Annotated in this window: 50 protein-coding genes and 2 pseudogenes; 30 read left to right on the top strand and 22 right to left on the bottom strand. The window is 67.4% G+C overall.

Translation table 11 applies throughout. The annotated features are described in order from the left end of the window. Positions 1-50: 50 nt before the first annotated feature. The 3 genes from E2F46_RS17810 to coxB are packed head-to-tail and all read right to left on the bottom strand — an operon-like array spanning position 51 to position 2,790. On the bottom strand, positions 51-185 hold the full coding sequence (locus E2F46_RS17810; RefSeq protein WP_279512691.1) for a hypothetical protein: 135 nt from the start codon (positions 183-185) through the stop codon (positions 51-53). A 28-nt stretch (positions 186-213) separates the two neighbouring features. Next, positions 214-1,839: a cytochrome c oxidase subunit I gene (gene ctaD / locus E2F46_RS16340; RefSeq protein WP_133323647.1), complete on the bottom strand. Its 1,626-nt coding sequence runs from the start codon at positions 1,837-1,839 to the stop codon at positions 214-216. Between the two features lie 24 nt (positions 1,840-1,863). Further along, on the bottom strand, positions 1,864-2,790 hold the full coding sequence (coxB, locus tag E2F46_RS16335) for a cytochrome c oxidase subunit II (RefSeq protein ID WP_133323646.1): 927 nt from the start codon (positions 2,788-2,790) through the stop codon (positions 1,864-1,866). A gap of 283 nt (positions 2,791-3,073) precedes the next feature. Here coxB and putA point away from each other — a divergent pair, with 283 nt between their 5' ends. Further along, positions 3,074-6,376, top strand: coding sequence for a bifunctional proline dehydrogenase/L-glutamate gamma-semialdehyde dehydrogenase PutA (putA, locus tag E2F46_RS17750; RefSeq protein ID WP_425599847.1), 3,303 nt, complete (start codon positions 3,074-3,076; stop codon positions 6,374-6,376). A 72-nt stretch (positions 6,377-6,448) separates the two neighbouring features. On the opposite strand, the gene E2F46_RS16315 is transcribed toward putA, so the two are convergent. Next, positions 6,449-7,795 carry an OmpP1/FadL family transporter gene (locus E2F46_RS16315; RefSeq protein WP_165967505.1) on the bottom strand — a complete coding sequence of 449 codons (1,347 nt, stop codon included), beginning with the start codon at positions 7,793-7,795 and terminating at the stop codon, positions 6,449-6,451. A gap of 210 nt (positions 7,796-8,005) precedes the next feature. Here E2F46_RS16315 and E2F46_RS16310 point away from each other — a divergent pair, with 210 nt between their 5' ends. From E2F46_RS16310 to crcB, 4 genes are all read left to right on the top strand, one after another. Continuing rightward, a complete protein-coding gene (locus E2F46_RS16310) occupies positions 8,006-8,695 on the top strand; it encodes a rhomboid family intramembrane serine protease (RefSeq protein WP_133323644.1) in 690 nt (229 codons plus the stop codon). A gap of 145 nt (positions 8,696-8,840) precedes the next feature. Beyond that, a complete protein-coding gene (locus E2F46_RS16305) occupies positions 8,841-9,161 on the top strand; it encodes a DUF1820 family protein (RefSeq protein WP_133323643.1) in 321 nt (106 codons plus the stop codon). A 17-nt stretch (positions 9,162-9,178) separates the two neighbouring features. Beyond that, positions 9,179-9,523, top strand: a complete 345-nt coding sequence (locus E2F46_RS16300; RefSeq protein WP_133323642.1) for a hypothetical protein — start codon at positions 9,179-9,181, stop codon at positions 9,521-9,523. A 40-nt stretch (positions 9,524-9,563) separates the two neighbouring features. Then, positions 9,564-9,971 (top strand): fluoride efflux transporter CrcB, encoded by a 408-nt coding sequence (crcB, locus tag E2F46_RS16295; protein ID WP_243720491.1) that lies wholly within the window; start codon positions 9,564-9,566, stop codon positions 9,969-9,971. On the opposite strand, the pseudogene E2F46_RS16290 reads toward crcB, so the two are convergent. The 3 genes and pseudogenes from E2F46_RS16290 to gpmI all read right to left on the bottom strand — a co-directional run. Continuing rightward, positions 9,853-11,386, bottom strand: a pseudogene (locus tag E2F46_RS16290) (S41 family peptidase); the annotation flags it as partial. The gene crcB and the pseudogene E2F46_RS16290 sit on opposite strands and share 119 nt — an antisense overlap. A 574-nt stretch (positions 11,387-11,960) precedes the next feature. Then, entirely contained in the window at positions 11,961-13,205 is a 1,245-nt protein-coding gene (locus tag E2F46_RS16285; protein ID WP_243720489.1) for a murein hydrolase activator EnvC family protein, read from the bottom strand. Next, a complete protein-coding gene (gene gpmI / locus E2F46_RS16280) occupies positions 13,202-14,713 on the bottom strand; it encodes a 2,3-bisphosphoglycerate-independent phosphoglycerate mutase (RefSeq protein WP_243720488.1) in 1,512 nt (503 codons plus the stop codon). Before gpmI ends, E2F46_RS16285 begins: the two co-directional genes overlap by 4 nt. 161 nt (positions 14,714-14,874) lie before the next feature. Here gpmI and E2F46_RS16275 point away from each other — a divergent pair, with 161 nt between their 5' ends. The 3 genes from E2F46_RS16275 (at position 14,875) to E2F46_RS16265 (ending at position 18,108) form a co-directional block, all read left to right on the top strand. Next, on the top strand, positions 14,875-15,552 hold the full coding sequence (locus E2F46_RS16275) for a DUF4097 family beta strand repeat-containing protein (RefSeq protein WP_133323639.1): 678 nt from the start codon (positions 14,875-14,877) through the stop codon (positions 15,550-15,552). A 95-nt stretch (positions 15,553-15,647) separates the two neighbouring features. Further along, on the top strand, positions 15,648-17,345 hold the full coding sequence (locus E2F46_RS16270; RefSeq protein WP_133323638.1) for a M28 family metallopeptidase: 1,698 nt from the start codon (positions 15,648-15,650) through the stop codon (positions 17,343-17,345). Between the two features lie 361 nt (positions 17,346-17,706). Beyond that, positions 17,707-18,108 carry an MAPEG family protein gene (locus tag E2F46_RS16265; protein WP_133323637.1) on the top strand — a complete coding sequence of 134 codons (402 nt, stop codon included), beginning with the start codon at positions 17,707-17,709 and terminating at the stop codon, positions 18,106-18,108. A gap of 3 nt (positions 18,109-18,111) precedes the next feature. On the opposite strand, the gene E2F46_RS16260 is transcribed toward E2F46_RS16265, so the two are convergent. Next, positions 18,112-18,609: an MgtC/SapB family protein gene (locus E2F46_RS16260; RefSeq protein WP_133323636.1), complete on the bottom strand. Its 498-nt coding sequence runs from the start codon at positions 18,607-18,609 to the stop codon at positions 18,112-18,114. Between the two features lie 1,114 nt (positions 18,610-19,723). Beyond that, a complete protein-coding gene (gene tyrS / locus E2F46_RS16255) occupies positions 19,724-20,944 on the bottom strand; it encodes a tyrosine--tRNA ligase (RefSeq protein ID WP_133323635.1) in 1,221 nt (406 codons plus the stop codon). 177 nt (positions 20,945-21,121) lie between these two features. Here tyrS and E2F46_RS16250 point away from each other — a divergent pair, with 177 nt between their 5' ends. The 6 genes from E2F46_RS16250 to E2F46_RS16225 all read left to right on the top strand — a co-directional run bounded on the left by E2F46_RS16250 (position 21,122) and on the right by E2F46_RS16225 (position 27,262). After that, entirely contained in the window at positions 21,122-22,609 is a 1,488-nt protein-coding gene (locus tag E2F46_RS16250; protein ID WP_133323634.1) for a M23 family metallopeptidase, read from the top strand. Between the two features lie 111 nt (positions 22,610-22,720). Beyond that, positions 22,721-23,845 (top strand): anhydro-N-acetylmuramic acid kinase, encoded by a 1,125-nt coding sequence (locus E2F46_RS16245; protein ID WP_133323633.1) that lies wholly within the window; start codon positions 22,721-22,723, stop codon positions 23,843-23,845. A 36-nt stretch (positions 23,846-23,881) separates the two neighbouring features. Continuing rightward, entirely contained in the window at positions 23,882-24,424 is a 543-nt protein-coding gene (locus E2F46_RS16240; RefSeq protein ID WP_133323632.1) for a hypothetical protein, read from the top strand. Positions 24,425-25,344: 920 nt separating this feature from the next. After that, positions 25,345-26,412: a serine hydrolase domain-containing protein gene (locus E2F46_RS16235; RefSeq protein ID WP_133323631.1), complete on the top strand. Its 1,068-nt coding sequence runs from the start codon at positions 25,345-25,347 to the stop codon at positions 26,410-26,412. A gap of 47 nt (positions 26,413-26,459) precedes the next feature. Next, positions 26,460-26,828 carry a cupin domain-containing protein gene (locus E2F46_RS16230; RefSeq protein WP_133323630.1) on the top strand — a complete coding sequence of 123 codons (369 nt, stop codon included), beginning with the start codon at positions 26,460-26,462 and terminating at the stop codon, positions 26,826-26,828. Next, positions 26,819-27,262: a hypothetical protein gene (locus tag E2F46_RS16225; RefSeq protein ID WP_133323629.1), complete on the top strand. Its 444-nt coding sequence runs from the start codon at positions 26,819-26,821 to the stop codon at positions 27,260-27,262. The genes E2F46_RS16230 and E2F46_RS16225 overlap by 10 nt, the downstream gene beginning before the upstream one ends. A gap of 577 nt (positions 27,263-27,839) precedes the next feature. Here the strand turns inward: E2F46_RS16225 and E2F46_RS16220 are convergent. After that, positions 27,840-28,616 carry an AMP nucleosidase gene (locus E2F46_RS16220; RefSeq protein ID WP_133323628.1) on the bottom strand — a complete coding sequence of 259 codons (777 nt, stop codon included), beginning with the start codon at positions 28,614-28,616 and terminating at the stop codon, positions 27,840-27,842. Between the two features lie 127 nt (positions 28,617-28,743). Here E2F46_RS16220 and E2F46_RS16215 point away from each other — a divergent pair, with 127 nt between their 5' ends. The 6 genes from E2F46_RS16215 to E2F46_RS16190 all read left to right on the top strand — a co-directional run bounded on the left by E2F46_RS16215 (position 28,744) and on the right by E2F46_RS16190 (position 34,244). Then, a complete protein-coding gene (locus tag E2F46_RS16215; RefSeq protein WP_425599846.1) occupies positions 28,744-30,093 on the top strand; it encodes an amidohydrolase in 1,350 nt (449 codons plus the stop codon). Between the two features lie 11 nt (positions 30,094-30,104). Next, complete coding sequence (locus E2F46_RS16210) at positions 30,105-31,406, top strand: amidohydrolase family protein (RefSeq protein ID WP_133323650.1); 1,302 nt, start codon at positions 30,105-30,107, stop codon at positions 31,404-31,406. Positions 31,407-31,507: 101 nt separating this feature from the next. After that, the gene (locus tag E2F46_RS17745) at positions 31,508-32,227 is read left to right on the top strand and encodes an FG-GAP repeat domain-containing protein (RefSeq protein ID WP_133323626.1); all 720 of its coding nucleotides are present in this window, start codon (positions 31,508-31,510) and stop codon (positions 32,225-32,227) included. Then, positions 32,224-32,877, top strand: coding sequence for a 2-hydroxychromene-2-carboxylate isomerase (locus E2F46_RS16200; RefSeq protein ID WP_133323625.1), 654 nt, complete (start codon positions 32,224-32,226; stop codon positions 32,875-32,877). The genes E2F46_RS17745 and E2F46_RS16200 overlap by 4 nt, the downstream gene beginning before the upstream one ends. 320 nt (positions 32,878-33,197) lie before the next feature. After that, positions 33,198-33,539, top strand: coding sequence for a hypothetical protein (locus tag E2F46_RS16195; protein WP_133323624.1), 342 nt, complete (start codon positions 33,198-33,200; stop codon positions 33,537-33,539). A gap of 24 nt (positions 33,540-33,563) precedes the next feature. Further along, complete coding sequence (locus tag E2F46_RS16190) at positions 33,564-34,244, top strand: Dph6-related ATP pyrophosphatase (protein ID WP_133323623.1); 681 nt, start codon at positions 33,564-33,566, stop codon at positions 34,242-34,244. Between the two features lie 292 nt (positions 34,245-34,536). On the opposite strand, the gene E2F46_RS16185 is transcribed toward E2F46_RS16190, so the two are convergent. The 7 genes from E2F46_RS16185 to E2F46_RS17875 form a co-directional block, all read right to left on the bottom strand. Next, a complete protein-coding gene (locus E2F46_RS16185; RefSeq protein ID WP_133323622.1) occupies positions 34,537-34,881 on the bottom strand; it encodes a putative quinol monooxygenase in 345 nt (114 codons plus the stop codon). After that, positions 34,878-35,708, bottom strand: coding sequence for an S-formylglutathione hydrolase (gene fghA, locus E2F46_RS16180; RefSeq protein WP_133323649.1), 831 nt, complete (start codon positions 35,706-35,708; stop codon positions 34,878-34,880). Before fghA ends, E2F46_RS16185 begins: the two co-directional genes overlap by 4 nt. 2 nt (positions 35,709-35,710) lie before the next feature. Next, positions 35,711-36,052 (bottom strand): hypothetical protein, encoded by a 342-nt coding sequence (locus E2F46_RS16175; protein ID WP_133323621.1) that lies wholly within the window; start codon positions 36,050-36,052, stop codon positions 35,711-35,713. Further along, positions 36,052-37,161 carry an S-(hydroxymethyl)glutathione dehydrogenase/class III alcohol dehydrogenase gene (locus E2F46_RS16170; protein ID WP_133323620.1) on the bottom strand — a complete coding sequence of 370 codons (1,110 nt, stop codon included), beginning with the start codon at positions 37,159-37,161 and terminating at the stop codon, positions 36,052-36,054. The genes E2F46_RS16175 and E2F46_RS16170 overlap by 1 nt, the downstream gene beginning before the upstream one ends. Before the next feature lie 19 nt (positions 37,162-37,180). Beyond that, a complete protein-coding gene (gene frmR / locus E2F46_RS16165) occupies positions 37,181-37,456 on the bottom strand; it encodes a formaldehyde-responsive transcriptional repressor FrmR (RefSeq protein ID WP_133323619.1) in 276 nt (91 codons plus the stop codon). A gap of 170 nt (positions 37,457-37,626) precedes the next feature. Next, positions 37,627-40,347: a phosphoenolpyruvate carboxylase gene (gene ppc / locus E2F46_RS16160; protein WP_133323618.1), complete on the bottom strand. Its 2,721-nt coding sequence runs from the start codon at positions 40,345-40,347 to the stop codon at positions 37,627-37,629. 149 nt (positions 40,348-40,496) lie between these two features. Next, positions 40,497-40,826 (bottom strand): helix-turn-helix domain-containing protein, encoded by a 330-nt coding sequence (locus E2F46_RS17875; protein ID WP_133323617.1) that lies wholly within the window; start codon positions 40,824-40,826, stop codon positions 40,497-40,499. A gap of 210 nt (positions 40,827-41,036) precedes the next feature. Between E2F46_RS17875 and E2F46_RS17525 the strand changes: the two genes are divergently transcribed. Further along, on the top strand, positions 41,037-41,213 hold the full coding sequence (locus E2F46_RS17525; protein ID WP_165967503.1) for a hypothetical protein: 177 nt from the start codon (positions 41,037-41,039) through the stop codon (positions 41,211-41,213). A gap of 132 nt (positions 41,214-41,345) precedes the next feature. Here the strand turns inward: E2F46_RS17525 and E2F46_RS16150 are convergent, their stop codons facing one another. Continuing rightward, positions 41,346-42,722 (bottom strand): glutamate--cysteine ligase, encoded by a 1,377-nt coding sequence (locus E2F46_RS16150; protein WP_341777572.1) that lies wholly within the window; start codon positions 42,720-42,722, stop codon positions 41,346-41,348. Positions 42,723-42,846: 124 nt separating this feature from the next. Between E2F46_RS16150 and E2F46_RS16145 the strand changes: the two genes are divergently transcribed. Next, positions 42,847-43,542 (top strand): VIT1/CCC1 transporter family protein, encoded by a 696-nt coding sequence (locus E2F46_RS16145; protein ID WP_165967506.1) that lies wholly within the window; start codon positions 42,847-42,849, stop codon positions 43,540-43,542. A 2-nt stretch (positions 43,543-43,544) separates the two neighbouring features. On the opposite strand, the gene yihA is transcribed toward E2F46_RS16145, so the two are convergent. Further along, complete coding sequence (gene yihA / locus E2F46_RS16140; RefSeq protein WP_133323614.1) at positions 43,545-44,150, bottom strand: ribosome biogenesis GTP-binding protein YihA/YsxC; 606 nt, start codon at positions 44,148-44,150, stop codon at positions 43,545-43,547. Between the two features lie 160 nt (positions 44,151-44,310). On the opposite strand from yihA, the gene E2F46_RS16135 reads away from it, so the two are divergent. From E2F46_RS16135 to E2F46_RS16100, 8 genes are all read left to right on the top strand, one after another. After that, entirely contained in the window at positions 44,311-45,204 is an 894-nt protein-coding gene (locus E2F46_RS16135; protein WP_133323613.1) for a c-type cytochrome, read from the top strand. Between the two features lie 91 nt (positions 45,205-45,295). Continuing rightward, positions 45,296-45,919, top strand: coding sequence for a thiol:disulfide interchange protein DsbA/DsbL (locus E2F46_RS16130; RefSeq protein ID WP_165967502.1), 624 nt, complete (start codon positions 45,296-45,298; stop codon positions 45,917-45,919). A 57-nt stretch (positions 45,920-45,976) separates the two neighbouring features. Continuing rightward, positions 45,977-46,798, top strand: coding sequence for a thiol:disulfide interchange protein DsbA/DsbL (locus E2F46_RS16125; RefSeq protein ID WP_133323611.1), 822 nt, complete (start codon positions 45,977-45,979; stop codon positions 46,796-46,798). A gap of 19 nt (positions 46,799-46,817) precedes the next feature. Continuing rightward, on the top strand, positions 46,818-47,579 hold the full coding sequence (locus E2F46_RS16120) for an endonuclease/exonuclease/phosphatase family protein (protein WP_133323610.1): 762 nt from the start codon (positions 46,818-46,820) through the stop codon (positions 47,577-47,579). Positions 47,580-47,685: 106 nt separating this feature from the next. Then, positions 47,686-48,105, top strand: a complete 420-nt coding sequence (locus E2F46_RS16115; RefSeq protein ID WP_133323609.1) for a hypothetical protein — start codon at positions 47,686-47,688, stop codon at positions 48,103-48,105. A gap of 863 nt (positions 48,106-48,968) precedes the next feature. Then, positions 48,969-49,406, top strand: coding sequence for a rhodanese-like domain-containing protein (locus E2F46_RS16110; RefSeq protein WP_133323608.1), 438 nt, complete (start codon positions 48,969-48,971; stop codon positions 49,404-49,406). 59 nt (positions 49,407-49,465) lie between these two features. Beyond that, positions 49,466-49,996, top strand: a complete 531-nt coding sequence (gene secB / locus E2F46_RS16105) for a protein-export chaperone SecB (protein ID WP_133323607.1) — start codon at positions 49,466-49,468, stop codon at positions 49,994-49,996. Between the two features lie 3 nt (positions 49,997-49,999). Then, positions 50,000-51,025 carry an NAD(P)H-dependent glycerol-3-phosphate dehydrogenase gene (locus tag E2F46_RS16100; protein ID WP_133323606.1) on the top strand — a complete coding sequence of 342 codons (1,026 nt, stop codon included), beginning with the start codon at positions 50,000-50,002 and terminating at the stop codon, positions 51,023-51,025. A gap of 36 nt (positions 51,026-51,061) precedes the next feature. Here E2F46_RS16100 and E2F46_RS17740 read toward each other — a convergent pair whose 3' ends face one another. The 3 genes and pseudogenes from E2F46_RS17740 to E2F46_RS17520 form a co-directional block, all read right to left on the bottom strand. Beyond that, positions 51,062-51,631 (bottom strand): hypothetical protein, encoded by a 570-nt coding sequence (locus E2F46_RS17740; protein ID WP_243720487.1) that lies wholly within the window; start codon positions 51,629-51,631, stop codon positions 51,062-51,064. Between the two features lie 24 nt (positions 51,632-51,655). Beyond that, a complete protein-coding gene (locus tag E2F46_RS16090; protein WP_133323605.1) occupies positions 51,656-53,050 on the bottom strand; it encodes a phospholipase effector Tle1 domain-containing protein in 1,395 nt (464 codons plus the stop codon). 18 nt (positions 53,051-53,068) lie between these two features. Continuing rightward, positions 53,069-53,348: pseudogene (locus E2F46_RS17520) on the bottom strand (hypothetical protein); the annotation flags it as partial.

Raw genomic sequence — 53,348 nt, 5'->3', positions numbered from 1 at the left:
CGCGCCCACCGAGATGGCGAGCAGCTTGAACACACCGAACTTGCCCGCGCTCATCGGCCGATCACCCCCGACAGGATGAAGGCGACGTAGATCGCGATGGCAATGCCGCCCACGACCGCCGCCGTGCGCACCGCGCGCTTGCGGCGCAGGGCGAGCTCATCGGCATCCGGTGGCGGGAGGGTCATGGCCTGCATCGTCTCAGAGGGTTGCGCGTCAATGCGTGATGTCGCCGTGGGCGAGGTCGCCGTCGCGGATCTTCGGCGGCGTGCCGAAGGTGTGGTGCGGCGCCGGCGACGGCACGGTCCACTCCAGGCCGCGCGCGGCTTCCCACGGGCGCGCCGGCGCCGGGGCGCCGTGCTTCAGCGAGTGGTACAGCACCGCGAACATCATGAACGGCGTGGCGAACATGCCGAACGCGCCGATCGAACTGATCAGGTTCCAGTCCGCGAACACCACGTTGTAGTCCGGGATGCGGCGCGGCATGCCGGCCAGGCCCAGGAAGTGCTGCGGGAAGAACAGCAGGTTCACGAACACGATGGTCCACCAGAAGTGCACCTTGGCCCAGAACTCGTTGTACATGCGCCCGGTCCACTTCGGCCACCAGTAGTACACCGCGGCGATGATGCCGAACAGCGCGCCAGTCACCAGCACGTAGTGGAAGTGCGCGACCACGAAGTAGGTGTCGTGGTACTGGAAGTCCGCCGGCACGATGGCCAGCATCAGTCCGGAGAAGCCGCCGATGGTGAACAGGATTACGAACGCGATCGACCACAGCATCGGCGACTCGAAACTGATCGAGCCGCGCCACATGGTGCTGACCCAGTTGAACACCTTCACGCCGGTGGGGATCGCGATCAGCATGGTCGCGAACATGAAGTAGATCTCGCCGCCCAGCGGCATGCCCACCGTGAACATGTGGTGCGCCCACACGATGAACGACAGGAACGCGATCGACGCGGTGGCGTACACCATCGCCTGGTAACCGAACAGCGGCTTGCGGCTGAAGGTCGGGATGATCTCCGACACGATGCCGAACGCCGGCAGGATCATGATGTAGACCTCGGGGTGCCCGAAGAACCAGAAGATGTGCTGGAACATCACCGGGTCGCCGCCGCCGGCCGCGTTGAAGAAGCTGGTGGCGAAGAACTTGTCGGTCAGCAGCATGGTCACCGCGCCGGCCAGCACCGGCATCACCGCGATCAGCAGGAACGCGGTGATCAGCCAGGTCCAGCAGAAGATCGGCATCTTCAGCAGGTCCACGCCCGGGGCACGCATGTTGAGGATGGTGGCGATCACGTTGATCGCGCCCATGATCGAGCTGATGCCCATCATGTGGATGGCGAAGATGACGAAGGCCACGTTGTAGCCGCCCTGCAGCGACAGCGGCGGATACAGCGTCCAGCCGCCGGCGGGGCCGCCGCCCGGCAGGAACAGCGTCATCAGCAGCATGGTGAAGGCGAACGGCAGGATCCAGAACGACCAGTTGTTCATGCGCGGCAGCGCCATGTCCGGCGCGCCGATCTGCAGCGGGATCATCCAGTTGGCCAGGCCCACGAAGGCCGGCATGACGCCGCCGAAGATCATCACCAGCGCATGCATGGTGGTCATCTGGTTGAAGAACATCGGGCTGACGTGCTGCAGGCCCGGCGACATCAGCTCGGCGCGGATGATCACGCTCATGCCGGCGCCGATGATGAACATCACGAACGAGAACAGCAGGTACAGCGTGCCGATGTCCTTGTGGTTCGTGGAGAAGAACCAGCGCTCGACGAAGCCCTGCTGGTGGCCGTGTTCGTCGGTCGGCTGGTGGTGTTCTGCGGTGGCGGTATGCGTGGACATGGACTGTCGACCTCGGGAATGCGATCAGCCGGCCGGCGTGGCGGCGGGGGCAGGAATGGCTTGCGCGGTGGCGTCGACCGCATCCACGGCCGCGTCGTCCGCGGGGGCAGCCGGCACGGCATCGGCCGGGGCGTTGCCTGCCTTCTCGGCGGCCAGCCAGGCATCGAACTCGTCGCGCGGCAGCGCGCGCACGACGATCGGCATGAAGCCGTGGTCCTTGCCGCACAGCTCGGCGCACTGGCCACGGTACACGCCCGGCTCCAGGATCTCGGTCCAGGCCTCGTTGACCAGGCCCGGGATGGCGTCCTGCTTCCAGCCCAGGGCGGGCACCCACCAGGAGTGGATCACGTCGTCGGCGGTGATGACGAAGCGCACCTTGGTGTTGGTGGGCAGCACCAGCGCGTTGTCCACGTCCAGCAGGTAGTGGCCGTGGGCGTCCAGTTCGGCGCGGCTGGTGTCACGGTTCTGGCGCAGTCGGTCGCTTTCGCGGTCGAGCCGGCTGGTGATCTCCACGCCTTCGCCCAGGTATTCGTACTTCCACATCCACTGGATGCCGGTGACCTTGACGGTCATTTCCGAATCGCGGGTGTCGTACATGGCGATCAGCTTGGTGGTGGCCGGCACGGCCATGATCACCAGCAGGATGATCGGCACCACGGTCCACACGATTTCCAGCTTGGTGCTGTGGGTGAAGTTGGTGTCCGGCACCGCGCCCTTGGAATGGCGGAACCGGAACATCGCGTAGCCCATGGCACCGAACACCAGGATGCCGATGGCGATACAGATCCACATGGCCAGCATGTGGGCGTCGTACGCGTGCTGGGCGGAGGTGGTGACGCCCCGGCCCATGTTCAGCTGCCACGGCTTCGGGTCCGCCGATTGAGCCAGTGCCGCCAGGGGTGCGCACGCCGCCACCGCCATCCCCCACCGCAAGAAACGCGCCTGCATCATTGCCTAGACCCCAACTGTCATCGGTCGCGGCCGGATGGCCGCCAGCGGAACTGACCGGCACCGTGCCGGACCGGATGGAAACGGGTAAAACGGACCGCGCACCCGCCTGGACGAGGGCGCGAAAACCCGCAAATGGTAGCGGGGCGCGGGGATCAGCGGCAAGCCGAAGCCATCAGGCCGGGCGCGAACGCGTGGTTCCACGGCCCGTTCGGCGGCACCGGCCGGCGCTGCGAACGACTAGAATTCGCGCTCCCAGACGCATGGCACGCCCCTCTTGAGCCCGATCCTGTCGTCCGAGCTGCCCTCGCCGCCCTCGCCGGTGCGCGCCGCGATCACCGCCGGCTGGTGCCTCGATGAGGCCGCCCATGTCGGCGCTTTGCTCGCCGTGGCGCGGCAACCGGCGCCGGGCTGGGGCCAAGCCGACCGCGAGGCCATCCACGCCACGGCCACCGATCTGGTCCGCCGGGTGCGCGCACGCACCGCCGACCAGGGCGCCATCGAGGCCTTCATGCGCCAGTACGACCTGGGCAGCGAGGAGGGCGTGTTGCTGATGTGCGTGGCGGAGGCGCTGCTGCGCATCCCGGACCAGGACACCGCCGACAAGCTGATCCGCGACAAGCTGGGCGAGGCCGACTGGAAGCGGCACATGGGCCAGTCCGATTCGGTGCTGGTCAACGCCTCCACCTGGGGCCTGATGCTGACCGGACGGCTGGTGGACCTGGCCGACGACACCAAGCGCGACGTGCACAACGCCTTCAAGCGGCTGGTCGGCCGCGTCGGCGAGCCGGTGATCCGCCTGGCCGTGCGCCAGGCGATGCGGATCATGGGCCACCAGTTCGTCATGGGCCGCACGATTTCCGAAGCGCTGGCGCGCAGCCGCAAGGGCGGCAACGCCGCCTACCGCTACTCGTTCGACATGCTGGGCGAGGCCGCGCTGACCCAGCGCGACGCCGACCGCTACCTCAAGGCCTACAGCGACGCGATCGACGCCATCGGACGCACCGGCCCCTTCAGCGATGAAATCACCGCGCCGTCGATCTCGGTCAAGCTGTCGGCGCTGCACCCGCGCTACGAACACGCCAAGCGCGCCCGCGTGCTGGCCGAACTGGCGCCGCGCCTCAACCAGCTGGCACGCCAGGCCAAGGACTACCACATCGGCCTGACCATCGATGCCGAGGAATCCGACCGGCTCGAACTGTCGCTGGACGTGATCGAGGCCGCGTGGAACGACGCATCGCTGGCCGGCTGGAACGGTTTCGGCATCGTGGTGCAGGCCTACCAGAAGCGCGCGCCGCTGGTGATCGACTGGATCGCCGACCTCGCCCGCCGCCACGGCCGCCGCATCCCGGTGCGGCTGGTCAAGGGCGCCTACTGGGACAGCGAGGTCAAGCGCGCGCAGGTCGACGGCCACCCGGTGTATCCGGTGTTCACGCGCAAACCCAACACCGACGTCAGCTACCTGGCCAACGCGGCGAAGCTGTTGTCGAACACCGACGCGATCTACCCGATGTTCGCCACCCACAACGCGCAGACGATCGCGGCGATCCATCGGATGGCGGGGGCGTTGCTTCCTTCCCCCGCGGCACTGCCCCCTTCCCCCGTCCACGGGGGAAGGGTCGGGGATGGGGGCGAGTCGGGCCGCGATGCTGCTGGGGCTGCCCCCACCCCAACCCTCCCCCGTGAACGGGGGAGGGAGCAAACGCAAGCGCATGCGTTTGAATTCCAGAAACTCCACGGCATGGGCGACGACCTCTATGCCGAGGTGATCCCCACCGACCGCCTGGACGTGCCCTGCCGCGTGTACGCCCCGGTCGGTTCGCACGAAGACCTGCTGCCGTACCTGGTGCGGCGCCTGCTGGAGAACGGCGCCAACTCCAGCTTCGTCAACCGCATCAGCGACGAGGACGTGTCCATCGACGACCTGGTGCGCGACCCGGTCGACGTCGTGGCCGGCTTCGAGGCCATCCCGCATCCCCGCATCCCGCTGCCGGTCGATCTGTACCGCAGCCAAGGCTCCGACAGGAACAATTCCATGGGCATCAACCTCGCCAACGACGACCAGTTGCGCACGCTCGCCGAACAGGTCGCCGCGGCCACCGCCGACTGGCGCGCCGAACCCCTGGTGCCGGGCGCCACCCTCGGCGGGCCCGACATCGCCGTCACCAATCCCGCCGACCGTCGCCAACGCGTCGGCCAGTGGAAGGCCGCCGACAGCGCCACCGTGGAGAAGGCGCTGCAGAACGCGGTCGCCGCGCAGCCGGCGTGGGACGCCACGCCCGCCGCCTCGCGCGCCGCGATCCTCGAGCACGCCGCCGACCTGCTGGAGCAACGCATGCCGCAGTACATCGCGCTGTGCACGAAGGAGGCCGGCAAGACGATCCCGGACGGCGTCGCCGAAGTGCGCGAAGCGGTGGATTTCCTGCGCTATTACGCCGCGCAGGCGCGCACCGATTTCGTGCCGCATCCGCTGCCCGGCCCGACCGGCGAGTCCAACGCGCTGCAACTCTGCGGCCGCGGCGTGTTCGTCTGCATCAGCCCGTGGAACTTCCCGCTGGCGATCTTCGCAGGACAGGTCGCCGCGGCACTGGCCGCAGGCAACAGCGTGATCGCGAAGCCCGCCGAGCAGACCAACCTGGTCGCCCATGCCGCGGTGAAACTGCTGCACGAAGCCGGCATTCCCGAAGCCGTGCTGCAGTTCCTGCCCGGCGACGGCGCCACCGTCGGCGCCGCACTGACCAAGGATCCGCGCGTCGCCGGCGTTGCCTTCACCGGCTCCACCGACACCGCGCGCGCGATCAATCGTGCGCTGGCCGCACGCGATGCCGCCATCGGCGTGCTGATCGCCGAGACCGGCGGCCAGAACGCGCTGATCGCGGACTCTTCCTCGCTGCCGGAACAGCTGGTCAAGGATGCGCTCGCCTCGGCATTCACTTCCGCCGGCCAGCGCTGCTCGGCGGCGCGCGTGCTGTTCGTGCAGGACGACATCGCCGACAAGGTCGTCGACATGATCGCCGGCGCGATGGCCGAACTCAGCGTCGGCGACCCCGGCCTGCTGTCGACCGACGTCGGCCCGGTGATCGATGGCGATGCGCTCGAGCTGCTCGACGACCACGCCGCGAAGATGGCCGCCATCGCCAAACCCATCGCCACCGCGCCGTCGAACGACGGCATCGCCCACGGCACCTTCTTCCTGCCGCGCGCGTGGGAGCTGCAGTCGCTGTCGCAGCTTACCCGCGAGAACTTCGGTCCGGCGCTGCACGTGATCCGCTGGAAGGCCGACGAGCTGGACGCCGTGGTCGATGCCATCAACGCCACCGGCTACGGGTTGACGCTGGGCATCCACTCGCGCATCGACGAAACCGTCGAGCGCATCGTGCAGCGCGCGAAGGTGGGCAACGTGTACGTCAACCGCAACCAGATCGGCGCGGTGGTCGGCGTGCAGCCCTTCGGCGGGCAGAACCTGTCCGGCACCGGCCCCAAGGCCGGCGGCCCGCACTACCTGCCGCGCTTCGCCACCGAGAAGACGGTGACCATCAACACCACCGCCGCTGGCGGCAACGCCTCGCTGCTGACGCTGGGCGACTGACGACTCACGCACGGTCCAAAACGAAAGAGCCCCGCGGATGCGGGGCTTTTTCGTTGGCACCGACAGCTTCGGTCAGAAGCGGTACTGCGCCGAGACGCCATAGAGATTGGCGCTGCCGCTGTACGGGCCGGCGATGCGGGTGCCGCCCTCGGTGATGTCGATCCTCGGATCATCCGGCTTGATGTGGGTGAAGCCGAAGTTGATGTCCAGTGCGTCGCTGGCCTGCCAGGTGGCACCGATCGAATACCAGGTGCGGTCGTCGTCGGGCAGGCGCGGGGTGCGGTGCTCGATGCTGGTCGGGGTCTCGTCGTAGGCCACGCCGCCGCGCAGCGTCCAGGCATCGTTGAGCTTGAACTCGGCGCCCAGCGAGTAGAAGTTGGTGTTCTTCCAGTCGAACGGTTCCACCGCGTCCGGGTCCGGGTTCTCGAACCGGATGCGCACCTCGCGCAGCGACTCCCAGCCCGTGCGCGCCCAGCTGCCCATCACCGCGAAGCGGTCGGTCGCCTGCCAGGTCGCGCCGACCTGCAGGATCGACGGGGTGGTCAGGTCGGCGGTGACGTTGCCATCCTGGAACAGCGCGGCCGTGGCCGGGCTGCTGCCGAACACGGCGGCGACGTTGCCCGGAACGGTCCAGTCGGCCGTTCCCGTGAGTTCGTAGTCGATCTCGGAGCGGTAGCTCACGCCCAGCGCAACGTTGTCGGTCGGGCGGAAGTGCATGCCGACCAGCCAGCCGAAGCCGTTCTCGGCACCTTCGACCGAGACGAAACCGTCGGCGGCCTGCGGCTGCGCGAACGGCAGCGGTCGCGTCGCCGGGTTGGAATACAGCAGCGTGCCGAAGTCGATCGAACGCGACAGGGTCACGTCCGCGCGCGAAGCGATCAGGCCGATGCCTACCGAAAAGCGGTCGCTCAGGTCGATCGCGCCCGACAGCGTGAGGTCGACGATGCGCACGTCGGAGGTGTGCGCGAAGTAGCGACCCACCCAGCCATCCTCGTATTCGGTCTTCAGGCCGAACGGCGCGCTGACCATGGCGCCGAACGCCAGTCCGTTGTCGAACTTACGGATGTAGGACATCGCCGGCACCGGCGTCAGCCCGCCGGCGTCGCCGCCGTTGCTGCCCGTCATGGGGCGGCCGAAGGCATCGGTGGCCGTGCCTTCGAATTCGTAGCTGAGGTCGATCGCGGTGACGTCGATCTGGAAGGTGTTGCCTTCGAACTGCGTCATCACCGCGGGGTTGTTGGCGACGACGGACGAGTCGCCGGTCTTGGCGGCGGTGCCGGCGAAGGCACTGCCCATCGAGCGCACGCTGTTTTCCTTCAGCTGGAAACCTGCGGCGTGTGCATTCGAAGCGAACACCAGCGCACCGGTGACGGCGAGGGCCAGGAGCGAATGGCGGGAGTTGCGGGGGAAGTGATGCATTGCGTATGTCTCTCCAATGACAGGGTGCCGCATCGCGCCGACGGCGAGGCCCGAAGGCCCGCCGTCGCCGCCGAGGACTCCCCTCCCGACCGCGACGCGCGCGCACTATACCGTACCGTCCCGTGTGGTCATGTCGACGGCTGCGCACTGCGTCGCACACCACCCTGCGCTGCACGCGTTAAGGTAGGCCACGCCCAGACCGGCCTGGCCATGTTCGTTTCCATCCCCACCCGACACCGCTCCACGCTGCGCTGGGCCACGCCGATGCTGGTCGCGCTGCTGTGGGCGGCATGGGTGTGGGCCGCGACGCGGCCGGACGATTCGCAGGCTCAGCTGTTGCTGGAATGGGGCGCGCTGGCAGGCAACCCGGGCATGGCGGGCCTGCAAGGCTGGACCGATCCCGGCCACTGGCTGCGCCTGTTCAGCGCGCTGTTCCTGCATGCCGACTGGGCGCACCTGCTGGGCAACCTGGTGTTCCTGCTGATCTTCGGCCTGCCCGCGGAGCGGGTGATGGGCGCATGGCGGCTGCTGGCGCTGTTCTTGCTGGGCGGCGCGTTCGCCAACCTGGTGGCGGTGTTCGCCATCGGCGCGCCGGACCGGCTGGTGATCGGCGCCAGCGGCGCGGTGTCGGCGCTGATCGGCGCCTACCTCGCGCTGTTCCCGCAGGCGCGGCTGGGCGTGGTGGTGCCGCTGGGCCTGTTCCTCGAATTCGTGCGCGCGCCCGCCTCGCTGCTGATCGGCGTGTGGGCGGTGCTGCAGGTGGTGTTCGCCTACATCGGCCCCGCGTTCGGCGCCGTGGCCTGGGCCGCGCACGTGGCCGGGTTCGCGTTCGGCGGACTGTTCGCCATCCTGTCCCGGCAAGCCATCGCAAGACGGTTGCGCAAGCTCAAGGGCTATTGAGCGGCACGCGCGTGGCGAACCAACGCCGCGCACCCCAGGTCCGGCAGGCAAGCCCCCGTCACCGCCGTCGTCCCGACGCGTGGCACCGCATCCGTGCATTGCAGGCCTTGATGGTGCGCAGGCACCGGCTCCCTATAATCGCGGCATGGCCAAGACGCTCTACAAAGTCACCTTCCTCAACCACGGCAAGGTCTACGAGCTGTACGCGCAGCGCGTGGACAGCGGCCGGCTGTGGGGATTCATCGAAGTCGCCGACCTGGTGTTCGACGTGCACGACGGCATCGTCGTCGATCCCACCGAGGAACGCCTGCGCGACGAGTTCGGCAACACCCGCGCCCTGCACCTGCCGATGCAGGCGGTGCTGCGCGTGGAGGAGGTGGAGAAGAAGGGGCAGTCCGCGATCCGCGATGCCGAATCCGGCGAGAAGGTGGTGACGCCATTCCCGCTGCCGGCGAAGCCGCGCTGATGGGCGTGGCCGGGCACGTGGCCCTGACCATCGCATCCGCGCTGGTCGCCGCCCAGGTGCCCGACGTTTGCACCGGGCTTGCCAGCGACATCGCGCCCGACATGCGCATCCTTGAGTCGGATCTCGACAAACCTGCGGCTTCCCGCGCGGCCGCGTGGTTGGGTGAACGCATCGAGCGCGGTGAACTTGATGGGGAATTCGAGTACGGCGTGGCCAACGGCTTGAAGGTCATCCATGGCCACGCCCTTCGGCAACAAGCCTTGGCCGAGCGCTCGAGGCATGGCGCCGAATCGCCGGAAGGCAGGTCGGCCAGCGCGGCGTTCTGCCGCTGGCTTGCGCAAGACGGATTCTGGTACGACTAGTGCGCACGACGTGCGACGCCATCGCCATTGGAGCGCAACGGTGACCACGCCATTCTCGTTCCATGCACTGCTGCTGGTCGCAGCGGGCGGCACCGCGGGGTCGGTTGCGCGTTACATGATGTCGGTATGGACGATGCAGGCGGCGGGGATGCCGAAGTTCCCGTGGGGCACGTTCGCGGTGAACCTCACCGGCTGTCTCCTGGCCGGACTGCTGGCCGGGCTGGCGGAGCGACACGCGTGGTTCGATGCGGACACGCGGCTGTTGCTGATGGTCGGCCTGCTGGGCGGGTTCACCACCTTCTCGGCGTTCGGCGTGGAAACCGCATACCTGCTGCGGCGCGGGGAGTGGCTGCTGGCCTCGGGCTACGTTGGCGGTAGCGTGTTGCTCGGGATCGCCGCCGTACTGCTGGGGGTGTGGCTGGTGGCACCCGGCGCGGCACAGGGCTGACGCGCCGGGCGCCTGGCTCAGTCCTGCGCGGTGGTGGCAGACGCCGTGCTGGCCGGCTTCTTCAACTCCGCCAACGCAGCCTGTACCGGGCCTTCGCCGGGCAACACGTCGCCCGGGCCCACCTCGCCTTCTGCATCGCCGCGCAGGTGGCCGGGCAAGGTGGCTTCCGTGTAGGCGCTGCGGCCACTGGCACCGCCTTCGGCATCTTCGGGAACCAGCACCACGTCCGGGTCGATGCCACGGGCCTGGATCGAGCGACCATTGGGCGTGTAGTAGCGCGCGGTGGTCAGCTTGACCGCGTCGCCGTTGCCCAGCGGCATCAAGGTCTGCACCGAGCCCTTGCCGAAGCTGCGGCTGCCGACGATGCGCGCGCGGCCGTGGTCGCCCAGCGCGCCTGCCAGCACTTCGGAGGCACTGGCCGAGCCGGCATCGACGATCACCACGATCGGCGCGCCATGCATCAGGTCGCCGGCAGTGGCGTTGAATTCGGTGTCGCTGACCTGCAGCCGCCCGCGCGTGCTCACGATCACGCCGCTGTCCAGCAGGTCGTCGGCTACGCGCACCGCGGCGGTCAGCAGGCCACCCGGGTTGCTGCGCAGGTCGATCACCAGCCCGGACAGCCGCCCACCGGCTTCGCCATGCAGGCGTTGCAGCACGCGTTCGAAATCGTCCGCGGTGTCGGCCTGGAAGGTGGCGATGCGGATGTAGCCATGGCCCGGCTCCAGCATCCGTCCGCGCACGCTGGTGACGCGGATGGTCTCGCGCTGCACGGTGATCTGCAGCGGCTCCGCCGCGCCCTCGCGCAGCACGGTCAGGACCGAGCTGCTGCCGGGCGGGCCACGCAGCGGGCCATCGCCCTCGTTGTCGGCGGGGGTCAACTCACGGCCATCGACCGCCGTGATGGTGTCGCCGGCGCGGATGCCCGCCTTCTGCGCGGGCGTGTCGTCGATCGGCGCGATCACGCGCACCTTGCCATCGGGCAGCTGCATCACTTCCACGCCGATGCCGTCGTAGGCGCCGGTCGCGCCTTCCTCGAACGCGGTGGCGGCATCGGCATCGAGGTAGGCACTGTGCGGATCGAGGTCGAGCAGCAGGCCGCGGATCGCGGAGTCCATCAGCTTGCGGTCCTCCACCGTGTCCACGTAGCCGACGCGGATCGCGTTGAACACGGCCACATAGCGGCGGATCTCTTCCAGCGGTACGCGGGTGGACGCGGCCAGTGCCGGCGGCAGCGCGCTGTCTTCCCCGGGCATCGCGACGGCATCCGCACCAGATGCGTCCTGTGCGGGTTCGTCCTGCGCATCATTTTCGACGCCGGCGTCATCGACGCCTTCCCCGGCGGGCGGCGCATCCGCGGGCGGCGCGTCATCGGTCGTTGCGGGCACTGCTTCTTCCTGCCCGACCGGGGACTGCATGGCCTCCTGCGCCTGCAGTCCGGTTTCCGCAGGCGACGTCTGCGCCAGCGCGGCCGGCTGCAGCGACAGCGGCAGCAGCAGGGCGGCGATGGCGAGCGGCAGCAGGCGATGGGACATGCAGGACTCCGGCGGTGGGCGCAATGGTCGGACCGCGCCGGCGGACGCGGGTTCATCCATTATGGGGAGGAGGGTGCAGGTTTCGTTAACGGGGGAAGGCAGGGAGAGGCGTCTCGACCGGCCTTCCCCCCGGTCCGGGTTGCCGAGGACGACCGGGGCCACGCGGAGTCGCGGCCCGATATCCGCTTGGTCGGCATGGCCCCGGCAGGCGCCCCCACTCGCTCCGTCGGCTGGACGGAAAGCCAAGGCAATGACAGCGCCGCTTCGCCTTTGCCGGACGCGCGAGGATCTGTCCAGCGCAGGTCCGACGCCACCGCAACCAAGCGGATATCGGGCCGCGACTTGCGGTGGCGTCGCACCTGCGCGCCCGCGCATGCGCGCCTTCTGCCCGATCGGGGGAAGAACTTTCTTGATCGCCTTCTTCCTTCCGCACCCGGTGCCTCAACGTCCTGATGCGTCAGCGGCGCTGCAACCAGGTGTTCGGATTGACCGGCTGGCCGTTGCGGCGCAGTTCGAAATACAGGCCGGGGCGGCCCTGTCCGCCGGAGTTGCCGACGGTGGCCACGGCATCGCCGCGCGCAACGCGGTCGCCGGGCTTCTTGAGCAAGGCCTCGTTGTGGCCGTAAAGGCTCATGTGGCCATTGCCGTGGTCGATGATCAGGAACATGCCGTAGCCGGTCATCCATTCGGCGAACACCACGGTGCCGTCGGCGACGGCCCGCACCTGGGTGCCGGTGGGCGCGCCGATCAGGATGCCGTTGCTGCTGCGGCCATCGGGCAGGCGCGCGCCATAGTTCGCCAGCAGGCTGCCCGATAGGGGCCAGCCCAGCCCGCCGACCTGCGCCGGCGCGGCGCTGGCGACCGCCGGGCGCGCCGGCGCATTGCGTGCCGGGGCGCGTGCAGGCGTGCGCGGCTGCGCCTGGCGGTTGGCGGCGGCGCGGCGCTCGGCTTCTGCCCGTGCGGCGGCGGCGCGCAACCGCGCCAGCAGTTGTTCGAGTGATTTCGCGTCGCGCCCGAGCGCCTGTTCGCGTGCACCGCGGTCGCGGTAACGCTTGTCCAGGTCGGCAACGGCGGCGTTGCGCTCGCGGCGGTCGCGCTCCAGCGTGGCGAGGCGGGTGCGCTGCTCGCTGCGCGACGCTTCGAGCGCGGCGGTGCGCTCGCCGATCTCGCGTTCCATGTCGGCCAGCGCGGTCAGTTCCGCACGCAACGTGGCGATGCGTTCGCCGCGATGGCGCTGCAGGTAGCCGTGGTAGGCCAGGGTGCGGCCGGCGTCGGCCGCGCTGTCCTGCGACAGCAGCAGCTTCAAGGGCGCGGCATCGCCCACGGCGTAGCTGGCGCGCAGCAGCGCACGCAATTCCTCGCGCTGCGCCGCCATCGTGGTTTCCGCCTCGGCGCGCCTGGCCTGCAACTCCGATAATGCGGCCTGTTCCTGCGCGATCCGCGCCTCCACGTCGCGCAGTTCGCGCGCCGATGCCGCCACCTGCTCGTCGCTTTGCCGCAGCGCGCGCGCGGCCTCGCCGCGCTGGCCCTCCAGTCGCCGCCGTTCGCTGGCGACCTCGCGCAGTTCCTTGCGCACGTTCTCCAGCCGGCGCTCGGCATCGCGGCTGTTCTGTTGCGATTGTGCCCCCGGCGCCGCCATCAGGCCGGCGGCCAGCAGCAACGCCGACGCCCAGGCCATCGGCGCGCGCAGGCGCTGGGTCATTCCTTCGCGACCAGCAGCGTGTCGCCGGTCATCTCGGCGGGCTTGGGCAGGCCCAGCAGGTCGAGGATGGTCGGCGCCAGGTCGCGCAATGCACCGCCGCCGCGCAGCGCCGCATCGCGGCTGCCCACGTACACCAGGTCCACCGGCCCCACCGTGTGCGAGGTATGTGGCTCGCCGGTCGTCGGGTCGCGCATCATTTCGCAGTTGCCGTGGTCGGCGGTGACCAGCAGTTCGCCGCCCTTCGCGCGCACCGCGGCGACGATCTCGCCCACCGCCTTGTCCACGGTTTCCACCGCAGTGATCGCCGCCGACAGCACGCCGGTGTGGCCGACCATGTCGGGGTTGGCGAAGTTGCACAGGATCACGTCGAAGCGTTCGTCCTCCACCGCCTGCACCAGCCGCGCGCAGACTTCCGGCGCGCTCATCTCCGGCTGCAGGTCGTAGGTGGCGACCTTGGGGCTGGGCACCAGGATGCGCTGCTCGCCGGTGTACTCGGCTTCGCGCCCGCCGCTGAGGAAGAAAGTGACGTGCGCGTATTTCTCGGTTTCGGCGATGCGCAGCTGGGTCAACCCGTGTGCACCCAGCACCTCGCCCAGGGTGTTGGCCAGGTTGTCCGGCGCGAACGCGACCGGTGCCGGCAGGCTGGCGTCGTACTCGGTCAGGCACACGTAGCGCGACGGCACGGGTTTGCGCACGCCCTCGCCGAAGCCGTCGAACGCGGGCGACACGAACGCCGCGCTCAGCTGGCGCGCGCGGTCGGCGCGGAAGTTCATGAACACCACGGCATCGCCGTCGCGCATCGGGCGCGCACCGGCCAGCGCGGTGGGCGCGACGAACTCGTCGTTCTCGCCGCGCGCATAGGCTGCCTGCAGCGCCGACAACGCATCCGGCGCATCGCCCAACGCCTCGACGATGGCATCCCAGGCCCGGCGCACGCGCTCCCAGCGCTTGTCACGGTCCATCGCGTAGTAACGCCCGGACACACTGGCGATGTGGGCGTTGCCCAGCGTGTCGCATCTGGCCTGCAGCGCGCGCAGGCTGGGCTCGGCCGAACGCGGCGGCATGTCGCGGCCATCGAGGAACGCATGCACGGCGACACGCGGCACGCCGCGCTTCGCGGCGAGATCGAGCATCGCGAAGATGTGCGCCTCATGGCTGTGCACGCCGCCGGGGGAAAGCAAACCGAAGATGTGCAGGGTACCGCCGCCGGCGAGCACCGCATCGCAGGCCGCATTCAACTCGGCGTTGTCGAAGAAACTGCCGTCCTCGATCGCCGCGTCGATGCGGGTCAGGTCCTGGTAGACGATGCGGCCGGCGCCGATGTTCATGTGCCCGACTTCGGAATTGCCCATCTGCCCGTCCGGCAGGCCGACGAAGCGGCCTTCGGTGTGGATCAGTGTGCTCGGATGCTCGGCCAGCAGCCGGCGCCAGTTGGGCACGTCGGCCAGCGCGATGGCGTTGTCGCGCGGGTCGTCGCGATGGCCCCAGCCATCGAGGATCAGCAGCACGACGGGCTTCGGCCGACGGCCGGCGGCAGGGGCTTGCGGGGCGGCGTTCGGCACGACGAATGGCCCAGTGACGTATGACAGGTGCGATTGTAGCCAAGCTGTCGCAAGCTATCTGCAACGGCGCCATCATGACGCCGGCAACTCCGCACGCCGAGGTCTCCATGCCACGTATCGCACCTGCCATCGCCCTGTCGCTCCTGCTCGCCGCCTCACCGGCCTTCGCCGATGGCGAGGACATCAGCAAGGTCAACGGCAGCATCACCGCCGAATCCGGGCAGCAGTACGGCGAACTCAGTACGGTCAACGGCAGCATCCGCCTGCAGGCCGGCAGCCGCGCGGGGGATGCCGATACGGTCAATGGCAGCATCCGCGGCGACGACGATGTCGAAGCCGGCAGCCTGGGCACCGTCAACGGCAGCATCCGCATGGGCAGCCGCGCCCGCATCGGCGGCAACGTCGAGACGGTGAACGGCAGCATCTTCGTCGACCGCGGCGGCACCGTGGACGGCAACGTCAAGACGGTCAACGGTGCGATCGGCCTGGTGGCGACGGCGGTGGCCGGCAACGTCGAGACCGTGTCGGGCGATGTCACCGTCGGCATCGGCTCGCGCGTGGGCGGCGACCTGAAGATCAGCAAGCCGTCCTCGACCTGGCTGCCGTTCTCGATCGGCAGCTCGCGCCGCGCGCCGCGCGTGATCATCGGCCCCGATGCAGTGGTGGAAGGCCAGCTGGTGTTCGAGCGCGAGGTCGCGCTGTACGTGCACGAGAGCGCCCGCATCGGCGCGGTGACCGGCGCCACCGCCGTGCCCTATTCCGGCCCGCGCGCGCCCGCCGACTGAGCGCGAACCACCGCCGGAAGCGGCCTCCGGCGCCGGGGCAGGCGCTGCCGCAACCGCGTAGAATCACGGGTTCTGCGAGTCCTGGAGCCCATGGAATGCGTTCATCCCTTCTCCTTCTGTGCGTCGGCAGCGTGCTGCTGGCTGCCTGCAGCCGCGAACCCACGCCGACGACGGCCGATGCCGCGCCCGCGCCGGCCGGCGAACACACCTTCAGCCCCGAGATCAACGCCGACGACTTCCGGGTGATGGTCGAAGCCCTGTCGTCGGACGACTTCGAAGGCCGCGCCCCCGGTTCGCCCGGCGGCGAGAAGACCGTCGAGTACATCCGCGCGCAGTTCGAGCGCATCGGCCTGGAGCCGGGTGGCGAGAACGGCTCGTATTACCAGACCGTGCCGATGGTCGAGACCACCGCGGACGAATCGACTGTCCTGCGCATCGACAGCAACGGCAACGCCCGCGACCTGGCCTTCGGCACCGACTTCGTGCTCGGCACCCGCACCGGGCAGGCCGAGGTGAATGTCGCCGACAGCGACCTGGTGTTCGTCGGCTATGGCGTGGATGCGCCGGAGCAGGACTGGAACGACTACGCCGGCATCGACGTCACCGGCAAGACGGTCGTCATGTTCGTCAACGACCCGGGCTTCCACGCCAAGGACGATGCACTGTTCGACGGCAACCGCATGACGTACTACGGCCGCTGGACCTACAAGTTCGAGGAAGCCGCGCGCAAGGGCGCCGCCGCCGCCCTCATCATCCACGACACCGAAGGCGCGTCCTACGGCTGGGACGTGGTGAAGAACTCCTGGTCGGGCGCCCAGTTCGACCTGCGCACCGAAGACGATCCGGAACCGCGCCTGCCGGCGCAGGGCTGGATCACCGGCGAAGTCGCACGCCAGCTGTTCGCCGACTCCGGCCTCGACCTGGATGAGATGTACGCCGCCGCCAACCAGCGCGGGTTCAAGGCGGTGCCGCTGCAGGCCAAGGCGTCGTTCGACCTGCAGAGCACGGTCACCGAAGGCTCGTCGCGCAACGTCATCGGCTACCTGCCCGGCACAACGCGCCCCGAGGAAACCATCATCTACCTCGCGCACTGGGACCACCTGGGCAAACACGAAGGGCATGACCCCGAAGCCGGCGTGGACATGATCTACAACGGCGCCGTGGACAACGCCACCGGCGTGGCCGGCATCATCGAGATCGCCGAGCAGTTCGCCAACGGCGAGCGTCCCGAGCGTTCGGTGGTGTTCCTGGCGGTGACGCTGGAGGAGTCGGGCCTGCTGGGTTCGAAGTTCTACGTCGCGCAGCCGTCGTTCCCGCTGGAGCGCACGGTGGCCGCCATCAACCTCGACGCGATGAGCGTCGCCGGCCGCTCTCGCGACATCGTGGTCAATGGCCTGGGCAGCTCCGAGCTGGAGGACATGCTGAAGGTGCACGCCGATGCGCAACAGCGCGTGCTGGTGGAGGAAGGCAACCCGGCGGGCGGCTTCTACTTCCGCTCCGACCACTTCAACTTCGCCAAGGCCGGCGTGCCCGCGTTGTACGCCAAGGGTGGCTACGACCTGCTCGAGGGCGGCACCGCCGCCGGCAAGGCCGCCAGCGAGGACTACGGCCGCCGCTACCACCAGCCCAGCGACCAGATCCACGACGGCTGGCGCTGGGACGGCATCGTCGAGGACCTGCAGCTGAAGTACCTCGTCGGCAGCGACCTCGCCACCAGCGACCGCTGGCCGAACTGGTACCAGGGCAATCCGTTCAAGGCCGCCCGCGACGCGATGCGCGCCGAGGTGCAGTGACGCTGCGTCTGCATCGGTACCGATGACACGGAACGGCGCCTTCGGGCGCCGTTCTCGTTTGCGTCGCGGCTCGCCCCCCACCCCACCCCTCCCCCGCAAGCGGGGGAGGGGGCAGTGCGCGATGCGCCGAAATCCTGTCGCCAACACGATCGTCACCACGGCGAAGCAGGGCTTTCGCCTGCGCCAGCCAGCACCGGACACAGGAACTCGGGAAGCCGGCAAGGCAGGCCCGCCGCGCGGCGACATCAGCATGAAGCCCGCCCTTGCCCCCTCCCCCGCCTGCAGGGGAGGGTCGGGGTGGGGGCCAACGCAGCGACCCCGCCTGCAGTACGCTACGCGCACCATCCGGGAAGACACCGCCATGACCCTTGCCACCGCCTACTGGTGCGTGCTGATCGCCGCCATCCTGCCGTACGTGTGGATCGTCATCGCCAAGGGATCGGGCCCCAACTACAACAACCGCAATCCGCGCGCGTGGCTGGCCAAGCAGGACGGCAACTACAAGGTGCAGCGCGCGCACGGTGCGCACCTCAATGCCTTCGAAGCCTTCGCGCCGTTTGCCGCGGGCGTGGTGCTGGCGCAACTCGCCGGCGTCGACCACGGGCGCATTGCCCTGCTGGCCGTTGCCTTCATCGTGCTGCGCGTGCTGCACGGCGTGCTGTACGTCGCCGACGTGGCGATGGCACGCAGCCTGGTCTGGCTGGGCGGCTACCTGTGCGTGCTGGCTCTCCTGGCGCTGGCTGCGTTGCGCATCACCGGCTGAACCTCAGCGCGTGCGCTCGTCGCTGTCGAGCATCCGCGGCCGGTAGCGCCGCTCCCACCACGACAGCGCCACCAGTACGAACAGCGCCAACCCCGTCGCCGAGACGGCGGTCAGGTAGTAGTCCAGTCCCGCCGCGACGCCGATCACCGCGACGACCAGCAGCGATGCCGCGGTGGTGATGCCGGAAATCGTCTCGCCCCCGCGCCGGCTCTCGCCGAAGATCGTGCCCGCGCCGATGAAGGCCACGCCCGCGATCACCGCCTCCACCAGGCGCAGCGGGTCGACCTGCAGGATTTCGTTCGGGGCTTGCGCGCCATGCGTGCCGACCGAGAGCTGCCCGATGCCGACCAGCAGCGCGGAGGCGCCCGCGACCAGCATGTGCGTGCGGAACCCGGCAGGGCGACGCTTGAGCTCGCGCTCGTAGCCGATCAAACCGCCGAGCAGCATGGCCACCGCCATGCTGGCGACGACGTCGAGTTGCTGGGTGATGCCGGGGTCCATGGGCGGAGCGTGGGGTGGCGGGTGTCATGGGCGGGTGATGGCGCGCATGCACGTTGGCCGGATCACCTGTGTCGCCGACATCGACGCATCTTCGGAACCAGTCTCGTCATCACAGCAACCGCGACGCGAACGGCGCAGCCGGCCATGCGGGGAGCCATGGACAACTTCCTGTAGGGAACAACAGCTAAAGCAAAAGCTTCCGCGCGCTTTCGCACACGGGTTCATTTCTTTTTGCTGGCCCACTGCATGCGCGAACCGCATGCGAACGGCGAAGCCGGCCCGAAGGGCGAGCGCGCTCAGCGCGAGTCAAAAGAAACGAACCAAAGAAATAAGCCTTCCCCGACGGAGCTAACGATTGGTCGGAGCGTGCGTCGGGATTTTCCTACTCGCCATAGAGCAGCTTTCTTGTTGAGTTGATACCGTCGCGCGTCGCGACGCGTTCATCCACCTCAAGCCCGTGGGAGATGTTTGGCGCGGGTCGGTCGGAAAACGCCGCACATCCGTGTGCGGCGCCCTGCGGGCCCGGAATTTGCCGCGGCAGTCCACCAGAAGAGCAATGAAATCCTCAATTTGGAGCGAGCCGAGCGTCATGGAGTCGTACTGCAGGCCCATGCGCAGGCGCAAGGGCGCTGGGTCCCGGCTTGACCACCTTTCGGCGGTTGAAACTCGCTTCGCTGGTACGGCGAACATCTGGCTTCTGATATGAGTCCAGGAGCGGCCATGCTGAAAGACCCGGAGGGCGGCCGGCATGGGTGAGCCGATGCACGCTTGCGCGCCACTGGCGCGCGCATTGGCGAACGCCCGCGCCGCAAGCGCGGGCTGGACTTGGTCGCGCAGCGGACAAGCCGGCCGTTTTTCGACCAGGACAGGGATGTCCTGTCGAAAAATCCCGTCGAGCCCAAATCGAAACGTTTGCTTCGTCGGGGAAGGCCATTTCTTTTGGTTACTTTTCTTTGGGCCAGCAAAGAAAAGTAACCCGCCGAAAGGCGGAAGCCTTTGAGGCTACTGCCGCCCGACGCAACACACAGCAAGAACATCGTCCATGGATGACCGGTGCTTCCCGCCTTCGGCCGAACCAATCCCCACCGCATTCGCGGGCGTGACCGCTGTACCCTCAGCCCGCCGCCACCAACCGTACCCGCGCGAAATTCCGCTTGCCCACCTGCAGCACTGCCTCGAAGCCCGGCGCGAACACGGCATTGGCATCTTCAACGACCACGCCATCCACCTTCACCGCGCGCTCCTTGAGCTTGCGGTTGGCTTCGGAGTTGGAGGGCGTGATGCCCGCCGCCGTCAGCAATGCGGCGATGCGGATGCCTTCGGACGGAATGGCCACGTCCTGCAGCGGCAGCAGCGAGGTGTCGCCCTGCCCGGTCACCGCCGCGTGCCAGCCGGCGATGGCGGTCTCGGCGGCAGTCGCGTCGTGGAAACGCGTGGCGAGTTCACGCGCCAGGCGCAGCTTGATGTCGCGCGGGTTGAGGCCCGCGGCCACGTCGGCCTTCAGCCGCTTGGCTTCGTCGATGGAAATCCCGAAGCTCAGCAGGTCGATCCACTTCCACATCAACTCATCGCCGATCTTCATCGTCTTGTTGACGATGTCGATCGCGGGCTCGGCGATGCCGATGTAGTTGCCCAGCGACTTGCTCATCTTGTTCACGCCATCCAGGCCTTCCAGCAGCGGCATGGTCAGCACCACCTGCGGCGTCTGCCCGTGGTGTTCCTGCAGGCCACGACCCATCAGCAGGTTGAACTTCTGGTCGGTGCCGCCGAGTTCCACGTCGGACTGCAGCGCGACCGAGTCGTAGCCCTGCACCATCGGGTAGAGGAACTCGTGGATGGCGATCGATTGCTGCGCCGCATAGCGCTTTGCGAAGTCGTCGCGCTCCAGCATGCGCGCCACGGTGTGCTGGCCGGCCAGGCGGATCATGTCGGCGGCCGACATCCTGCCGAACCATTCGCTGTTGAACCGGACCTCGGTCTTCTCGCGGTCCAGCACCTTGAACACCTGCTCGGCGTAAGTGTCGGCGTTGGCCAGCACGTCCTCGCGGGTCAACGGCTTGCGCGTGGCGTTCTTGCCGGACGGGTCGCCGATCATCCCGGTGAAGTCGCCGATCAGGAAGATCACCTGGTGGCCCAGGTCCTGGAACTGCCGCATCTTGTTCAGCAGCACCGTGTGGCCCAGGTGCAGGTCGGGCGCAGTGGGATCGAACCCGGCCTTGACCCGCAGCGGGCGTCCGCCGGCCAGCCGCGCGGCCAGGTCCTCGCGCTTGAGGATTTCATCGGCGCCGCGGGCGATCAGGTCGAAGGCGTCGGAAGCGGGCGTGGGTTGGGTCATGACTGAATGGGCGGGTAGAGGGCACGGTGGGAGTGTGAGCCCTTTCTCAAGAAAGGATTAAACAAACGTTAACCGGTCCTGATCCGAAAAAGCCAATCGGCTCAAGGATTTGACGCCACCAGTTCACGTGCTTATGGTACCGCCTCAACGCGCCCGTCACGCCATCTGGACCCCAACATGACGCACCCGGACTTGCCGACGGACAGGCAGAAAAACGACCTCGTCCGCCAAGGCAACCTGCGTGCCGCGGCCCGGAACACCGCCAACGAAGGCGCCCACGTCGATCCCTCCGACGTCGCCGCGCAGCGGTTCTCCTTCAACGGCCGCTGGACGCGGCGCGACTGGGCGCACGCCAGCCTGTTCGCCACGCTGGGCGCGCTGGTGGTGGCGATGGTGCCCGGCTTCTCCAACGCCATGCCCGAGATCGACCTGGCGCCGCCGCAGCTGACCACCATGGCGCTGCCGCTGCCGCCGCTGTCCAAGGCCGCCACCGCACGGCAGCCCGCCGAGAGCTGGCACATGGTGACCGTGGAATCGGGCCAGACCCTGGGCGCGATCTTCGAGGCCGAGGGCATCCCCGCCGCCACGCTGCAGAAGCTGCTGGACGCCACGCAGGACAAGCAGGCCCTGACCCGCCTGCGCCCCGGAGCGATGCTCGGCTTCGACCTCGGCCAGGACGGCACCCTGCGCGCCCTGCGCTACGACCGCAACGAATCCCAGCGCGTGGTGCTGTCGCTGGACGGCGACAACGTGGTGGAGCGCGTCATCGAACGCCCCATCGAAGTACGCACCGCCGTCATCACCGGCACCGTCGGCCGCTCGCTGTTCCATGCCGCGCGCAAACAGGGCCTCAGCGGCGCCACGATCAACAAGCTGACCGACGACATCTTCCAGTACGACATCGACTTCTCGAAGGACGTCACCGCCAACGACCGCTTCAGCGTGGTGGTGGAACAGCACTGGCGCGAGGGCGAACTGATCCGCACCGGCGACGTGGCCGCCGCGGTGTTCACCGCCAAGGGCAAGCCGTTCACCGCCGTGCGCTTCGAGCGCGACGGCAAGGCCGAGTACTTCACCGCCGAAGGCCGGCCGCTGAAGAAGAGCTTCATCCGCAGCCCGATCCAGTACGCGCGCCTCAGCTCACGCTTCGGCGCGCGCCGCCACCCGGTGCTGGGCACCATGCGCATGCACAAGGGCGTGGACTACGCCGCCCGCACCGGCACGCCGATCATGGCCGCCGGCGACGCCCGCGTGGTCTCGGCCGGCTGGCAGGGCGGCTACGGCAACACCGTGGTGCTCGACCACGGCCGCGGCTACACCACGCTATACGCGCACATGTCCCGCATCGCCGGCCTGCGCCGCGGCCAGTCGGTAAAACAGGGCCAGGTGATCGGCTACGTGGGCTCCACCGGTATGTCCACCGGCCCGCACCTGCACTACGAATTCCGCATCAACGGCGTGCACCGCAACCCGCTGCAGCACACCATGCCGCCGCCGGAACCGCTGAGCGGCCCCATGCTGGCCCAGTTCCGCCAGCAGACCGCGCCCGCGCTGCAACGCATCCGCGAGCTGGAAGACATCATCTACGCCACCGTGCCCGCGCAGCCGACCGAAGAAGACACCCAGGTCGCCGCCGCAGACGCCGCCCCCGACAAGCGCGGCTGATGACACTTTGCCCCTTCCCCCGTTCACGGGGGAAGGCCGGGATGGGGGCAACCCACCCTCCGCGCACCCTCCGGAGTCCCATCCGCACCCCCCTGCCCTAGAATCCGGGGCATGCCCGATTCCAACCTCTTCCTCGGCCTGATCTCCGGCACCAGCGCCGACGGCATCGATGCCGCCCTGGTCCGCTTCAACGACGGCCACGCGCAACTCGTCTTCGGCCGCACCTATCCCTGGCAACCCGACCTGCGCACGCGCCTGGTCGAGCTGGGCCAGCAATCGGCAAAACTGACCCTCGACGACATCGGCGAACTGGACGTGCGCATCGCCCGCGCCTTCGCCGATGCCGCGCTGCAGGCGCTGGCCGACAGCGGCACCGACGCCCGCGACGTCGCCGCCCTCGGCTCGCACGGCCAGACCCTGCGCCACCGCCCGCACGGCCCGCACCCCTTCACCCTGCAACTCGGCGACCCCAACACCATTGCCGAGTGCACCGGCATCACCACCGTCGCCGACTTCCGCCGCCGCGACGTGGCGGCCGGCGGCCATGGCGCCCCGCTGCTGCCCGGCCTGCACGCCGCCCTGCTGTACTCTGCCGACGAAGACCGCGCCGTGCTCAACCTCGGCGGCATCGCCAACCTCACCTTGCTGCCGGCACAGGGCGACGTGCGCGGCTTCGACACCGGCCCCGCCAACGGCCTGATGGACGCCTGGTGCCTGCGCCACCGCGGCGAAGCCTTCGACCGCGACGGCGCCTTCGCCCGCGAAGGCAAGGTGGACGACGCCCTGCTCAGCCGCCTGCTCGACGACCCGTGGTTGGCCACGCCCCCGCCCAAGTCCACCGGCCGCGACCAGTTCCACCTGCCCTGGGTCTCGGCGAAGTTCACCGGCTGCGAATCACCGGCCGACGTGCAGGCCACCTTGCTCGCACTGACCGTGCGCACCATTGCCGATGCATTGCGCACCACTCAGCCGGGGACGAAGCGTGTGATCGCCTGCGGCGGCGGTGTGCACAATTCGCGGTTGATGAAAGCGCTGGCCGACGCACTGCCGGAATGCAGCGTGGAATCCACGGCCGCGCACGACATCGATCCTGATTTCGTGGAAGCGATGGGCTTCGCGTGGCTCGCGCGGCAAACGCTGCTGGGATTGCCGGGGAATGTGCCGAGCGTGACGGGGGCGGATGCGGTCAGGGTGTTGGGTGGGGTTTATGCTGTGGAAGCAGCCGACAAATCTTAGTTAGCCGGCAAAGATCAAGCTTCCCGGAGTGTCAGAATGATTCTTCAGACTGAACTTGTGCGAGATGCTATAGAGAGAAGAAGGCCGCTTGGAAAGCTCTACAGATCCTCCATTGAGAATCTTTTATCGCAATATTCTGTCGTGGATTACGTATCTGCAGAGAACATAGAGATAGGCGACTCAATTGAGAGTTTTTCACTTATCCATGGCCTAATTGAGAAACACAGACATTTGAGTCGCATCGATATCTCTACTCTTCTATCAAATAGCAGCAAAAAGTTTGTCGCTGGCTACAATCAGAGCAAGCGCTTCCCATTCCCTTTTTGCATAGATCTATTTGACACATTCATTGCCGTAGAAATTATGCCAAACACGCTACAGCCAGAACTTGTAGTAATTTCTGCACCATCGGCGACAAATAACGACTCGCTATCCGGAGTTGCCACTTCATTCGAGATAACCGGCCTGTTCATTAGCATGACTCCGGTGACAGAGGTTGCTCTCACAATCAGCATTGACCATTTGCTTGAGTATTTTCGCACCGGTAGAGGTAAGAAAAGGTTGCTTGGCATCTTCTAGAGAACTGTAGGCTCACGCATTTGCCGGCTAACAATTCATTCAAGCCGACGCCGCTTCGCGGCGCGGCTTAATTCAGGCGTTAGGTCCCATGTCCAAGATTCGAGCGTCTGCGATATTTCTTATAAGCGTTGCAGTTGCGCTGGCCTCGTCAGTGGCGCTCGTCTATCCACTAGCCAAGAGCTCTTGGGCCGAAATTCAGGCTCGACGCACTCAGGATCGTGACTATGTGATTGCATCTGACTTTGATCAGCAAATGATTGTTAGAACCCTTCTGATCAATGAGATTAGCGAGCCGCCTTTGTGCAGCCCATCCGGGGACTGTCCTAAAGAACGTATCTACTTTGACCGGCGCTCGGCAACACTTCGGTCATTGGATCCTGGTGCGACATGGGCCAAGCACGAGTTCGTGACCATCAGACCTCAGGGCTCGCTAGTCAACCGTGGGAATAATTCGTTGCCTGTGCGGCTTCAAGAACTTCTGGATCACATATCACAGGCCGAGACATACAACGCGGACCCAATGTTGCCCAGCGTGATCTACGTTGCCAACCCGAGAAACTTACCAGTGCTTGGGGAGCCAGACAGCTGTGTAGAATCTATTAGCCCTAGGCTGGTGAGAATAAGCAAGGCAACAATCCAAGAGTCAAAAGGCCTCGCACTAGTTCTGACTGGGAGAACGTTCTGCGACGGAAGCGGCTCTCTAAGAGTGGAAAAGCTTAAGCGGGATGGGACGGAATGGCGGGTGCTTGAGGCCCACTACTACTAGATAGGCCCTAACAGTTCATTCACGAAATTGGGTCGGGTACATTTTTCGGTTTCGGCATCGCTCTCGGCGAAACGCGATCCGACTTCGGCTCGCATCGTCCCTTCTCTGATGACTCATCCCTTTCATGCGTTGAACCCATGCGGGGCATGTGTAGATGAAGCGTACTGCGAAAATTCTTGGCGTTGTGCTGGTCGCCGCCGTTGCGATCTCGCTTGTCGTGATGCTGCGCCCATTCGTTAATCGAGGCGCACCTGCAACGAATCCGGTACCGATGGCGGAGTCGCCCCTGTTCCCGGATCAGGCGGACAGCGTCCGGAGTTACATCGAGACGCAGGCCGATCCAATCGACGCATTCGTTGCACTCCGTGGCGAGACGATCCTGATGCAGCACGGGAAGATCGACGTCCCCATGAACCTGGCCTCCGCACGGAAAAGTGTCCTTAGCCTGTTGTTCGGCATCGCATTCGACCGAGGCCTGGTCGACCTGGAGGAAACGCTCGGGGAGTTGGGTATCGATGAAAGTCGGATGCCGTTGACGGAGGTTGAGAAGCGGGCCACGGTCGAGCATCTGCTGCAATCCCGGTCGGGGGTTTACCTGCAATCCGGTGCGGAAACGGCCGAGACCAGGGACGGCCGCCCTGGTCGCGGCCAGTTTTCTCCGGGGGAGCATTATTTCTACAACAACTGGGACTTCAACGTGCTCGGTGCAATCTTCGAGAAGAAGACCGGGCTTTCGATTGGAGAAGCCATGGATGCGTGGCTTGCCGCTCCGCTGGGAATGCAGGATTTCAACCGTGATCACGTGCTCTATGACCGACAAGGATCAGAGTCCGACTACAGGACCTATCGCATCCACATGAGTGCTCGGGACCTTGCCCGGGTTGGCGCGCTGGTGGCGCAAGACGGCATGTGGAACCAGACCCGGATCGTTTCTTCCGATTGGATCAACAGAAGCACCACGGCTTATTCGGAGACCGGAGGCTCGTTCTACGATGGGTTTGGCTACTCGTGGTGGCTGAATTCCGAGCTTGGTGCGGTGATCGCCGACGGCTGGGGTGGGCAGTACTTGCTGGTAGATCGGGAGCGCAACCTGACCCTGGTAACCCGTCGAGACACGGGAAACTCCATGCTTGGGTACCTGGTGTTCAGCGGGTTCAAAAAGCAGGGGCATCCGGCCGACGCGCAGAAGCTTTACAAGCTCATTCGGCGGATGTCAGGCTGAATCCCTTGGCTTCCGCGGCTCCCATTGATCGCATCACCGGACAGCACATGCCAGACACCGCCATCAACCTGAAAGACAAGCTCGCCAGGTTCTCCGAGCACTGGTCGCCGCGCGTCATCGCGGAAATGAACGACTACCAGTTCAAGCTGGCCAAGGTGCAGGGCGAATTCGTGTGGCACGCCCATGCGGAGACGGACGAGATGTTCATCGTGCTGGACGGCGCGCTGACGCTGGAGTTCCGCGACAGGTCGGTGCCGCTGTCGGCCGGCGAGATGTACGTGGTGCCGAAGGGCGTGGAGCATCGCCCGGTGGCGGCGGAAGAGTGCTGCATCATGCTGGTGGAGCCGCGCGGGGTGGTCAACACGGGCGATGCGACGAAGGGCGAGTACACCGCTAAGAACGATGTATGGGTGTGATGCTTCATAGGCAGCGCCGTCGTTGCGCGCTGCTGTTGCCTATCGCAGTTGCGCTCGCTGCCTGCAGCCAGTCTTCGGCTGGAATCTCGCATTATTTCCATGCAACGGGACGAATGTCGGTCGATCTTGCGCAGGCCGCGCCGTCTGAATGGGACCGGGTGTGCGTCATCGGCCCATACATGGCCGACAGGCATGCCGAGGAGATCATTGGTTTCGCGTGGCCGGTGGAACGCCGCACGTCCATCGATCGCAACGACGGGATAACGCTGCTGCTGTTCATCCACCGCAATCGCGTGGTCCAGCATGTCGAGCACCCGAGAAGACAAGGCGACTTCGCGGGACTTGCAGGTCGTTGCTTCAATCGCGACGAAGCCAAGTTCAAGCGCGCGGAAGGCCGGGCCGATGATTGGCCGGAACTGGTTCCTGCGCCATAGGAATGTAGCTGTCTGTTGCCGCCCCTGTTGCTTGGTTGAAGTGGTCACTCTGACGCGCTGCTGCTGAAACGTCCATGGGTCCCCACCTTCGCCGGGGCGACGGCTTGTCGCGAAGATGACGATTTACGGATGCCAGAAGACCCGGAGGACGCCGCACAGGATGTGCGGCGTTTTCCGACCGAGACATGGATGGCGAGTCGGAAAATCCAGATGCGAATGACGCGGGAACGTTAGCTCTGTCGGGGAAGGCCCTTTCTTTTGATTACTTTTCTTTGGGCCAGCAAAGAAAAGTAATCCGCCGATAGGCGGAAGCATTTGATCTTGCTCCGCTTGCAGCAAGCAGAGATGCAAAGCGAAAGCCGCGACCCCTCTCGCTGGCGGCCGCGCCTTTTGCTTCGCAGTCGCGGGGATAACGGGTAATCCGGGGGATGCCGGATCTGGCGCAGCAACAGCGACGGCAAGAGCGCCCCCACCCCAGCCCTCCCCCGTGAACGGGAGAGGGGGCAAGGCGCGCGGGAGAGTGGCGGATCGGAAGCGAGGGAGAAGGGGGCCAGCGCTACTCGTCGAACCGTCGGTGCTACTCGTCGAAGCGCAAATGCCGCACGGACTTGCCATGGCGGCGGATCAACCGCAACGCCTCGATGCCGATCTGGATATGGCGCTCCACGTACTCCGCACTGACCTTGGCGTCGGAGGCTTCGGTCTTCACGCCTTCCGGGATCATCGGCTGGTCGCTCACCAGCAGCAGCGCGCCGGACGGGATGCGGTTGGCGAAGCCCGCCGCGAACACGGTGGCGGTTTCCATGTCGATGGCCATGCAGCGCATCTGCCGCAGGCGTTCCTTGAACTCCTCGTCGTGCTCCCAGACGCGGCGGTTGGTGGTGAACACCGTGCCGGTCCAGTAGTCGTGGCCTAGGTCGCGGATCATGGTGGACACCGCGCGCTGCAGCGCGAACGCGGGCAGCGCCGGCACCTCCGGCAGCAGGTAGTCGTTGCTGGTGCCTTCGCCACGGATGGCGGCGATGGGCAGCACCAGGTCGCCGAGCTGGTTCTTGCGCTTCAGGCCGCCGCACTTGCCGAGGAACAGCACGGCCTTGGGCATGGTGGCCGACAGCAGGTCCATCATGGTCGCGGCATTCGGGCTACCCATGCCGAAGTTGATCATGGTGATCCCGTCGGCGGTGGCGCTGGGCATCGGCCGGTCCAGGCCCACGACTTCAGCACCGGTGAGGCGGCTGAAATGGCCGAGGTAGCCGCCGAAGTTGGTCAACAGGATGTGTTCGCCGAACTGGTCCAGCGGCACGCCGGTGTAGCGCGGCAGCCAGTTTTCGACGATCTGCTCTTTTTCTTTCATCGTCTTCTCCTTTTTGGCCATTTTGTCACGCACCATGACTTCCGGCGGCTTGCACATCCCGGCCGATTCGTTACCTTCGGCCTATTCGTCCGGGGAAACCACCATGCTCAAACCTTTGACCGCCGCGCTGGCGGCCGTACTGCTGGCCGGCTGCGCGACCACCGCCTCCAGCGACACGCCGCCGGCCACCGCCGCCGGCAAGGCCGATTTCATCGGCGACGCCTACCCCAGCACCTACCGCGCGATCGCATCGCCGCCGGTGCTGATCACCAATGCCACGGTACTGGTGGGCGATGGCACCCGCATGGACGGCGCCGACGTGCTGCTGCAGGATGGCAAGGTGGTGCAGGTGGGCCGCAACCTGTCGGCCGGCGCCGACGCGGTGCGCGTGGACGGTACCGGCAAGTGGGTCACGCCGGGCATCATCGACGTGCACTCGCACCTGGGCGTGTATCCCAGCCCCGGCACGGTAGCCCACGGCGATGGCAACGAAATGACCAGCCCGGTCACCGCGCAGGTCTGGGCCGAACATTCGGTCTGGCCGCAGGACCCGGGCTTCGGTGCGGCGCTGGCCGGCGGCGTGACCACGCTGCAGATCCTGCCCGGCTCGGCCAACCTGGTCGGCGGCCGCGGCGTGACACTGAAGAACGTGGCCGCCACCACGGTGCAGGCGATGAAGTTCCCCGGTGCGCCGCACGGGCTGAAGATGGCCTGCGGCGAGAATCCCAAGCGCGTGTATGGCCAGCGCGGCGGCCCCGCGACGCGCATGGGCAACGTGGCCGGCTACCGCGCCGCGTTCATCGATGCACAGGAATACGCGAAGAAGCGCGCCGGCAAGGAGCCGGGCAAGCGCGACCTGAAGCTGGACACGCTGGCCGGCGCGATGGCTGGAGACGTGCTGGTGCACATCCACTGCTACCGCGCCGACGAGATGGCGCAGATGATCGACCTGTCGAACGAGTTCGGCTTCGAGATCGCCGCGTTCCACCACGGCGTGGAGGCGTACAAGCTGTCCGACACGCTGGCGCGCGAAGGCATCTGCGGCGCGCTGTGGGCCGACTGGTGGGGCTTCAAGATGGAGGCTTGGGACGGCATCCAGGAGAACATCGCCCTGGTCGATCGCCCGGCGAACAGTTGCGCGATCGTGCATTCGGATTCGTCCGAAGGCATCCAGCGCCTCAACCAGGAGGCGGCGAAGGTGATGGCGAACGCGGCACGCGCCGGCATGGACATCGCGCCGGAGCGCGCGATCCGCTGGCTGACCGGGAACGCGGCGCGCTCGCTGGGCGTGCATGACGTGACCGGCACGCTGCAGCCGGGCAAGGCGGCCGACGTGGTGCTGTGGAACGGCAACCCGTTCAGCGTGTACGCGCTGGCCGAGCACGTGTGGATCGACGGTGCCCACGTGTACGACCGCAGCGACCGGGCGAGGCAGCCGGTCACCGACTTCATGCTGGGCGTGGGAGGTGTGCGATGAGCTGTCGTGCGATGCGGGTGCTGTTGACGGGCGGGCTGCTGGCGGGCGCATTCGCCTGCGGCGGCGCGATGGCGCAGGACGTACTGATCGCCAACACCAAGGTGCATACGGCGAAGGCCGGTGGCGGCGTGCTGGAGGATTACGACGTACTGGTGCGCGACGGTCGCGTCGCCGCGATCGGCCGGGGCTTGGTGTTCGAGGGCATCCCGATGATCGACGGCACCGGCATGTGGTTGACGCCAGCGCTCTTCGGCGGCATCACCGGCATCGGGATCGAGGAGGTGTCGGCCGAAGAAGCCACCAATGACGCCGCGCTCGCACTGGGCGATGGTGCCAAGGACATGGTGGTGCGACCGGAGTTCGACGTCACCCTCGCGTACAACCCGGATTCGATCGTGCTGCCGGTCGCGCGCGTGGAAGGCATCGGCTTCACCCTCTTGAGCGCAGGCAGTCGACCCGGCGGCTCGATCATCGGCGGCCAAGGCGGCGTGATGCGACTGGACGGCAGCCCGGACCCGGTGGGTCCGCGCACGCTGTTCCTGTCGCTGGGGGGCGGCGCGGCCGGATTGACCGGCACCTCGCGCGCCGGCCAATGGATGCTGCTGGACCAGCTGGTGGACGAAGTCCGCGGGCGCATTCCCGCCGAATCCGGCGGCGCACTGCTCACCCCGGCCGGGCGCAGCACGTTGGCGCGCTACTTCAGCGGCAATGGCCGCGTTGTGGTGAGGATGGATCGCGCGGCCGACATCCGCCAGCTGCTGCGCTGGTCGCAGCGTCACGGCGTGCGCATCGCCATCGCCGGGGGTGCCGAAGCCTGGCGCCTCGCACCGGAACTGGCACGCGCCAACGTACCGGTGTTCGTGGATTCACTGGTCAACCTGCCCAACAACTTCGACCAGCTGGCCGCAACGCTGGAAAACGCCGCGCGCCTGCGCGCCGCCGGCGTGCAGGTGGGGTTCACCCAGTCGGGCGATGCCTCGCACAACGCACGCAAGGTGCGGCAGTTGGCCGGGAATGCCGTGGCCAATGGACTGCCCTGGGAAGACGGCCTGGCGGGACTGACCCGCGTGCCAGCCGAAACCTTCGGCGTGGCAGATCACGTCGGCACCATCGAAGTCGGCAAGACCGCCGACCTGGTGCTGTGGTCGGGCGACCCGCTGGATGTCGCCAACACCGCGCGCCACGTCTGGCTGGGCGGCCGCGCGATGCCGATGCGCTCGCGCCAGACCGAACTGCGCGACCGCTACCTGCGCGCGGAACCCAGCGCAGAGGCCGGCGCCCTGCCGCGCGCGTATCCGGCGCGGGTGGAGTGACCGGCACGGACGGGCTGCCAGGCGGCGGCCCGTCCGATTGCATGCCGGCAGCGCCGGCATGAAGATGCGTGCATCGCCTGTCGGCGCGACGCGGAGCGACGATGTCCTGGATGCTGATCCTGCTGCTGGCGACCTCGCCCTTCGTGCTGCAGCCGCCGGGACATTTCCACGGCGACGAACCGGTGGTCGCCGATGGCGACGCCATGCTCGCCCTGCACGACGACGGCGAACGCGCGTGGCTTGAAGCGACACGGATCGAACTGCGGCGCGTGGCCGATCCGGTCATGGATGCCGACGATGGCCCCGAGACCGGATGGCAGGTCGGGCCGGACCTCGGTACCGGATTGCCACTGGCGTACCTGCGCGGCGCTGGCCTGCACGCCGGAGAAGTGGTGCGGGCAGAGGTGGTCGGCGTGGATGATCCCGCCGGACTGGCGTTCTACAAGCCGGCCTCGGTCGATATCCGGCTCGACGATGCGCTCTACCGGCTGGTCGCCGGATGCGATCGCCACGATGGCGCACCGCGCGACCGGGCATCATCTCTCGACTGCCACATCGACCTGTTCGCGCCGGATGGCGGCCGGTCCAGGCTCGTCGCGATGTCCGGCTACGTGGACGGGACCGGCAACGTCGGTCTCGGAGCGGATGCGTCGGCGGCACTGCTGTTCGCCGGCGACCTCGATGGCGACGGGCGGCTCGACCTGCTGTTCGATACGTCGGACCATTACAACGTGCGCCAGCCCACGCTGTTCCTGTCCCGCGAAGCCGCGGAGGGGCAGCCCGTCCGCGCGGTGGCACGGCACCGGGCGGTGGGCTGTTGAGCGCCGCGGCAGCTGCACCGGCGCGCTGGTATTTCGACGTCGTCTCGCCGTTCGCGTACCTGCAGTGGCAGCGGCTGCGGCCGCTGCTCGGCACGCATGGGATCGAGCCGGTGCCGATCCTGTTCGGCGCCGTGCTCGATGCGCTGGGCCAGCGCGGCCCGGCGGAGATTCCGCGCAAGCGCGAGTTCACCTACCGCCACGTGTTGTGGCAGGCACGCCAGCGCGACGTGCCGCTGCGGTTCCCGCCGACGCACCCGTTCAATCCGCTGGCGGCGCTGCGGCTGTGCATCGCGGCGGGCAATGCGCCGCACGCCATCGATGCGGCGTTCGCGTGGATCTGGACCGAAGGCCGCGCCGGCGACAGCCTCGAAGCACTGGCACCGCTATGCGAACGGTTGGGCGTAGACGCGGCGCTGCTGTCCTCGGACGCGGTGAAGGCCACGCTGCGCGACAACACACGGGCGGCGATCGAAGCGCAGGTCTTCGGCGTACCGACACTGCAGATCGGCGACACGTTGTTCTGGGGCGACGATGCGCACGACTTCGCGCTGGCGGTGCTGCACGACCCCTCGCTGCTGGACGATGCGGAGATGCAGCGCACGGCGAGACTGCCGGTCGGCGTGACGCGGCGACGGGAGCCGTCGGCATAGCAGGCATCGCGTGCCCGCGCCACCGCCTCCGCGCAGCCTTCATCGCGATCATCGGCATGCCACTTGGCGAAACCGCCATCCCCGCGCAGGCGGGACCCATGGACGTTGCACCTGCCCGTCGCGCAGCTCGTGGGTTTGCAAGCGCGCAGCGCTCCCGAGTGGCAGCGACGGTAGTCGGTCGACTTGGAGCTGAGGTCATGGACCCCCGCCTGCGCGGGGGCGACGGAGATTCCAGCGATCGCGCCTGATGCCGTCGCCGCATAACGGAGATTTGACCCACGCTTGGTTACGCTGCGCATCCCATCCTCCGAGCCACGCCCATGGCGATCCGTTACTTCATCAGCCTGCCCGACCCGGCCGCCGCGCGTGCCTCGGGCCAGTTCGCCTTCCGTTCGCAAGGGGCCGGTGGCATGGCCGAGGAATTGCAGGACGCGCTGCGCGGCGAGGGTCTGTTCGAACGCTGGCGCGCGGGCCAGGAAGATCCCGACGCCGTCGACCCTGCGCTGGGCGCGACCGATCCGGACGCGCGCGTGGACGGCGAGCAACGCGACCTGCGCTTCGACCTGATGGTCACCACGTCGCTGCCGGGCAGCGTGTTCAAGCACCGCATGCGGCTGCTGGCCGGCAGTGCGTGGGAGCTGCGGGATGTCGCCGCGGCCTGACATCTGCACGTCGCTTGCTGCCTGATGCCAACCACGCAGGTCCTGCTGGCCTGGAGCGGCGGCAAGGATGCGGCATGGACGCTGCACACGCTGCGCCAGCGCGATGATGTTGAAGTCGTCGCACTGCTGACCACCATCACCCGTGAATATGGCCGGGCCTCGATGCAGGGCATCCGCCGCGAGGTGTTGCAGGCGCAGGCGCGTGCCGCCGGACTGCCGCTGCTGGAAGCGGAGATCCCCGCGCAATGCGCCAACGAGGATTACGAGCAGGCCATGGCATCGGCACTTGCGGCCGCCTCCGCGCGCTGGCCCGGCCTGCGCACGATGGCGTTCGGCGACCTGTTCCTCGCCGACATCCGCGCGTACCGGGAACGCAACCTCGCACGCATCGGCTGGGAACTGCTCACGCCGCTGTTCGGCAGCGATACGGCCGTGCTGGCACGCGAGATGATCGCAGGCGGACTGCAAGCGCACCTGTGCTGCGTGGATACACGGCAACTGGATGCGCGGCTCGCGGGCCACGCGTTCGACGCCGACCTGCTGCGTGTGCTGTCGCCCGGCATCGATCCCTGTGGCGAGAACGGGGAGTTCCATACCTGCGTCTCGAGCGGCCCGATGTTCGCTGCGCCGCTGGTGCTGGACCGCGGCGACACGGTCCTGCGCGACGAGCGCTTCGCCTACACCGATTTCGTGCCGCGGCGATAGCAACGCCCCGGTGTGCGAGCGCATCCGGATGCGAAAGACCTCGCGCAGGCTGGGGTGATGCCCACGTATCCGACCATTCAGCGCGAGTCGTCCTGCATCGACCCGGCGCGCCGCCGACTTGAGCCAAACGGCTGATCCACCCGGCACGATGGGTTGTCCACGGGGCGACGAGTCGCTGGGCCCCGGCGTTCGCCGGGGTGGCGATTTGATCAACAACGATTGGACAACGACGCCCGGACCGCTGACGCACCACCTTCACCTTCACAGGCCTCGCCAGCGTTGCGCCGGAGGCCTACGGTTGCCGCCCCCACTGCGCCAGCGGCACCAGTACCTGCGGTTCGCGCGGCCCCTGCAGCAGTGCCGGCAGCTTCGCCTCGTACTCGCGGCGATAGGGCTTGTCCTGCCGCGCAAGGAAGGTCTCGACATCCGGCTCCGCCCAGCGCTCGTAGAGGGTGAACAGGTTGGGATCCTGCGCGTCGCGGTGCAGGTCGCAGGACAGGAAGCTGTCTTCCCGCGACATCGCATCGGCGATCGCGTGCACCGCATCCAGCCACGCCTGCGTGCATTCGGGTTTGACGCGCAGGCGCACGTAGAGCACCAGCGGCACCGGCACGCCATCGGCTTCGTAGCGGCTCATGCCTGCAGCGCCTTCGCGTGATGCGCGATGTGGTCGCCGATGAAGCTGGCGATGAAGTAATAGCTGTGGTCGTAGCCCGGCTGCATGCGCAGCACCAGCGGATGGCCGGCGGCGTGGGCCGCGGCCTTCAGCAGTTCCGGCTTGAGCTGGCTGTGCAGGAACTCGTCGGCATCGCCCTGGTCGACCAGCAGCGGCAGCTTTTCGCCTGCGGTCTTCAACAGTTCGACGGCATCGTGTTGCGCCCATGCGGCCCGATCGGCACCAAGGTAGGCGGCGAACGCCTTCTCGCCCCACGGCACCTGGCTGGGCGCGACGATCGGCGAGAACGCCGACACGCTGCGGTAGCGTCCCGGATGCTTCAACGCGAGCGTCAACGCGCCGTGGCCGCCCATCGAATGCCCGCTGATCGCGCGCGCGCCGGTGGCCGCCAGGTTCGCCTCCACCAGCGCCGGCAGCTCGTCGACGATGTAGTCCTGCATGCGGTAGTGCGCCGCCCACGGCTGTTGCGTGGCGTTGAGGTAGAAGCCCGCGCCCTTGCCGAGGTCGTAGCCGTCGGCATCGGCCACGTCGTCGCCGCGCGGGCTGGTATCCGGCGCGACGAGGATCACGCCATGCTCGGCGGCGTAGCGCTGTGCGCCGGCCTTGGTGATGAAGTTCTGCTCGTTGCAGGTCAGGCCGGACAACCAGTACAGCACCGGCAGCTTGCGCTTGTCGGCTTGTGGCGGCAGGTACACCGCGAAGGCCATCGTGCAGCCGAGCACGCTCGACTCATGGCGGTACACGTCCTGCCAGCCGCCGAAGCAGGCGCGGTGTTCGATGCGTTCGATCGTCATGTCAGCGTGTCCCGTGGCGGCAGGCGGATCTCGAAGGTCTTCAGCGCATGCGGGTCGCCCCGCCCTTCGATGCGCGATGCTTCCGCAAGCGCACGAATGCGCATTGTGTAGAACATCTCGGGCACCTCCTCGTACTCGTCCGGTGCCGCGATCACCATGCCCGAGGTGATGAACCCGGCCTTCTTCCAGTCATCCCCCAGCGCCGACAGGATCGCCCGGTCGATCCGCTCGATGTCCTGCTCGTCCAGGCGCGCGATGGCAGCGCACCCGGCCGCCTCGAAGGCCGCCTCGTCCATGAAGGCCTCGATCATGGCCTTGTCCGTGGGTAGCGCCGACATCAGTAATGCACCACGCTGCGGATCGACTTGCCCTCGTGCATCAGGTCGAAGGCTTCGTTGATGTCGTCGAGTGGCATCGTGTGGGTGACGAAGGGCGCGAGTTCGATGTAGCCCTTCATCGCGTCCTCCACCATGCCCGGCAACTGCGAGCGGCCCTTGACCCCACCGAAGGCGGTGCCCATCCACTTGCGACCGGTGACCAGCTGGAACGGCCGCGTGCTGATTTCCTGCCCGGCACCGGCCACGCCGATGACCACGCTCTGGCCCCAGCCGCGGTGCGCGCACTCCAGCGCGGCGCGCATCACGTTGACGTTGCCGATGCACTCGAACGAGTGGTCGACGCCCCAGGTGGTCATCTCCACGATCACCTGCTGGATCGGCTTGTCGAAATCCTTCGGGTTGATGCAATCAGTGGCGCCGAATTCCTTCGCCAGTTCGAACTTCGACGGGTTGGTGTCGATGGCGATGATGCGGCCGGCCTTCGCCTGGCGCGCGCCCTGGATCACCGCCAGGCCAATCCCGCCCAGGCCGAACACCGCGACGCTGTCGCCTTCCTGCACCTTGGCCGTGTTGTGCACGGCACCGATGCCCGTGGTCACGCCACAGCCCAGCAGGCAGACGTGCTCCGGGTTCGCCTCGGGATTGATCTTCGCCAGCGATACTTCCGCGACCACCGTGTACTCGCTGAAGGTGCTGCATCCCATGTAGTGGTAGATCGGTTCGCCGTTGTAGGAGAAGCGCGTGGTGCCATCGGGCATCACGCCCTTGCCCTGCGTGGCGCGCACCGACGTGCACAGGTTGGTCTTGCCGCTCTTGCAGAACAGGCATTCGCCGCACTCGGCGGTGTACAGCGGGATCACGTGGTCGCCGGGCTTCACGCTGGTCACGCCCTCGCCCACCTCCACCACGATGCCGGCGCCCTCGTGTCCCAGCACCGCCGGGAACAGGCCTTCCGGATCGTCGCCCGACAGCGTGAACGCATCGGTGTGGCACACGCCGGTGTGGGTGATCCTGACCAGCACCTCGCCGGCTTTCGGCGGCGCGACGTCGATCTCGACGATCTTCAGCGGTTCGCCTGCGGCGAAGGCGACGGCGGCGCGTGATTTCATGGCTGCTCTCCTGCGTATGTCATTTCAGATAGGAACGCACCAGCGCAACGGCGGCATCGATGCCGGCATCATGCTGCTGTGACGGGATGGACGGCGCCGCGAGCGTTTCGCGCAGATGGCTTTCCAGCACTTCCGACATCAGCCCGTTGACCGCGCCGCGCACCGCGGCCAGCTGTTGCAACACCGGCGAACAGTCGGCACCGGCGTCCAGCGCGCGCTCGAGCGCATCGAGCTGGCCGCGGATGCGGCGCACGCGGGTCAGGGCCTTCTCCTTGTCGGCGGGGGAATGGGGCAAGTACGCACTCGCTTGAATACTGCGGGGGAGTATAGTCGGACGAACGCCGGAAGGCACGTCGCGCTGCGAAGTCGGTTTGCGTTGCTCCCTCTCGTGAAAGATGCGCTGCGGTGGCCTGCCCCCCCACCCCAACCCTTCCCCGCGCGCGGTGGAGGGAGATGCGCGCGCGGCTAACCGGTGTTCTGGATCCCCGCCGCGATGCCGTTCACCGTCGAGACCAGCGCGCCGAGCATGTCGTCGTCCTTGCGCTCACCCTTGCGCCAGCGCTCCAGCAGGTCCACCTGCAGCAGGCTGATCGGATCGACGTAGGGATTGCGCAGCCGGATCGACAGCCGCAGGCGGTAGTCGTCGGCCAGGATACGGTCGCGTTGCTTGAGCAGCAGGATGGCGTCGCAGGTGCGCAGGAATTCTTCGGCGATGCCGGGGTACATGCGGTCGTGCAGGTCGCCGGCCAGCCGGGAGTAGCGCTCGAAGATGGCGAGATCGGACTTGGCCAGCAGCATTTCGACATCGTCGATCACCGCGGCGAAGAACGGCCACTCGCGCGTCATCTCGGCCATCGCGTCCTGGCCGAACTTTTGCACGCCGCACTGCAGCGCATGGCCGATGCCGTACCAGCCGGTCAGGCCGGAGCGGTTCTGCGACCACGCGAACACCCACGGGATCGCACGCAGGTTGTTGATGCCGCCATCGCGGCGACGCGACGGGCGCGAACCGATCTGCAGCCGTTCGATCACGTCGATCGGCGTGGCCGCGCGGAAGTAGTCGGGGAAGTCCGCATGCTCGTGCACCAGCGCGCGGTAATGCTGGCGCGACTTGTCCGCCAGTGTCCTTGCCATCTCTTTCCACTGCTCCTCGCGCGTATCGCGCGGGCGCGGGCGCAGCGTGGCGCGCAACACCGCGCCGGTGGTCTGTTCGAGATTGCGCAGCGCCAGCGCGCGGATGCCGTACTTGCGATGGATCACTTCGCCCTGCTCGGTCACCCGCATGCTGCCGTTCACCGAACCGCGCGGCGCGGCGATGATCGCGCGCTCGGTCTTGCCGCCGCCGCGGCTGACCGAGCCGCCACGGCCGTGGAAGAACATGATCCGCACGCCGTACTTGTTGGCCAGCGCGGTCAGTTCCACCTGCGCGCGCTGCAGCGTCCAGCGCGAGGCCAGCAGGCCACCGTCCTTGGCGCTGTCGGAATAGCCCAGCATCACCGTCTGCTCGTCGTTGCGCGCCTTCAGGTGCGCGCGATACGCCGGGTCCTCGAACAGCGACTGCATCACGCCAGCCGCCGCCTGCAGGTCGTCGACGGTTTCGAACAGCGGCGCCACGTCCAGCGGCACGGCATCGCCTTCGACGCAGCCGGCCACGCGCGCCAGCGCCAGCACCGCCAGCGCGTCGGCGGCGCTGCGGCTCATGCTGATGATGTACAGCCCGGTGGCATGCACGCCGTGCGTGCGGCGCACCTCCAGCACGGTGCGGAAGACCTCGAGCGTCGAGGCCAGGGTGTCGTCGTCCGGCACAGGGGCCGATGCCGGATCGTCCAGCAACACCTGCAGTCGCGACACGCGTGCGTCGACGGGACGGTCCGCCCAGCCGGCATCGCCCAGGAGTGCGGACAGCGCGGCATCGTGCACCGCCGAATCCTGGCGCAGGTCCAGTGCGGCGAGGTGGAAGCCGAACGTGCGCACGCGCCACAGCAGGCGCTGCAACGCGAAGCGGCCCGCGTGCTCGCCGCGGTGGTTCGCCAGGCTGGCGTCGATGAGCTCCAGGTCGGCGATGAAGCCGCCCAGGCCCTCGTAGCCACGCGCGTCGGCACCATTGGTCGCGGCCAGTTTCGCGCGCATCATCGCCAGCAGGCGGCGGTAGGGCATGTCCGCCTGTCGCGCCGGCAGCTTCGCGAACGCCTTGGGAAACTCGCCCGCATAGGCCTCCAGCCGCGCCAGCACGGCATCGTCCACGCCGATGCGGCCCAGCGATTGCGTCAGCACGTTGCCCAGCGCGCGCAGGTCGCTGCGGTAGCGCTCGATCGCATTCGCGCGCTGCGCATCCAGGGCGGCACGGATGGTGTCGGCGTTGACGTTCGGGTTGCCATCCATGTCGCCACCCACCCAGGTGCCGAAACGCAGCACCTGCGGCAACGCGATGCGGCGCCCGTACACCGCTTCCACCGCATCGGCGAAGGCTTCGTAGTACACCGGCACCACGCGGTACAGCGTGTTCGACAGGTAGTAGCCGACGTGGTCGACCTCGTCGCCGACGGTCGGCTTGCTGGCCGGCACGTCCGAGGTCTGCCACATCGATGTCAGCGACAGCAGGATCCGCGCCAGGTCCGCCTTGCGCTCGACCGGCGTGCGTGCGCGGTCGATGTCGGCCACGAGGCGTTCGACGATGGTGCGCTCCTTGTCCAGCATCACCCGGCGCACGGCCTCGGTGGGATGCGCGGTGAACACCGGCTCCACCCACAAGCGCGGCAGGGTGGCGACGAGTTCCTCGAAACTCACCCCGTCGGCCTGCAGGTCGCGCAACACCGCCTCGAAGCCGCCCGGCTGCGGCTGGCTGCTGCTGCGCTCGTAGTCGCGGCGGCGGCGGATGCGATGCACGCGCTCGGCAAGGTTGATCGCACCGAAATAGGCAGCGAACGCGCGCACCACCTTCTCGGCATCCTGCAGCGGCACCTGCGACAACTCGTTCGCCAGCGCGTCCACCGGCAGGCCCTGCTCGCGCCGCGCGATGGCCGCGCGGCGGATGCCTTCCACTTCATCCAGCAGCGCTTGCGAACCCTGCTCGGCCAATACGTCGCCCACCAGCGCGCCCATTCGCCGCACGTCGTCGCGCAGCAGGGTGTCGGTCTCGGCGAAATCGAGGTGTTCGCGCAGGGGCGCGGCGGGAAGGGCGGTCATGGCCCGAAGGCTAACGCATTCCTATGCAACAGCGTTGGTTTCAAACGCGACTATCCGAGCATTAGCAACCCATGCTCGCCACATTGCCTCCGTGTTTCGGCAGCACTCCATCACTAGAACTTTGTGTTGCTTGAAAGCACCCACCTACATCAAATTGAATGAAACATGTTTCCACGAAGAGCCCAAGTCGGACCATATGCCTCGGCACTACCGCCATAGACACCAGCACCGCACGAGATCGCATTGATTTCATTTTCAGTCAGACCACTCAGTTCTGAATGCACATGCCCAGTTGCGAGCCAGGTGAAATCACAGCTCGTTTCACGTGAAATTCGAAGCAAGCTGACGACAGACGGAAGGCACTTGCCAGTTTCCCAATGCCCTAGAGTCGCATGAGAGACATTGATTCTGCCGGCCAACTGCCTGATGGTCATACCGGACTGACTGCGTACCTGTCGAATTCGGGTTCCTAGCGACATCCGAAACCTCCTTGTTATGTTTTGTCTAAAATTCCTAGACAAATTCAAAATTGATCTTGCGCATCAACGCCTAGGCGAGACAATAGTTACTCGGGAAAACGTACCCAACTTCGACATATCGCAGCACCATAATTTTTGCGTATGCATCATGGCAACACATCGTCGTTTGAAAAGTACTCTTTGTCTAACAAATTTTGTAGGGAATCGATCGTGACTATTAGAAATCTATCTGAAGTTGAAACCACTGCCATCACTGGTGGCAACTGCAACCCGGCAAATGGAGATGGTTGCGCTGCACAAGCTATCGCACTTGCATTTTTCAGCCCAGAAAAATCGGAGAAAGTTACTGACGGAGATGATGGCGGCAAGATGAGCAAACAGTACTAATATTGGGTTCATCTTCGACTTGGGCTCATCTTCGCTGGACAAATATCCTTCCGATATATTCGAGTCTCTGCTCCAGAGAGCTAACGGATGAGTCGTAATCCCCACAAGCAGAGTTAATGTTGCTTGTGGGGATCAGTATGCGAACTCGCGGAACACCCGGTCGATGTCGCCGTTCCACTCACCGTGGAACAGCTCCAGCTTGCGCTCTGCAGGGGTCTGGCCGGACTCGACGATCTCGACCAGCGCATCGAGGAAGCCGGTTTCGTCCATGCCCTTGCTGTTGAGCCGCGCACGGCGGCGCAGGCCGGCGACGGAAACCTTCAGCGCTTCGCGCGCCAGTTCACGGAGGGTGCCACCCGGCGCAGGCGCGCCCAGCGCCATGCGCGGCACGGCGTCGCGCATGGCATTGCGCTCGGCCATCGAAAACCCCTTCACCAGGTCCCAGGCGGCGTCGAGCGCGGCATCGTCGTACAACAGCCCGGTCCAGAATGCGGGCAGCGCGCACAGCCGGTTCCAGGGGCCGCCATCGGCGCCGCGCATTTCCAGGTACTTCTTCATCCGCACTTCCGGGAAGGCGGTGGTCATGTGGTCGTTCCAGTCGCGCAGCGTGGGCAACGCGCCCGGCAGCACCGGCAACCGCCCCTGCAGGAAGTCGCGGAAGCTCTGGCCGCTGGCATCGTGGTACACGCCATCGCGATAACTGAAGTACATCGGCACGTCGAGCAGGTAATCGACGTAACGCTCGTAGCCGAAGCCGTCCTCGAACACGAAGTCGAGCATGCCGGTGCGGTCCGGGTCGGTATCGGTCCAGATGTGCGAGCGGTAACTGAGGTAGCCGTTGGGCTTGCCTTCGGTGAACGGCGAGTCGGCGAACAGCGCGGTCGCCACCGGCTGCAGCGCCAGCGACACGCGGAACTTCTTCACCATGTCCGCTTCACTGGCGTAATCCAGGTTGACCTGCACGGTGCAGGTGCGGGTCATCATGTCCAGGCCCAGCGAACCGACCTTGGGCATGTACTCGCGCATGATGCGGTAGCGGCCCTTGGGCATCCACGGCATCTGGTCGCGGCGCCACTTGGGCTGGAAACCCATGCCGAGGAAACCAAGCCGCAGTTCGTCGGCGACGGCCTTCACTTCATACAGGTGCGCACCGACCTCACGGCAGGTCTGGTGGATGTTCTCGAGCATGGCGCCGGACAGCTCCAGCTGGCCCGCCGGTTCCAGCGTGACCGATGCGCCATCCTTGAGCAGGGCGATGGTGCGGCCGCCCTCGTCGACCGGGTCCCAGCCGAAGCGCACCAGGCCCTTCAGCAACGCCTCGATGCCGCGGTCGCCGTCGAATGTCGGCGGGCGCAGGTCGTCGAGCCGGAAGCCAAACTTCTCGTGCTCGGTGCCGATGCGCCAGGCCTCGCGCGGCTTTTCGCCCGACGCCAGCACGGCGACCAGTTGCGCGCGGTCGGTGATCGGCGTGTCGGCCGTGTGGCTGGGGCTGGACAAGGGGCTCTCGATGGCGCCGCGGGACAGGGCGGCACTATAGCGGTTGCCACGGGGTGCATTGGCGACGCGGCGAGCGCTTCTGTGTTCCGCGCGCCGTGACGGCTATGCTGCTGCCATGCCCCGCACGACGTCCGCGCTGCGCAACCGGCATCCGGAACGGCACCGGACCGAAAGGGCGGGCTGGCTCCGTGCGGCCGTGCTGGGCGCCAACGACGGGATCGTCTCGGTGGCGGGCCTGGTGGTTGGCGTCGCCGCAGCCGGCAGTGGCGCGCAAGGCGTGCTGATGGCGGGTATCGCGGGTACCGTCGCGGGTGCAATGTCGATGGCTGCAGGCGAGTACGTTTCCGTGCGTTCGCAGCTCGATACCGAACATGCCGACCTTGCGCTCGAGCGGCGCGAGCTGCATGACTCGCCCGCGCAGGAGCTGGAAGAACTGGCCGCCATCTACCGCCAACGCGGGCTGGATGCCGCACTTTCACGACAGGTTGCCGGACAGCTGAGCGCGCACGATGCGCTGGCCGCCCACGCGCGAGACGAACTTGGCATCACCGAGACATTGCGAGCGCGCCCGCTGCAGGCTGCGCTGGCCTCGGCCGTCGCCTTCATCGTCGGCGCGGCCCTGCCATTGGTCGCGGCCCTGCTGGCGCCGCCCGGCCGCGTTGAGCCGGTGGTGATCGCCACAACCCTTGTCGGGCTGTCGCTTTCCGGCGGACTGGCCGCCTGGGCCGGGGGTGCCGCCGTTGCGCGCGGCGCCGCCCGGGTGGTGTTCTGGGGCGCGCTGGCAATGGTCGCCGCCAGCGCCGTCGGCCGGCTGTTCCAGGTTGCGCTGTAGCGTTACAGCCCCAGCCAGCCTTCGACGACGGCGCGCGCCTCTTCCACGCCCTGCTTCGACTCGCCCGAGAACGCCTGCACGCTGACCGTATCGCCATACGGCCCGGCCAGTTCGCGGCGCACGGCCAGCACCGCGCTGGAGGCCGCGCCGCGCGACAGCTTGTCGGCCTTGGTCAGCAGCGCGTGCGCGGGGATGCCGCGGCGCACGGCGAAGCCCAGCATCTCCCGATCGTAATCCTTCAGCGGGTGGCGGATATCCATCACCACCACCAGGCCCTTCAGCGCCGCGCGGGTGTGGAAGTACTGGTCGAGGAAGGCCTGCCAGTGCGCTTGCAGGTCCTGCGGCACCTTGGCGTAGCCGTAGCCGGGCAGGTCGACGAGGTACTTGCCTTCGTGCGGCGGCAGTTCGAAGTACACCAGCTGCTGCGTGCGGCCGGGGGTCTTGGACACCCGCGCCAGGGCGTTCTGGCGGCACAACGCATTGAGCGCGCTGGACTTCCCGGCGTTGGAGCGGCCGGCGAAGGCGACCTCGGCGCCGCCATCCTCGGGCAGCTGTTTGCGGGTGTGCGCGGCCAGCAGGTAGCGGGCGCGTTCGAGCGGACTGGACATGCGGACGAGTCTGGCGAAAGACGGCAGCATCGCATGGACCCGACGCCAGCGGCCTGCCCCCCGGCACACCGGTGTTTGACCGTTTCCGGGCCCGCAACCATAATTTCAGGCCTTGCGGCCGCCCTCCGGCGCCCCGCGCATCGATCCACGGAGCCCAGCAATGCGCCACGCTCGCGCCTACGCCGTCGCCGGTATCGCCGCCCTCGTGGCCGGTGCGGTCGCTTTTGCCCAATCCTCGGTCGAACCGCTGCCGGACAATCCGCCGGTCGAGACCATGCCGCTGGACGCGAACGCCGTGGCCGCCCTGTCCGAGGCCCGCCCCGGCGATCCGCAGGCCGGCGCCACGCTGGCCGGCGCCTGCGCCGCCTGCCACGGCCTGGACGGCAATGCCGAGGCCGACCCCAGCCTGTACCCGCGCATCGCCGGCAACAGCGAGCGCTACATCGCGCACCAGCTGGCGCTGTTCAAGAGCGGCGAACGCGTGGACCCGGTGATGCAGCCGTTCGCGCAGCCGCTCAGCGCGCAGGACATGCGCGACCTGGGCGCGCACTACGCCGCGCAGGCCTCGGGCGCTGGCATCGCCGACGACAGCGTCGTCGCCGATGGTCCCTACGAGGGCATGAAGTTCTACGAAGTGGGCCAGCAGCTGTTCCGCGCCGGCGACGCCTCGCGCGGCCTGCCCGCCTGCATGGCCTGCCACGGCCCCGCCGGCCAGGGCAATCCGGGCCCGGCGTATCCGCACGTGGCCGGCCAGCAGGCGTGGTACACCGCGCGCCGCCTGGAGTTCTACCGCACTGGCACCACGACCGAGCAGGACCCGGCGCTGTTCAACGTGATGGCCGACGTGGCCAGGTCGCTGACCGACGAAGAGATCCAGGCGCTGGCGAGCTACCTGCAGGGCCTGCATGTCCGCCCGGACGCACGCACGCTGGCGGCGATCCAGTCGGCCGCGGCGAATGGTCCCGCTCCTGCGCCGGCCCCCGCCCCGGCCCCGGCGGCAGACGAGGCCGACACCGAGGGCGAGGATGCCGCGCAGCCGGCCCAGGATTCCTGAGCCGCAGCCATCGGACAGGCGCTCCGCGCTTGATCCGGAACGCCGGCGCAGCCATCCTGCGCCGGCGTTTTCGTTTCCGGTATTCGATCCCATGCCCCGCCTGACCGTCCTGCTGGCCGTGCTGCTGGCTTTTGCCCCCGCCTCCGCCCATGACGGCCACGACCACGGCCCGGGCCTGCAGCCGATCGAAAACGGCATGGCCCTGCAGCCGGCGGACGGCAAGCTGGAAGTGGTGGAGGTGTTCGCCTACACCTGCGGCCACTGCGCCAACTTCCAGCCGATCCTCGCGCAGTGGAAGCGCACCGCGCCTGCGAACGTGCGCTTCGTCTATCTGCCGGCCGCATTCGACCTGCAGAACGGCTATGCACGCGCCTATTTCGCGGCCGAATCGCTCGGCGTGCTGGACCGGTTCCACGACGCGGCCTACCACGCGATCCATCGCAGCGGCGCGCTGCCCGCGCGCGGCGCGACCGCGAACGAACTGGCCAGCTTCGCCGCGACCCTGGGTATCGATGCAGCCCGCTTCCGCGTCGCCATGGACAGCCCCGCCACCGACGCGAAGATGGCGACCGCACGCGAGTTCGCCGTGCGCAACGGCATCCAGGGCACGCCGACGCTGGTGGTCGACGGCCGCTACCGCGTGCAGGGGAGCAGCTTCGGCGACACGCTGCGTCTCGTCGACGAACTGGCGAAATCGGGCGGCAGCGCCCACTGATTCACCTCCGGCCCGGTATCCTTGGCGCCTGATCCGTTTCTTTCCAGGACCGCACGCATGACCCCGCGCATCGCCCTGCCCCTGCTCCTGTCCGTGCTGCTCGCCGCCTGCGGCAGCCAGGACGCGCCCGAACCCGCAGCTCCCGCCACGGTAGAACCGGCACCGGTGGAAACCATCGCCGACGAGCCTGCCATCGACCCGAACGCACCGGTCGAAACCGCCACGCCCGCCGAAGGCGAGGCCCCGGCCACCGACGCGATCGAAGCCGCGCCCGAGACCGCCGCCGCCGTGCCGCCGCGCGGTGCGGCCACGCCAGTCCCGGGCCTGACCGTTGGCCGCGACTACGACATCATCCAGGGCGGCCAGCCCTATCGGGTCGGCAACGACATCGAAGTGGCCGAGGTGTTCGCCTACTGGTGCGGCGCCTGCGCCCAGTTCGACCCGCTGGTCACGGCGTGGAAGGCGCGCCAGCCTGCCGACGTCCGCTTCGTCTACGTGCCGGCCGTGTTCAACGAGCAGGACAACTTTCCGCGCGCGTACTACGCCGCAGAAGCGACCGGCATCCTCGACCGCGTGCATTCGCCCCTGTTCCGCGCCATCCACCTCGAGCGCAGCCTGCGCCAGAACGCCAGCGTCGACGACATCGCCGCGTTCTTCGGCAAGCACGGCCTCCCGGCGCAGGAAGCCAAGAGCACGATGCAAAGCTTCGCGGTGAACGCCAACATCGGGCGCGCACGCCAGTTCGCGATGCGCAGCGGCGTGCAGGCCACGCCGACGCTGATCGTCAACGGTCGCTACCGTGTGATCGGCCGCAGCCACGAAGAGCAGTTGCAGATCGCCGATCGCCTGGTCGCGCACGAGCGTGACGCCGCGCGATGAGCCAGCGACCGGGGCGCACATGCCGTCGCAACGGCTGAAGCTGCTCAGCGCGAACATCCAGGCCGGTTCCAGCACGCGTCGCTACAGCGACTACGCGACGCGCAGCTGGTCGCACGTGCTGCCGGCCGGGCGCAAGCGCGACATGCTCGACACCATCGCCCGCCTCGCGGGCGAGCACGACATCGTCGGTTTGCAGGAAAGCGACCCCGGCAGCTGGCGTTCGGGCTTCACCAACCAGACCCACTATCTGGCCGAACAGGGCGGCTTCGATTACTGGAGCCACCAGCCCAACCGCCGCGTCGGCAGCGTCGCGTCCAGCGCCAACGGCCTGTTGAGCAAACTGGAGCCGGTGGAAGTGTCCGACCATCCGCTACCCGGCCGCATTTCCGGACGCGGCGTGCTCACGGCTCGCTTCGGCGAGGGCGACAGCGGCCTGACCATCGCCGTGGCCCACCTGTCCCTGGGCGCGCAGTCGCGGCGCTCGCAGCTGTCCTTCATCGCCGAACTGCTGCACGACCATCCCAACGCGGTGCTGATGGGCGACTTCAACTGCCCGCCAGACCGGCCGGAGATGGACATCCTGTACCGCGGCACCAACCTGCAGCCGCCCGCCTGCGCCGTGCATACCTTTCCCAGCTGGAAGCCGCAGCGCGCGATCGACCATATCCTGGTCACCTCGTCGCTGCGCTGCGAGGGCATGCGCGCGATGCCGGCGGCGTTCTCGGACCATCTTGCGCTGTCGGTCGAACTGGAAGTCCCCGAGGCCGCGCTGGCGCGATAGCGCGCGGGATGCGCTTCGCCCGTCCCACCGTCGCCGCCGCCGCCGGGCTGGGCAGCGACGACGCCAGCGCCTACGATGCCTACACCACCGACACGCGGGTCCCGGCATGCGCACGTTCCTGATCGCCCTCCTCCTCGCCTGCGCCACCACCGTCCTCGCCACCGGGTGCGCCAGCACCGGCAAGCAGGTGTCGGCGCTGGACCGCGCGCAGTACGACTGGTCGGCGGCGATCCGCTGGGGCGATTTCGAAGGCGCCTGGAACCTGGTCGAACCCGCCTACCGCGAAGCGAACCCGATGACCGACCTGCAGTTCGAGCGCTACAAGCAGGTGCAGGTGTCGCAGTACCGGGAACGTTCCTCGCGTCCGGGCGAGGCGGAAGCCTTCCGCGAGATCGAGATCGGCCTGATCAACCGCCACAACATGACCGAGCGCACGCAGCGCTACACCGAACATTGGCGTTTCGACGCGGCGGCGAAACGGTGGTGGATCGTCGGCGGGCTACCGGATTTCTGGTCGGGGGAGTAAGTGTCCCTGTCCTGGGGCGGTTGTCCACGCGTCGCTGACGCAGACGACTGATGGTGGTGCCTGCGTCGACGCACGGAAAGACATGCGTCGTGGCGGCATGTTCTGGCTGACGCGTCGTGCGTCGGCCAATCGTGCCACCGAGGATCAACGGCATTCCGCCCGCAAGCGGGCGGGCCACTTTCCATGCTTGCCCACTGCGGGGCGAACCACGCAGCCGGTCAAGGAAGTAACCAGGGAAATGCGTTCCCCGACGGGGCTAACGTTTCAGCCTGGGCCCGACGGGATTTTCCAACACGACATCCCTGTCCCTTCGAACAACGGCCGGCCTCCGTGCCGGCCGCGCGCCGGGTCTTTCAGCAACGTTTCGGCTGGACGCAGATCAGAATCCCGAGCCTCGTCATCTCGGCGAGGCGATGTTCAGCAGCCGAAGGCTGGCCAAGCCGGGATGACGACTTTGGATTCACGGGTAAACCGCGACAGCACACCCCAGACCCGCAGGGCGCCGCACATGGCTGTGCGGCGTTTTCCGACCGAGCCGCGCCAAACGTAATCTTCCAAGCGCAACGCTTATGAACGCGTCGCCACGCGTAACGAGCGACGCACGGAAACAACTGCTGATGGCGAGTCGGAAAATCCCGACGCACTTTCGGCAATATCGTTAGCTTCGCCGGGGAAAGGCCCTTCGCTTTGGTGACTTTCTCTTGGGCCAGCAAGAAAACGTTACCCGCCCGTCCACGGGCGGGATGCCCCTGGCTCGCTATGCCATCGCTCAAGGGCTCCCAAGCCTTGCTCCTCGTCGAGGCCGGAAACTCCTGCCCGTCCCCTGTGCGACAATCCCCGCCCCGCCAGATCCGCCCGTTGCCGTGAACCTTGAAGAACTGATGGCCTTCTTCGGCCGCAACCCGATGCTGTCGATGGCGCTCGCCGGCATCACCGCCGCCCTCATCTATACCGAATTCGCACGGCTGTTCCGCGGCTACAAGTCGCTGCGCCCGGCCGAGCTGACCGGCCTGATCAACCGCGAGAACGCGCTGGTGGTGGACCTGCGGCCGATCGCCGACTTCGACAAGGGCCACATCCCCGGCGCCAAGAACGTGCAGATGAGCCAGTTCGACCCGGAAAACAAGCAACTGGCCCCGGCCAAGTCCCTGCCCGTGGTGCTGGTCTGCAAGACCGGCATGACGGCCGGCGGCGCGGCCCAGCGCCTGAAGAAGGCGGGTTTCGAGAAGGTCTACGTGCTGGACGGCGGCATCGGCGGCTGGCAGCAGGCCGACCTGCCCCTTGCGAAGGGCCGGGGCTGACCGCAGAAATGCGATAATCCCGCCCTTTCGCGTCATTCATTTCCCGGAGCAATCCCAAGATGTCCGAGCAAGCCAACAACGGCGCCGTCGCGCCGGCCCAGCCCACCGGCCCGCAGTTCAGCGTCGAGAAGATCTACGTCAAGGACGTGTCCTTCGAGTCGCCGAAGGCGCCCGCCGTGTTCAACGAGCAGGGCCAGCCGCAGCTCAACATGAACCTCAACCAGCGCGTGCAGCGCCTGGGCGACAACGTGTTCGAAGTGGTGCTGGGCGTGACCCTGACCTGCACCGCGGGCGAAGGCGACGGCAACACGATATACGTGGCCGAAGTGCAGCAGGCGGGCGTGTTCGCGCTGGCCGGGTTCGAATCCAACGTGGCCGATGCGCTGCTCGGCACCCAGTGCCCGAACGTGCTGTACCCGTACGCGCGCCAGATGATCTCCGACCTGATCCAGGCCGGCGGCTTTGCGCCGTTCCTGCTGCAGCCGATCAACTTCGACGCGCTGTACGCGGAAAGCCTGCGCCAGCGCGACCAGCAGGGTGAGCAGCGCAACGACCTGTCGTCGAACAGCGAGACGGCCGGCAACGCCTGACCCATGTCGGCGAGCAAGCCGTCGGTCGCGGTACTGGGCGCGGGCTCCTGGGGCACCGCGCTGGCCGCGCTGATCGCACGCCACGGCTACCGCACCACGCTGTGGGGCCGGGACGCGGCGGGCATCGATGCCATCGACGCCCGCCATGAAAACCCGCGCTACCTGCCGGGCATCGCCCTGCCCGACAACCTGCGCGCCACCACCGATCTCACGGCCGCCCTGCACGGGGCGGACCTGATCCTGGTGGTGGTGCCCTCCCACGCCTTCACCGAGACCCTGCACGCGCTGGCGCCGCTACGCCCGGCACACGCCGGCGTGGCCTGGGCCACCAAGGGTTTCGAGCCGGGCTCGGGCCGGTTCCTGCATGAAGTGGCGGGCGAGACGCTTGGCAGCGACGTTCCGCTGGCCGTGGTGACCGGCCCCTCGTTCGCCAGGGAAGTCGCGTCCGGCCTGCCGACCGCGCTGACCGTGCATGGCGACGATGCCGGGTTCGCGCAATCGGTGGCCGAAGTGCTGCATGGCCCCGCGTTCCGCGCCTATACCGGCGACGACATGCGCGGCGCCGAGCTGGGCGGCGCGATGAAGAACGTGCTGGCGGTGGCCACCGGTGTCGCCGATGGCATGAACCTGGGCCTCAATGCCCGCGCCGGCCTGATCACCCGCGGCCTCAACGAGATGCTGCGGCTCAACATCGCCATCGGCGGCAAGCCCGAGACCCTGATGGGCCTGGCCGGCCTGGGCGATCTTGTCCTCACCTGCACCGGCGACCTGTCGCGCAACCGCCGCCTCGGCCTGGCCCTGGGCCGAGGGCAGGCGATGGACGAAGCGGTGCGCGAGATCGGCCAGGTGGTCGAATCGCTGCAGACTGCCGACGAAGTGATGCGCCTGGCCGACCGCCACGGCGTGGAATTGCCCATCGCCGGCAATGTGCGCGATGTGCTGCATGGCGACATCACCCCGGCCGAAGGCCTGTCGCGGCTGATGGCACGCGAGCAAAAGGCCGAGTACCCGAGCAAGCTGTTCGGCTGATCGCGATACAGCCGGGTGAGCAAGCTGTGGATTCACTCAAGGTCGGGGCCTGGCCTGCCGGTACTGTTGGCGGTCTCCGGCCTGCTGTCCGGCCGGGTCCGCATTCGTGCAGATGCGCCCTCCGCAAATGACGGCATCGGAAGCATGGAACGCCTGTACCACCGGAATCGCGTCCTCATAGCGTTGCAGCGCGTCCTGGGCCGATGCCAGTTCGCGCCGGTAATAGCCCAGCACCGCCCACGCCACCAGCAACGTCAGCAACAGGGTTGTTGCCGCGGCCCCGAACCACATCCACACCGTCCTGCTTGCCCCGACCAGCTGCGCCGAGGTCGCGGTCACGGCACGGTCGTATTCCGCAGCCACCGGAGTCAACGCAGCGCGGGACTCCCTGGCGATTTGCGCGCTGGCACCGCCCACGAGGCTCCGGATGTCATGGCGGAATTGCCCAACCTCCGCGCGCAGCGACTGCACCTGCTGGTCGAATGCAGCGCCCATGCGCGTTTCGCGCTGGGCCATCTCCGAGCGCAGCATCAGGATCGCCTGGATCGCTTCCTCCAGGCCCATGCGGATCCGCGCCAACTCTTCATTCTGCATCGCCCACTCCATGGGTGTCGCTGGTATCGGGACGCGTCAGCGGCTCAGCACCGGGTCGGCCTGCCGCTGCGTCGCTTGTCGTTCCTGCATTTGCCGATGCTCGGTGGCCTGCTGCCGTGCCAGCCACTGGTCCCCCTGCTGCGCCATGTGTCGTCCCGCGGGCGATTGCGCGAACTCGATCGCAATCCGGTCGAGCTGGTCGCTGTCTCCCGCCAGCAGCGCGGAATAGGCCCTGTCGACATGGGGGTCGGCGAAGGACGTCATGCGCTGCGGCTGTTCGGCCTGCTGCGCAGCGCCTTGCCGTTGCGCCGGCGCAAGCGCTGGCAATGGCGCCGTCGGCTGCAGGCGGCGGTACTCGAACTGCTCCGCCAGCGCCCGGTTCACGGGCTCACCATCGCGGCAAGGGTCGACGATCTTGCAGTTGGCCAGATCCTGGCGTACCTCGCGCAGGCCACTGCGGTCCAGGCCGGGCACGGCGGTCGGCCCACGCGCCTGGTGCACGGTGTACTGATCAGGGTCATCGGGCAGGGGACGATGCGTGAACAGCGGCGTGTCGCGCAGGCCGTTGAGGTAGTCGGCCATGCTGTTGAACGCCATCGTCTCGGCCCCCGGATCACGGTTGCCGCCCCCCACGTTGGAATGCCCGCCCGGCATCAGCAGGTTGGCGAAGCGCCGGTCGGATGACAGGCCGGGCTGCAGGATGGCCTGGTGCGGGAACGCCACGCGTTGCTCGTGCGCGGCCGCCATGGCCACCGCGCTGATCACCGAGCCGGGCCGGCGCGCATCGAAGTCGTCGGGCAGGTGGGTCGCCACCGGGTCGTACAGCCCCATTGCCTGCGCGGCCTGTCCGGGCTCTACCAGCGGTGGGTGCGGACCTTGCACCGTGATGTTGCCGTGCGCATCGCGACCGAACCTCAGGTCGTCTGGGTTGGCGATGCCGTACTGGTCCACCAGCCGGGCCAGCCCTACCGACAGCACCGCGCCTCGGCTGTAGCCGACATGGGCGACGCGGATCTGTGCGTCGGGGTCTTGCTCACGCCATATCTTTGTCTGGGTAGCCAGCTCAAGGTATGCGTTCTCGATCCTGCCGGCCCAACTGTGCGGGATCAACGCATCCTTGTAGCGCGCAAGTGGATTGGACTGGGTACCGATGCCGGCGACGTAGTCATAGCCAATACGGTTGTCCGGGTCATCGCGCAAGATGTTGAGTTGCTCACGCAACAAGCCCACGTTCGTCAGCAATTGCTTCGGATTATCGGCGTCCTGCCCAGTGCCGTCGAACAGGCCAAAAAACAGGTATTCGTGCCGATTATCCGACCGCTGCAACACCGGCACTTCGTGGAGGTGCTGTGTCGATCGCGCTTGTTCGTACAACCCCAGATCGTTCCGCGTGAACGGGCGAGATTCTCCCTTCCTGAACAGCTCGCCCATGACAATGCTCCTTCTTTGTCAGTAGGTGTAGGTCTCGGCCAGGATCAGATCATTGCGGAAGTTGCTGTACTGATTCCCCGGCTTCTGCAACTGCCTGGTGGAAATGAAGGCACGCATCCAGACACGGATCGTGCGGTCATTCACTTCCAGGATGATCGCCGGGTCACTTGGGTATTCACCATCAGGCAAGTCCGCCATCTCGTCGCGCGGCACGTTGTGCCGGATCAACTGGTCCTTGAAGATTTCGCCAATGTCGATCTCGGCCTTGTGCGCCTGGCCATCCCGGGAGCGCCAACTC

This window comes from Luteimonas aestuarii (assembly GCF_004357985.1).
GTDB lineage: Bacteria > Pseudomonadota > Gammaproteobacteria > Xanthomonadales > Xanthomonadaceae > Luteimonas > Luteimonas aestuarii.
Note: the sequence above shows the minus strand (reverse complement) of the source record. Positions and strands in the feature narration are given on the sequence as shown.

Excerpts from the sequence above, each read along its gene's own strand:
- E2F46_RS17810 (WP_279512691.1), bottom strand. The coding sequence starts at position 185 with ATGACCCTCCCGCCACCGGATGCCGATGAGCTCGCCCTGCGCCGCAAG.
- ctaD (WP_133323647.1), bottom strand. The coding sequence starts at position 1,839 with ATGTCCACGCATACCGCCACCGCAGAACACCACCAGCCGACCGACGAA.
- coxB (WP_133323646.1), bottom strand. The coding sequence starts at position 2,790 with ATGATGCAGGCGCGTTTCTTGCGGTGGGGGATGGCGGTGGCGGCGTGC.
- E2F46_RS16315 (WP_165967505.1), bottom strand. The coding sequence starts at position 7,795 with ATGCATCACTTCCCCCGCAACTCCCGCCATTCGCTCCTGGCCCTCGCC.
- E2F46_RS16310 (WP_133323644.1), top strand. The coding sequence starts at position 8,006 with ATGTTCGTTTCCATCCCCACCCGACACCGCTCCACGCTGCGCTGGGCC.
- E2F46_RS16305 (WP_133323643.1), top strand. The coding sequence starts at position 8,841 with ATGGCCAAGACGCTCTACAAAGTCACCTTCCTCAACCACGGCAAGGTC.
- E2F46_RS16285 (WP_243720489.1), bottom strand. The coding sequence starts at position 13,205 with ATGACCCAGCGCCTGCGCGCGCCGATGGCCTGGGCGTCGGCGTTGCTG.
- E2F46_RS16275 (WP_133323639.1), top strand. The coding sequence starts at position 14,875 with ATGCCACGTATCGCACCTGCCATCGCCCTGTCGCTCCTGCTCGCCGCC.
- E2F46_RS16270 (WP_133323638.1), top strand. The coding sequence starts at position 15,648 with ATGCGTTCATCCCTTCTCCTTCTGTGCGTCGGCAGCGTGCTGCTGGCT.
- E2F46_RS16265 (WP_133323637.1), top strand. The coding sequence starts at position 17,707 with ATGACCCTTGCCACCGCCTACTGGTGCGTGCTGATCGCCGCCATCCTG.
- E2F46_RS16260 (WP_133323636.1), bottom strand. The coding sequence starts at position 18,609 with ATGGACCCCGGCATCACCCAGCAACTCGACGTCGTCGCCAGCATGGCG.
- tyrS (WP_133323635.1), bottom strand. The coding sequence starts at position 20,944 with ATGACCCAACCCACGCCCGCTTCCGACGCCTTCGACCTGATCGCCCGC.
- E2F46_RS16250 (WP_133323634.1), top strand. The coding sequence starts at position 21,122 with ATGACGCACCCGGACTTGCCGACGGACAGGCAGAAAAACGACCTCGTC.
- E2F46_RS16245 (WP_133323633.1), top strand. The coding sequence starts at position 22,721 with ATGCCCGATTCCAACCTCTTCCTCGGCCTGATCTCCGGCACCAGCGCC.
- E2F46_RS16240 (WP_133323632.1), top strand. The coding sequence starts at position 23,882 with ATGATTCTTCAGACTGAACTTGTGCGAGATGCTATAGAGAGAAGAAGG.
- E2F46_RS16235 (WP_133323631.1), top strand. The coding sequence starts at position 25,345 with ATGAAGCGTACTGCGAAAATTCTTGGCGTTGTGCTGGTCGCCGCCGTT.
- E2F46_RS16230 (WP_133323630.1), top strand. The coding sequence starts at position 26,460 with ATGCCAGACACCGCCATCAACCTGAAAGACAAGCTCGCCAGGTTCTCC.
- E2F46_RS16225 (WP_133323629.1), top strand. The coding sequence starts at position 26,819 with ATGGGTGTGATGCTTCATAGGCAGCGCCGTCGTTGCGCGCTGCTGTTG.
- E2F46_RS16220 (WP_133323628.1), bottom strand. The coding sequence starts at position 28,616 with ATGAAAGAAAAAGAGCAGATCGTCGAAAACTGGCTGCCGCGCTACACC.
- E2F46_RS16210 (WP_133323650.1), top strand. The coding sequence starts at position 30,105 with ATGCGGGTGCTGTTGACGGGCGGGCTGCTGGCGGGCGCATTCGCCTGC.
- E2F46_RS17745 (WP_133323626.1), top strand. The coding sequence starts at position 31,508 with ATGTCCTGGATGCTGATCCTGCTGCTGGCGACCTCGCCCTTCGTGCTG.
- E2F46_RS16195 (WP_133323624.1), top strand. The coding sequence starts at position 33,198 with ATGGCGATCCGTTACTTCATCAGCCTGCCCGACCCGGCCGCCGCGCGT.
- E2F46_RS16190 (WP_133323623.1), top strand. The coding sequence starts at position 33,564 with ATGCCAACCACGCAGGTCCTGCTGGCCTGGAGCGGCGGCAAGGATGCG.
- E2F46_RS16185 (WP_133323622.1), bottom strand. The coding sequence starts at position 34,881 with ATGAGCCGCTACGAAGCCGATGGCGTGCCGGTGCCGCTGGTGCTCTAC.
- E2F46_RS16175 (WP_133323621.1), bottom strand. The coding sequence starts at position 36,052 with ATGTCGGCGCTACCCACGGACAAGGCCATGATCGAGGCCTTCATGGAC.
- E2F46_RS16170 (WP_133323620.1), bottom strand. The coding sequence starts at position 37,161 with ATGAAATCACGCGCCGCCGTCGCCTTCGCCGCAGGCGAACCGCTGAAG.
- ppc (WP_133323618.1), bottom strand. The coding sequence starts at position 40,347 with ATGACCGCCCTTCCCGCCGCGCCCCTGCGCGAACACCTCGATTTCGCC.
- E2F46_RS17875 (WP_133323617.1), bottom strand. The coding sequence starts at position 40,826 with ATGTCGCTAGGAACCCGAATTCGACAGGTACGCAGTCAGTCCGGTATG.
- yihA (WP_133323614.1), bottom strand. The coding sequence starts at position 44,150 with ATGTCCAGTCCGCTCGAACGCGCCCGCTACCTGCTGGCCGCGCACACC.
- E2F46_RS16135 (WP_133323613.1), top strand. The coding sequence starts at position 44,311 with ATGCGCCACGCTCGCGCCTACGCCGTCGCCGGTATCGCCGCCCTCGTG.
- E2F46_RS16130 (WP_165967502.1), top strand. The coding sequence starts at position 45,296 with ATGCCCCGCCTGACCGTCCTGCTGGCCGTGCTGCTGGCTTTTGCCCCC.
- E2F46_RS16125 (WP_133323611.1), top strand. The coding sequence starts at position 45,977 with ATGACCCCGCGCATCGCCCTGCCCCTGCTCCTGTCCGTGCTGCTCGCC.
- E2F46_RS16120 (WP_133323610.1), top strand. The coding sequence starts at position 46,818 with ATGCCGTCGCAACGGCTGAAGCTGCTCAGCGCGAACATCCAGGCCGGT.
- E2F46_RS16115 (WP_133323609.1), top strand. The coding sequence starts at position 47,686 with ATGCGCACGTTCCTGATCGCCCTCCTCCTCGCCTGCGCCACCACCGTC.
- secB (WP_133323607.1), top strand. The coding sequence starts at position 49,466 with ATGTCCGAGCAAGCCAACAACGGCGCCGTCGCGCCGGCCCAGCCCACC.
- E2F46_RS16100 (WP_133323606.1), top strand. The coding sequence starts at position 50,000 with ATGTCGGCGAGCAAGCCGTCGGTCGCGGTACTGGGCGCGGGCTCCTGG.
- E2F46_RS17740 (WP_243720487.1), bottom strand. The coding sequence starts at position 51,631 with ATGGAGTGGGCGATGCAGAATGAAGAGTTGGCGCGGATCCGCATGGGC.
- E2F46_RS16090 (WP_133323605.1), bottom strand. The coding sequence starts at position 53,050 with ATGGGCGAGCTGTTCAGGAAGGGAGAATCTCGCCCGTTCACGCGGAAC.